Here is a 46905-nt window from a genome sequence, read left to right as displayed (position 1 = left end):
AAATCGGCGACCTGCTGCCGTTCAACTTCTCCAAGACTACTGCGGCCGGATAGAGCCGGATCTCGCTACCAATGCGCGCACGTTCATCGGTCTTGCGCCGTCAATGCGCATCGAAAATCGCGCTTACATCCGGACAATTCTGCGCCTGACCCATGAAGAGGGTCTTTCGGTGCGCGAGATTGCCGAGCGGCTGAAGATCGGCAAGAGCTCGGTATCGACCTATTTGCTACGGGCTCGGGAAGCCGGGCTTTCGTGGCCGTTGCCAGCCGGCTCGGACGAGGATGCAAAGCTGGAGCGGCGGCTGTTCGGCCGTGCCGGTCGTCCACCGCGCGATCTCAGCGAGCCGGACTGGGCGCTGGTGGTTCGGGAGCTGAAGCGCAAAGGCGTGACGCTGACGCTTCTATGGCAGGAATACCGCGCCAGTCATCCTGATGGTTACGGCTTCACGTGGTTCTGCGAGAAGATTGCCGCCTTTCGGCAACGCGCAAGTGTAGCGTTCCGCAATCGGCACGCGGCGGGCGCGGTGATGCAGACCGACTATGCCGGGCCGACGGTGCCGGTGATCGATCCGGCGACCGGCGAAATCCATCCGGCCCAGATCTTTGTCGCGGTGCTGGGCGCCTCCAACCTGACCTTCGCCCATGCCAGCTTTAGCCAGCAGTTGCCGGACTGGATCGACGGTCAGGTGCGTGCTCTGACCTTCTATGGTGGGGTCACCAAGGCAATCGTGTGCGACAACCTCAAAGCGGGGGTGGCCAAGGCCCTTTGGTTCGAGCCGACATTGACTGCGACATTCGCCGCCATGGCGGAGCATTACGACACCACGATCCTGCCGACACGCAGCAGGAAACCGCGCGACAAAGGCCGGGTCGAAGGCGCGGTGCTGATCGTCGAGCGTTGGATCCTCGCCCGGCTCCGGAACCGTACCTTCTTCTCGCTTGCCGCCCTCAACACGGCGATTGCCGAATTGCTCGATGACCTGAACAACCGGCCGATGCGCCATGTCGGCAAAAGCCGCCGCGAACTGTTCGAGGAGATCGAGCGGGCAGCCTTGAAGCCCTTGCCGGCGACGCCGTTCGAATATGCGGAATGGAAGTCGGCGAAGGTTCATCCGGACTATCATGTCGAGGTCGACAAGACCTTCTACTCGGTACCGCATCGGCTGATCGGATGCACCCTCCAGGTGCGGCTCACCCACCGGGTGGTCGAGATCTTCCATGACCACCAGCGGGTCGCCAGCCATGTTCGCCGCTCGCAGCGTTCCGGCCACGTCACCGTCAACGACCATATGCCCAAGGCGCATCAGCGCTATGCCAACACCACGCCGACCAATCTGATCGGCCGTGCGACCCAGATCGGCCCCAATGCCGCCATCCTGGTCGAACGCATGATGCGCGACAGGCCGCATCCGGAACAGGGATACCGCTCGGCCATGGGCATTCTGTCGCTGGCGCCACGCTATGGATCGCAGCGCCTCGATGCGGCCTGTGAGCGGGCGCTCACCATCAATGCCATTACCTATTCCTCCGTCGCCTCCATCCTCAAATCCGGCCTCGACCGGGAAAGACCGCAGGCTGAACACGCGGCCCCCACGCCTGCGCATACCAATATCCGTGGCCGATCCTACTATCAGTGAAGGAAGCAAGAATGCTGACAAATCCCACCCTCGACCAGATGCAAGCCCTCGGGCTGACGGGCATGGCCGCCGCCTGGCGCGAATTGACCGAGCAGTCCGGCACCAATGAACTCAGCCGCGATGAGTGGCTCGGCCTGATGCTCGACCGCGAAGTCACCCTGCGTGCCGACAAGCGTATCCGTAACCGGCTCGCCTCCGCCAAGCTACGCTTTGCCCAGGCCTGTATCGAAGATATCGACTTCGCCGCCGCCCGCGGTCTCGACCGGCGCAACACCATGGCGCTGGCCCAGGGGCAATGGCTCACCGCCCATGAAGGCCTGATCATCACTGGCCACACCGGCACCGGCAAATCATGGCTGGCCTGTGCCTTCGGCAGGCAAGCGGCCAGGCTCGGTCACTCAGTGCTCTATGTGCGCGTGCCGCGCATGTTCGAGGATCTGGCGCTTGCCCGCCTCGATGGCTCCTTTCCCCGTCTCATCGATAAGCTCACCCGCGTCCAGCTCCTCATCCTCGACGACTTTGGAACACATGCGCTCACGGATCAGCAGCGTTTCCATCTCTTCGAAATTGTCGAGGAGCGCTATCAGAGAAAATCCACCCTGATCACAGCCCAGGTTCCCGTGGCAAGCTGGCACGACCTTATTGCCGACAGCACGGTCGCCGATGCCATACTCGACCGCATCGTGCATAATGCCCATCGTATCACTCTGCGCGGCGAGAGTATGCGAAAGCAAAAAAGCGCACCCCTCTTGACGGGTGCCGAAAACGGCGAAATCAATCAGCCCTGATAGAAACCAGGCTGCCGAGGACCAACCTCGTCAGACTGTCCGGACTTTAGTGAAACTGCTGTCCGGGATTTAGCGGAATCAATGTCCAGCTTTAGCCAAGCGCGCAACTGGTCTCCTCGACCAGGTGGACGCATGGGTTTCCAGCCAGTCGAAGGCGGTTCAAATCGCTTATGAATATTCCGGCTCGTTCGGCCGGACGGAACCCATGATGGCGCTGGCTTTGCGGCCACGGGCTTTATCGATCAGCAGATCGACGACTTCTTTACGGCTGCGTCGAAGCTGTAAGGCTAAAAAAATTGCGGGCCATGACCTCCCGAAGTTCCATGGGTGAGTGCACCGTATGGATGATGTTGCCGCCAAAATACGAGCGAGGGGTGGCGACTTTTATCCAATTGTAGCCTGCATACTCACAGACCAGAAGATAAAGTCGTTCAACTGCATGCGCTATCGTCGCATCAATTTGTCCAGATTCATCCGGAAAATCCCCGATCGTGAGGCCCGCCCGAAGCAGCGGGCGCAATGCCGCTGAACGAGCCCAAAACATGGAGCCCGATATGAAATCGATTGCCTCAATATGATCGATAGAGAAACCAATCCGCCTAGCCAGTTCTTGGCTTTTTTCCTTATTATCACCCCAGTTGATCCATTCTCGGATGAAGTCCACATGCTGCGGCCCAACAATCCCTAGCTTAAGATCCTGCTGAAAACATTCGAGTGTGCCAGCCACTATTTCTGGAGATCCAAGCAGGCATTCGAAAAGCATCCTTCGCCAATTGCGGACCTTACCATGGTGAGGAGATACCTTTGTGTGGATATGAAGGATGAGTTCGTACCGCTCATACGCCTCTGGAAAGGCAAGAAGCTTTGGCGCTATGTCGCGCCCCCTGTTTGGGGTTACCTTGATTGATACCACGCCCTTCCACCAATCCTGAAACACCTGGGCCACAATATTTCTTTTTTCTTCGGTATCTGTGGTCAAGAATAAATCTGCTGAATTGGGGATATTTAAAAGATACACAAATATCTCCGACGCGAGGTCCGGGTAGAAAATATGGCAGAATACGCCGACAATCCCGGTGTAGGCCGCAGGTGTATAGCCAAGAGGCAAAGCGATCGAATGCTCCTGCGGCACGCTTGACCAAGCCTTATGTGATCGACCTTCCTTCAGCCCTGTGGTCAGAAAGTGCTCCGCCGGATCGATACCCGCTTCAAGAACATCTGGATGCGATAAGAGATAAGCTTCTCCGTCGAAGTCTTCCGGGAGAATTAAACCTGAAGTATTTTCAACATCACCTTGGGAATCATTAGATAATTTATGTAAACTCATAGGCAATACTTCACTCCAAATTAATAAGTCAGGCTGACTATACGCACAAAACGGTAAGAAATAGCCGTTATGCATCTACGCGGACTCGATATCTCCTTCGGTAATATTCCCGTAAGCTTAAACCAAACTGAAATACGTCCCGCCTTCGTATCGTCACCACGCAGAATTGGGCCTTCGCATCGCCTGCCAAGTTCTCACTGAAGCTGCTAAGCGTCAGGCTGCAGACGAGCTCGCGCAGCAAGCAGGCAACGGATGCCAAAGCCAATGTTGCAATCGCTGATTATGGAAAGAGGTACGTTACTGCGTATCCATACGAGGTGGGCATAAGGACAGGGTCTGAACAATTTTACTCAATATTCACAGGCGGTCGCGCTCGGACGGATACCCATAGCCCGTCAATACGCCATTAGCCGCTCTCTTTTGAACCGTTGGCGCAAATCTGTTCGATAGGGTTTGCACGGCCAGAAGCAATGCGATGGTTTTGCGCGCGCCGTACGCATCCGAGTAAGGCCGCCTTGTAGGACGTGTCGGATCTGGCACTGACTGTCCTTATTGACGTCAAAAAGGACAGTGCGGGATGGAACGGCTTGAGATTATCGATAGCGGCCGGCGGCGACGCTTCAGCAAAGAGATGAAGCTGCAGATTGTCGCCGAGAGCTATTCGGAACCTGGCTTGTGTGCGACGACGGCGCGGCGACATGGGATATCGCGATCGCAGCTATATGAATGGCGCCGGCTCGCACGAGCGTGGCAACTGGATGTTGCGTCGCCTGTCGGCGACTTTATCCCAGCACTCGTTGTTCCAGAGGTAGAGCCGGCAGCAGGGTCATTGCCGAACGCCGGCCGGATGGAGGTTGTCAGCGCGAATGGTCGCCGTGTGATTGTGGACCGCGATGTCGACGTTGAAGCGCTGCTTCGGATCCTGCGCGGACTGGAGGCGCTGCGGTGAATCCGTTTCCGATGGGAACAGGCGTCAAGGTCTGGCTTTCGACGGGATACACGGACATGCGCTGTGGCTTTCCCTCCCTGGCGCTTCGGGTGCAAGAGGTTCTGAAGCATGATCCCTTGTCAGGGCATCTCTTCGTCTTCCGGGGTCGCAGATCGGATATTTTGAAGATCATCTGGCATGATGGTCTGGGCGCCTGTCTTTTTACCCGGCGGCTGGAGAAAGGCCGGTTTATCTGGCCGAATATGGAGAGCGGCGCGGTAGCGATCTCACCGGCGCAATTGTCTTATTTGCTGTCCGGGATCGACTGGCGCAATCCGCAGGAAACCTGGCGTCCGACACGGATCGGATAGCATTATTGCATTGAAAGTATTGAGTGAATCTGATCGAATGGCTTCATGAACTCGAAGCCTGTGGATCTTCCTGCGGACCTTGCGAGCGCCTATTTGGCGCTGCTTGCCGAGCGTGAGATGCTGCAGACTGAACGCGATGTTGTTGTCGCCGAGCGCGATACCGTCGTCGCCGAGCGGGACATGGCGGTGGCGCAAGCCGCCAATGCGCAGGCCATGCTGTCGGACAGTGAGGCCCTGATTGCCAGTCTGGAACTGGCGATCGAAAAGCTGAAGCGCGAACTGCGCGGCCGGCGATCCGAGCGCACGGCGCGCCTGATCGACCAGATGGAATTGCAGCTCGAAGAACTGGTTATGGCGGCGACGGAGGATGAAGCCGCAGCGCAGGCGGCTGCCGCCAAGACCTCGAGCGTACGTTCGTTTACGCGCAAACGGCCTGTCCGAAAGCCATGGCCGGAGGATATCGAGCGCGAGCGCGTGGTGATCGATCCCCCAGTCACCTGTGCATGCTGCGGCGGGTCGCGCCTGTCGAAACTGGGCGAGGACGTCACTGAGACGCTCGAGGAGGTTCCGCGTCGGTTCAAAGTGATCGAGACGGTGCGGGAGAAATTTACCTGCCGTGACTGCGAAGCGATCAGCCAGCCGCCGGCGCCTTTCCATGCGACGCCGCGCGGCTTCATCGGCCCTCATCTGCTGGCGACGATCCTGTTCGATAAGTTCGGCATGCATAGTCCGCTCAACCGCCAGAGCACCCGGTTCAAATGCGAGGGCATCGAGCTTTCCACCTCGACGTTGGCCGACCAGGTCGGGTATGGAACGGCCGCGCTCCTGCCGGTCTTCGATCTGATCGAGAAGCATGTCTTTGCGGCCGAACGCCTTTTTGGCGATGACACCACCATTCCCATTCAGGCCAAAGACAAATGCACGACCGGGCGAATATGGACCTACGTGTGCGATGACCGGCCCTACGGCGGAGCGGCAGCGCCGGCCGCCATCTACTATGCTTCGAGCGACCGCCGCGGCGAGCACCCGCAGAAGCACCTGGCCGGGTATGGCGGCACTCTGCAGAGTGATTGTTACAACGGCTTCGAGCCGCTCAGTGTCGCCGAAAAGAAAGCGGTACCGATCACCTTCGCCTTTTGTCATGCGCACGCGCGGCGCAAATTCTTTGAACTTGCCGACATCCAGAAAAGTGTCCGCGACCGCAAACGAAAGGGCAAGCCGATCTCGCCGATCGCCCTGGAGGCCGTCCAACGATACGATGCGCTGTTTGAGATCGAACGCGAGATCAATGGACTGAGCGCCGAAGAACGGTTGGCCGCGCGGCAGGAAAAGAGCAAACCGCTGTTCGATGACATGCACGCGTGGCTGAAACGGGAGCGCGCCACGCTCAGCAAATCGTCTGAGGTGATCGAGCCGATCGATTATATGCTGAAGCGTTGGGATGGTTTTGCCCGGTTCCTCGAAGATGGCCGGATTTGTCTCACGAACAATGCGGCCGAGCGCGCTCTGAGAGGAATTGCACTCGGGCGTCGAAACTGGACCTTCGCCGGTTCCCAGCGTGGCGCCGATCGTGCCGCCATCATGCTCTCCGTCATCACCACTTGCCGTCTCAACGACGTCGACCCAAAGGCGTGGCTCGCCGATTTGTTCGCCCGCATCGCCGATCTTCCCGTCTCCCGCCTGCACGAACTGCTGCCTTGGCAATGGAAGTCGCACAAAGCGACGGCTATCGCGGCGGCCGCGTAAACAGCTCCCGGAACAATGCTTCCGAACGCTCCAAGCCTTCATCGGTCAGGATCAATGACTTCGACTTGTTGACCGGGTCGCCGATCATGCCCTTCTTGTGAAGCCGATCCGTCGTTGCCCAGTCGAAGCCCTTCCAGGCACAACGCTCGTTATGCAGCGTCAGCCACAACAGCGCCAAAACGGCATCGTCGATCTTGTCCTCATCGATCTCCATGAACCGACGTTACCACGCGCGGCGCCCAAAATCCCGCGGCCCTGCTCGGATGGATACCGCGCGCCTACGTCGTGTTGGAAACTTTTGCGGCAGTGGCGTGTGGGTCTGGACCGGTTGTGGTGATCTCGCTTGCGAGCAGGCCTTACAGCTTTAGCCGGATGACATCCTGCAACATCTCGCGGTCCAGCGTCAGATCTGCGACGATCTTCTTCAATCGCGAATTCTCGTCCTCGAGCTGCTTCAGCCTCTTCATCTCAGGCGGCAGCATCACAACGTACTTCTTTTTCCAATTGAAGTAAGCGCCTGACTGATCCCTGCATTGCGGCAGATCTCCGCCAGCGTCACCCCTTCATCACCCTGCTTCAGAATGAACGCCTTCTGGGCGTCCGAAAACAGCGATGCCTTCATCGTCTTCCGTTCCTTTCCCAGCCAGAAAACTGCACCGGAAAGCTCTAACCAAAAACGGTCCAGTTTGAAGGGTTCACATCACAGGTCAGTCGATGCCCAAAATTGAAATCGTCATGGATCGGCTCCCCTTCCTTCAATGACGGGTCATCATACTCGATGTCCTCCGAAGGGCGGGTCATCCCGTAATCAACACTTCGACCGGGCAACGACGGATCGCCAGTCAATCCCGGACAGTAATAGGAAACCTGTGCCGACATATCGTAACCCGCCACAGTGTAGCGTCGCGACCTGAGCGCACGGCACCTGCTACTGCTTCGCACAAGTACCGGACTGCGCGCCCTGTGTACAGCTTATCCGAGCAACCCATCGTTTACATAGGTCCTACCCTCAAAGATGCCAAACTCCAAGTAGTGCACAAGAGGGTTGGTGCCGGAAGCCGCGACATCCGGGTAAAGTTTCAAATACCCTGCAGTATCAAACTTTGCGGAGGGATCTCGCCCCTCATGCCAACCAAATTCCAAGTAATGCTGGAACGGATTGATTCCAGCAGCCGCTACGTCTTTGTACCTGGCCAAATATGCTGAGGTGTCAAAAAATGCGTCGGGATCTCGCCCCTCATGCCAGCCGTACTGGTTATAGTGCTGCTGTGGATCGAGATGGGCGGCCGCTACATCCGCGTTATTCTGGTAGTAGAATTGTCCATTAATTAGCAGATCATTCGCCGTGACAGCACGACCCTCATACATACCGAAATGCAAATAATGCTCAAGCGGATCAATCTTTGCTGCGGCGACATCTGGATTGATCCGCAGATATTCCTTCGTATGGAACCGGTCAGAGGGATCTCGCCCTTCCTTCCATCCGAATTGATCATAATGCTGTAGGGGGTCGATTCCGGAAGCCGCAACATCATGATATTTCGCCAAATATTCGGACGTACTAAAGAAATTGTTCGGATCACGCCCTTCCTTCCAACCAAGCTGATCATAGTGCTGGTCCGCATCAATGCCTGCGTTGAGAACATCACGATTGTGGGTGTAATAGAACATATCATCGACTAGGCTGTCACTTTGAACAACCGCTCTGTCCGAAAACTGTAGTTTCTCAATCGAAACCAAGCTTTCCACCGCTCCGCCGCCCTTGACTATCATTGCGCGGTAACCGTAGTCGACCGTCGCCTGTGCTAGCCTAAAGTCAAAGACGGCCGTGTCAAAACCAGCTCCGCCGTCTAGCCAGTCGTTACCGGTGCCGCCCTTTAGTGTATTGTTTGCGGCATTGCCGATAATCGTATCGTTGCCGGATCCGCCAATTGCGTTTTCGATCAATGAGCGGCTATCGCCATGATACTGCAGGGCATTATAGACATTGCCGTGTGCGAAGTTGCCATCCCCGAGGTAGGCGCTTTGTGCAGCGGACATCAATGACCAGCTGCCCGGTCTCAAATCTATAGACAGATTTGTTGTGTAGTTTGAGAAATCATAGGTATCGTTGCCGCCACCATCCCAAATGGTGAGAAAAATGCGATCGTCGCCAGGCTTTCCCTGCCCGACACCATCAATGAACATTTCACCGGTCGTGGGTGAAAAAGTGTAAGTCGTGTCTCCGGAATGCGTCGTGAAATTTGCACCGTACAACTTCTGGATGGCCGCGATATCATACATCATTAATGACTGAGCAAAGCCGAAATTTTCGTTTGTATAACCAAAGCTCGTCCATGCCGCAAAATAGGAGCGGTAGCTCATGACAGTGAATTCCATGCTGTCATGCCAAATACTCATCTCCCAGGAATTATAAGGTGAAGACTCAAAGGAATGCTTGAGGCCAAGTGCATGTCCGATTTCATGCAGAGTGGAGATCCAGGCATAATTGCCTTTGATCGGATCGGTCATCGCGCTTGCGTCGGTCTGCGTACCAAACCAGACGTCACCACCCCGGTCAGAACTCGACGGAGCATATGTATAGGCGGTATCTTGCGCCTCATCCGACATGCCAAACCTAATGGTGGCACTTCCCGCATCGGCCTTTTCGTTGAAGGAAAGATTCGAGACGGAGGCATATTGTGCCAACGCGGAATTCACCGCAGCCTGCATGGTGACATTGAGTGGCTGAAACGTTAGCTGCTCCCCGGTGCCATAGGCGCCATACTGCGCGCCACTCGTCGGGAATGAAAAATCGATTGAGGTTTGCGCCCAATACCGCCCGTAGATCAAGTCGTCTGCATCGTCTCCAAACACCGAGACGGGATAGGTGATAGTAAGCATTCAACAAATCTCCCGGTGCATGGCGAGTCTAAAAGCCCTTTTTCACTGAAAAAACGAGGAAAGGAAAGTCTGCAAGTATGGGTAGCATCATCTCTTGCACAATCCTTGATTTCCGAGCGCCATCCATTTCGACATCGTTACTGTTCTTTAAACGCGCGAACCACCTGATCGGACAACGGTTTTGCCAAATAGGATAACATCGTTCGCTGATCCGTCTGGACGAATGCCTCCACCGGCATGCCTGCTATTGGTACCATATTACCCAATCGGGCCCATTCGACCGCAGGTATAGCAACTCTGATGTCATAGTAGCTTTGCCCAGTTCGCTGGTCGGTTGTGAGATCGGCCCCGATACTCGTTATGCGGCCTGCTAAATTCGGTGTAGTGCGTTGATTGAAAGCCGAAAACCGAACCATCACCTCCTGCCCGACAGCCACTTGATCGATATCTCGTGGTGACAGTTTGAGTTCCGGCGTCAATGGATCCTTGTCAGGCACGATCTGCATGATCGCCTCGCCAGGCGTGACGACCGTTCCGGTAGCATGGACGACAAGCTGATGAACGATCCCCTCCTGGGGTGCGCGAATATCAACATGCGTCAGTTCATCTTCGGCAGCAACGAGCCGCTCAGAATATTCGCCGATATCACTTTCGGCCTGCCGCAATTGGTCCGATATCTCGGTTCTTTGATCGTCATCGACTTGAATAATCTGCAACTGGGTTTCGGCAATTTTTCCGTTGGTTTGAGCCGCGGAGGCGACCAAACTGCCAAGCTGGCCGGTGAGATCAGCAGCATCACGCCGTAAGCTATAGACCCGCGTGGCGGGAATAATACCCTGCTCAAGCAGTGGCTGAAGACTGGCGAGTTCGGTATTTATGATATCGATCGCCTGTCGTTTACCTTCCTGTTGAGCGCCCAGCCCATCCGCCTCCTTCGAAAGCTGACGAACCCGTTCGGCCAATTGCGCCTTGCGGCCTATTCTGGATGAGCGCCGGTCTTCAAACAGCCGCCGTTCTCCATCAAGTATCGCCGCTACTTCGGCTATGTCTTGTTCGTTTAGAAGGTCCTTTGGAAAAGTGATTGCTTCTTTCGCATCTCGCTCTGCCGAGAGCCGAGCTACACGCGCCGAAAGCTCCTTCAGACGCTTTAAGATGATGGCACGATTGGCACGGGCCTGCGTATCGTCAAGATGCACGAGTATTTGGCCAGCTGCAACGAGATCGCCGTTTTTGACGAACACCTGGCCAACAGTACCGCCCATTTGGTGCTGGACCGGCTTGACATAGCTGTCAACAACCAGCGTACCAGTGGCGATAACGGCACCCTGAAGATGAATGGTGGCAGCCAATCCCCCCAGAACGCCGACGAGAAGGATAACGGCGGCGAGCGCAACCAGCGTTAGGCGGCGCACGGCGCGTTCGGCAAGCGGCGTAAGAGCGCCGTTCATTGTGCCATCTCCTCACCGCCGATAATCAACCGGACGGGTTGAGGCCCCGGGGGTCCGGGCTGCGTTGTCCTCCTGAGAACTTCATCCTTCGGCCCGAAAGCCTGCATTTGGCCATTCGTCAACACGAGAACCTTGTCGACCGCAGCAAGCGCGCTAGGACGATGCGCAACGACGACGACAATGCCTCCACGTGCCTTTACGCTCAGTATGGCTCGCGATAGCGCCAGCTCTCCATCAGCGTCGAGATTCGAATTCGGCTCGTCGAGAATGATCAGGAACGGCTCGCCATAGAGCGCGCGGGCCAGCGCAATGCGCTGCCGCTGTCCGCCCGACAACGCGGACCCTTGCTCGCCAATCTTCGTTTCAAAGCCGTTGGGAAATTGCAGGATCATGTCGTACACGCCCGCCGTCTTTGCAGCAGCAATAATCTTGTCCGAGGTCGCATCTGGATCAAACCGGGCAATGTTTTCGGCGATGGATCCGCTAAAGAGTGCAACATCCTGCGGCAGATATCCGATATGTTTGCCAAGTGCATGCGGATCCCATTGCGACAGTGCTGCTCCGTCCAAGCGAACCGCTCCTGCAACCGGTGGCCAAAGGCCGACGAGCCCTCGCGCGAGGGTGGATTTGCCGGATGCGCTGGGGCCGATCACACCAATAGAATCCCCCGCCTGGAGCTCCATGGATATATTTCGTACGATCGAGTTCTTGGACTTCGGCGCTGCAAGATGCAGATTTTCAACTTTTACGGTTTTTTCTGGCTTGGGCAAAGCGACCTCTCGCCCATCGACAGACATCAAGTCGGCGAGCCTTACCAGGCGCGACCAACTATCTCTGGCGGCAACAAAGCCCTTCCACTGGCTAATTGCCAATTCGACCGGAGCTAATGCTCGGCTGAGGAGAATGGAACTCGCAATCATGATGCCACCCGAAGCTTCCTGACGAATGACGAGGATCGCGCCAACGGCGAGCACGGCTGATTGCAGCGTCACCCGCAAGATCTTCGAAATTGTCCCGAGGGTAATGGTTAGGTTTGACAAGCGTAAATGATTGCCTAGATAGCGGCCATTGATCTCATCCCACTTCGCGCCAAGCATATGACCGAAGCCCATTGCAAGCACAGCTTCGGAGTTTCTACGTGTTTCTTCCGCCAGCGCCATGCGCTCCGAAATGATCTTAGCTGCCTCTTTTGCCGGTTCGCGAGACGTCCGTTCTGTCAGGATTGTAAGTCCAACAAGTATCAACGCGCCGGCAAGCGCTGTGACTCCGATCCAGACGTGAAAAAGGAAACACAAACCAAGATAAAAAGGCATCCAGGGAATATCAAATAGAGCAGTTGGCCCCGGCCCGGAAAAAAAAGAGCGTACGACGTCAAGATCCCGCACGGGCTGGAGACCATCTCCTTGCATCTGCATGCGCGCGGGAAACAGGACAAGAGAATCGTACACTGTTGTTCCAAAGCGCTCATCGACTGAGAGTCCTAAGCGCACCAGGAGCATTGAGCGGACCACCTCTAGAAATCCTTGGAAGGCATAGAGCGTCGCCGCAATGATGCCAAGACCGACGAGGGTCGGTAGACTACGCGCCGGGATCACCCGGTCGTAGACCTGCAACATGAAAAACGAGCCGGTTAGTGCGAGGATATTGACAAGCGCGCTGGTCGCTCCGATCCCCAGGAAGGCCATCTTCAGTGACGATAGCACCGCCATCAGAAATGATCGGGACGGCTTAATTGCGTTATCGAACACGTCTAAATTCCCCGCGCGCTGTTGCAAACAGAACGTAATCTACCGGACCGAAAAATTGCTGCAGCCAAACGGTCGAATAAAAATGAATTATTCGCGTCCTTGAACATAAAGGATACGTGCCCTCTCTCGTCACTCATGTATTTCGGCCTCGCCCAAACTTACTTCAACAATTGACGTGCGGAGCGTCGTGCAGTCAATCGCCTCAGAGGAAAACGAGTCACCGGGATGATCGACGAATGTGCTGTAAAACGCTGTACCGACTGCGTCATGCAGCATCAAAGCTGATCGTTATTCTACAATGCCCCCAGAGGTTGGCGCCGAGAATTGACTCGCCCTCGGGTATTGGGCGTGTCGGTTGTCCTGGTCAAGTTCTTTCGCCGCTCCCTCGTCGTTTTGGGTTAATGCGCTGTGATGTTCCTAGCGAAAGCTGCCGCTTTCGGTCTCAAGGATATGGCAGTGGTAGGTTCCACGCCCCGACAACGCAGCGCTGGCACATTCACTGAAGCTCAGATTGGTGCTGATGATATCGCTAGCCTTTTGGACGAATTAATCATGAGGCCAGATCATTGTGCCCGCGAGCTTTATGAAGCCGAGGAAACTGGGACGAGTTGTCTTATCGGAAGATATCATATCTGGATGGTGGCGCGTCTCTCGCCTCCTAAATGAAATAGCATAGTGCCCCTTTCGCCTCACCGACCGAAGGAGCATTTCATTTCATAACCAGAGAGGGAATATGGCGAGAGAGCAGATTCGCGTTGCGAGCTAAAAGGCCGAGAGAGGGTGATTGCTGGATTTACCAAGGATCACATCGTACAGGAGTTCAGAGCTATGTATGCAGCTGCGCTTTTTCGGAGTAATTTTCACAACGCGTACCATCACTCACCGTAAAGCCTGCCCATGGTGACCAGCAATTACTCAAAGTTGCAATCCACTGCAACAATTTGCCAGACTGCACATTTTGAGATTAAAGCCAAAAAGCAGCGACGATCAGGATTATGCACGTAAGCACCATAGCGACAACTGCCAGGGCGCTTTTCCATTCCTGTTCGATATATGGAAAATCCTCGTCCATCGCGTCCATCTCTGCCTGAGCGCTGGTAGAGAGTATGCCCTCAAATTCGCGCGAGTCGAGTAAATAATCCGCCTAACAGCCACCATCGGGTCTTCAAGCTCTTCGGGCATTTAGCTCAGATCGCGTCTTGCACCGCCACCAAGCGAGGGCGCGATGTTTGCCGTGAAGTTCTACAATGTCTTCATAGAATAAGCAAAGCGCGTCGCTTGCTGGGTGCCGGCTGCTTCAGCCTCAGCCTGGAGATCGAGCGCGACACTGCCAAGCACTTTTCGAATGAAACCCTCCACGTCCCACTTGATTGATGCTAGGCCACCGAGCAAATGGGCCATCAGCAGGTCGTGTATCACGCAACGACCATCTAGCTCGGCTACTCGCTTTCCATCGTGGTTTGATATGACCGCTAGCCCTGATGTTTAGGGCAGGAACCCATCCTTATTGCAGGTATCATGTCACCGTTGACGCCAATCAATCTCTGAGACGACTGGCAAATCAACAAATTGACGCGATTTAGATAAAATTGGCTGGGGAACCTGGACTCGAACCAAGATTAACGGAGTCAGAGTCCGTCGTTCTACCATTGAACTATTCCCCAACGACCGCTAGCGATAAAATCCCTTTGCGGTGAAGGCTGCGCCTCTATAATCGAATTCGTCGCAAATGCAAATAGTTTACCGCAAGCAAATGCGATTTTTTGGCAAAGCGCCGTCCATGCCCGAGATGATAGCCATGCTGGAAGTATTGGGCTGGTCATTTCACCAGCCCAATAGGCGTTTGCCGAGGACATATCCGACTGATGTCACCATGGCGATCGCGATCGGATACCAGAGCATGACGAAAAGCGGGCTGTCGTCCGTGCAGTTGGAGGCGTAAAAGGTCGCGGCGATACCGCTGGCGGCAAGGCCGGCGACGGCACCGGCCGCACCCGGGCTTTCCGGCGCGCTATGGCGTAGCGCAAAAAGGAAGCAGGCAAGCGGCCCGATCGACAAAAGCGGAATGAGCGTCAGGCAAAAGCGGGCATTGTGCCCGATCATTCGCGCGCTCCAGCTGTCAGCCGGCATGATGGCCATTTCGACGGCGGCGGCGGCAAGCAGCAGGAGCGGCGCCGCCAATAGCGTCCAGCCCCAGATGCGCAGCGATACGCCTGGCCGGCCGATGCGGAAGACGACGGCGCAAGCGGTCACGGCAAGCGCAATGGTCACCACGAATTTGAACAGGAAGCGGACGGTCTGCATCGCGCTGTCTATGTCGGCCCGAAAGCCGATCATCGCAAAGAAAATGCCACCGCTGATCAGGATGCCCGCGACGACCGCCATGGTCAGGGCCTTGCCGATCCGTGTGCGGACCGGCGCGTCCTGCGCCAGAAGATTAATGAGGTCATCGGTTTTCACTGGTCTCACTCCGATAGATGGCCGCAAGCGCCTTCAGCGCGCGATGCAGCGCCACGCGCACCGCCCCTTCCGTCATTTTCAGCCGACCCGCCGTTTCCCGCACGCTGGCTCCCTCAACGGAAATCGAGCGTACGATGGTTTTCTGCGGATCCTTCAACTGCTCCAAGATACGATCGACATCGAACCGATCCAAGGCGTCGGCATGGTCTTCCGCCTCCAGAAAATCGATCACATCGTCGATCGGTACGCTCATATGCCGCCCACGCCGCCTGAGGCTGTCAATCAGCTTGTTACGCACGATCGTCGACAGCCAGGGCCCGATCGGGCGCGATGAATCCCAGGTTCCGCGCTTCAGATGGACAGCCAGCAGCACTTCCTGAACCACATCCTCGGCCTCGCTCGCCGGCGCACCGAGCTGATCGCACCGCCTTTTCGCCATGGCGCGCAGATGCGGCGTCACCGCGGACAAGAAACGGTGATACGCCTGCGCATCGCCGCTGATGGCGGCGCGCATCCAGACTGCCCATTCCTTTTCGCGCGCCGAATGATTCATCCGACATCTCCTCTACGCGGAACCGCAGGCTTTCGTTACCGGCAACGACACATATTTTTCAAGCCCTTTCGTTTCCATCGGGAGCCGCCGAACCCGCGCCTTTCCTCGATACCCGTATCAGGCTCGCCATTATGAGGAGCATCAACCCGACTGGGCAGATAGCCGGCGCAGTATGATGGAGGCCATCTCGAAAAAATTTCGATATGGCTGTAACATCCGACCGTGACGCTCCGTAGCCTCGATGCAAGCCAATGGCGGCTCGCATCCATCAAGGAGACAGATCCATGAAGAACAGCATCATCACCCTGGCCATCGCGGGCTCGATCGCCTCGGCACTGGCATCCGTCGCCGTTCCGGCATCGGCAGCCGACTCCAAGGAAAAATGCTACGGTGTCGCCCTCAAGGGTCAGAACGATTGCGCCGCCGGCAAGCATGATTGCGCCGGCAAATCGACCATGAGCTACGATAAGATGTCCTTCAAGCTCGTTCCCACAGGCACCTGCACCTCCATGAAGACCCCGAAGGGCCATGGCTCGCTGACCCCGGCCTGATCCGAAACCGGATCGCCAGCCAATCACCTGTCGTAAGGAGCATGTCATGAACAAGATGCCCGCACTCGCCTTGGCCGCATCGGTTGCCACGGCTGTGACGCTGGCTGCCGGCACAACCAGCGCCTCGGCCGCCGACGCCAAGGAAAAATGCTATGGCGTCGCTCTCAAGGGCCAGAACGATTGCGCCGCCGGCCCCGGCACGACCTGCGCCGGAACAGCGAAGGTCGACTATCAGCGCAACTCGTGGAAGCTGGTTCCCGCCGGAACCTGCGAGACGATCAAGACGCCGAACAGCCACGGTACCCTGGTGCAGGGTCCGGCACCCGTCTGACAAGGCAGCGCGAACACGTGGGCGGCACATCTTCTCACAGGCGCCGCCCGCCTCTCGACGGAATGATCTCTTTGTTTTCACGCAATTCCGGACGCAAAACCGCTTCGCACTTTTGCTGGAACTGCTCTTACCCGGGGGCCACAGTGAAACCGTCAGAACTTCCCCGCCGCGCCGGCGTCGGCTTCAAGCCGGAGCATTTCGCCGCGATCGATGCCGAAAGGCAGCCGATCGGCTTTTTCGAAGTTCATGCCGAAAACTATATGGGTGCCGGCGGCCCGCCGCATGCCCAGCTCGGCCGGCTGCGCCAGAATTATGCCTTGTCCATTCATGGTGTCGGTCTTTCCATCGGCTCGATGCAGCCGTTGGATACCGAACATCTTGCCCGCCTGAAGATCGTCTGCGATCGCTACGAGCCGGAGAGCTTTTCGGAGCATCTCGCGTGGTCGAGCCACGACACGACCTTTCTCAACGATCTGCTGCCCCTGCCTTATACCGAGACGACGCTTGCGCAGGTCTGCAATCATATCGATCAGGTTCAGGCGTTGCTCGGCCGGCAGTTGCTGCTGGAGAATCCGGCTACCTACCTGCTCTTTGAGGAAAGCACGATCGAAGAGACGGAGTTTCTGGCGGACGTCGCCCGCCACACCGGTTGCGGCCTGCTGCTCGACGTCAACAATGTCTTTGTCGCCGCCACCAACCACCATATGGATGCGCGGGCCTATCTCGAGCGGTTCCCGGTGCAATGGGTGCGCGAGATCCATCTGAGCGGCCATTCGGAGACTATCGACGATGCCGGCGAGCCGCTCCTGATCGACAGCCACGATACCCCGGTAAAGGATCCGGTCTGGGAGCTTTACGAAGAGCTGATCGGCCGGACGGGGCCGATTGCCAGCCTGGTCGAATGGGATAACGACGTGCCGGAATGGCCGATTCTGAGAGCCGAGGCGGAGGCTGCTGACGCCATCCTCAAACGCGCGGCCAAGCGCCGAGCGGCATGAGGAGAGGATTATGTCTCTCGCCACGCAAACCGAATTCGCCGCGGCCCTCATCGATTCTGACCTGGCCGTGCCCAAGGGGCTTACAGCCTGGAGCGGCCCGGAGCCGGCGCGGCGCTTCGGCGTCTATCGCAACAATGTCGCGATCGGCCTGATCAGTGCACTCGCCTCACGCTTTCCGGCAGCCGAAAGGATCGTCGGTGAGGAGTTCTTTGCAGCCATGGCGCAGGAATTCGTCCGCCTGCATCCACCGCGATCGCCGCTGCTGCTTGCCTATGGCGATGATTTTCCCGACTTCGTCAAGGATTTCAAGCCGGCGCGGGAAATCCCTTATCTGCCCGACGTCATGAGATTGGAGGCAGCACGGGGTCACGCCTATCACGCCGCCGATGCAACGCCGCTCAACGCCGCTTTGCTGGCGACCATCGAGCCGGCAGGCCTAGCCGATCTCGCTTTCGTGCCGCATCCCTCCGCCTCGATAGTGCGCTGTGCCCATCCGGCCGTCACCATCTGGGCGATGAACACCGGCGAAATCGAGCTTGCGGATATTGCCGATTGGACGGCCGAGGATGCTCTCGTCGTCCGCCCGGACATGATCGTCGAAGTGCATCGTCTGCCTCCAGGCGGCGCCATCTTCCTGGAGCGGCTATTTGCCGGCACCGATCTCGGCAGCGCCTTCGAGACGTCTCTTGCCGAAGCCGCAGATTTTGATCTTTCCGCCAACCTCGCCGGTGCGTTCACGGCAGGCGCTTTCCTGGCCATTCGCTGAATGAGAGGAACCAAGATGCGGAACCAGGATGACGGCCGCTCCGGCCGAACGCGAAACCGTGCCCAAAGACTCTATGGCGGCTTAAAGCTTCTCGACCGCATTCCGCATGATCTGATCGCGCTCATTGCGCGGCTGTCGGTTGCCGCCGTCTTCTGGCGCGGGACAGACGGAAGTGGAAGGTTGGCATGTGACCGATAATGCCGTCTATCTCTTCCAGACGGAGTATAAATTACCGCTGGTCGATCCCTGGATCGCCGCCCATATCGCCGCTTTCAGCGAGCATTTCTTTCCTTTTCTGCTCGTCATCGGCCTGGCAAGCCGGCTTTCGGCGCTGGCATTGCTTGGCATGACGCTGGTGATTGAGATTTTCGTCTATCCCGATGCCTGGCCGACGCACGGCACCTGGGCAACCTGCTTTCTGGTGATCATTGCTGGCGGGCCTGGGCGCATCGCTCTCGATCATCTGATCGCCAGGTGGTTTGGCCGCTCGTCCCGAGGCGGGATCGAGGGGAGCGCCCGGTAGCGGCGCTCCTTGGCATGACGGCCAAACGAGGTCTATCGAAGGACCGGCTCCCCATGGAAGCGGCGCTGCGAGGGCTTCGAGACGCCGAAACCCACCTCCATCATCAGGCGCGGCTTCCGCGTGGGCACCGTGCCCATATGGAAGCCGAAGGGATCCTCGACGAAGCCGGATCCGGCTTTGCCGGTCAGCGTCAGCGCATTCGCCTGCCCATAATAATCGAGCACCTCGTTTGCCGGATGCCCTACAAGCAAAGTCAGCTGATGCCGGACCCGGCGACGCCTGTGGCTTCCCTTGATGAATACGTGCGGGCCGGTGCCCTCATCCACGTCGACGAGATTGAAGAAGAATTTCAGCATCCGCCAATCGTCGAGATCGAAGTGATACTTGTCGAGCGAGGCGAGGCTTCTGTCGGCTTCGGAAGCCTGCGTGGGAAAGCTCCACCAGATGCGGGTGGTGATCACCTTGGCCTGCCCGCCGAGATATTGGCGGGCGACATCGATCAGCAACGGATCGCGCTGCACCGCCATGACGGCCTCGCAATCGAGAGAGCGTTCGAAGAAGTGCCCGCTGAGAATCGGCCGCCCGAACCGGGCTTCCGCTTGCCCATGTTCGCTCGCCACGAATTCGAGCTGCCTATTGAAATTACCGTAGCAGCCAGTATTTCCAGCAAATTCGGCGATCTCCCGATGGATGTGATCCGGCAGCATCAGGCTCGGATAGATACCATCCGTCCGCAAGGCATTGACGACGGCGCTGCGCTCGACATCGGTAAACATCGAAGCGCCGGAAACGGGGAGCTTTACGGGCTGCCTGGTCGCAAGCCAATGGATCCGCCGAAAGGGCAGGGTTCTGGCCAAGAGGAACATGGGCAACCAGGCCGGATTTTCTTTAAGATCGGTCAGGTAAGTTGGTATCCTGACAGCCATACGCTTGAAGCGGCTGCCCTGCCGGGCGATAGACTCCAAATCTTTTGCAGGGGGCAAGTCACTTGCCGGGGAATTGTGCATGGCTATCCTTTCCGCACGTTTGCAAAACCCGTGGCAACAGGCCCAACACACTGTTGACGATAATTCATTGAAAATTTAACATTTATTCGTTGTAGCGAATGTCTGCTGCACTGCGGCAAATAGAAGCCCGTCGCCCTCGGTCAAGGGGCCGGAAATTCATAAACCTGATTTGATCGGTGGAAATTTCCGCATCGACACGCAGGGCTTTCGCAAGCGCTTACGAAAGCTCACGGACCGGTTGTTTTTGGGGCTGCTGGATCGAAAAACATCGCGGCTCGATGCGCAAAAACCAGATTCATTTGCCGTTGCTTAGGACAATAGCGCTATTAAACACGCAGGCGGAACGACGGGATCGAGACCACCCGACGATATGGTTTGGTGGCGGCTGCGATTTCGACAGTCTTCCGATAGTCATATTCCTGTTCGCATTATTGGTTAGATGAGCGAAAACCTCAAAAAGGGCCTCCTTATATGGCAGAAACGAAGACCTTTGAACCGGCGGAAGGCATAGTCGATTTCGACGCGGGCGAGGGCGAGACCCCCACCGTGGTGGAGATGAACGACTATACGAAGAGCCTCGCCCAGGCGAAGGCCAAGTCCGTCAAGCTTATCGACGCCATCACCGGTCAGGTGCTCAAGAAAAAAGATGCGGTGCATGTCGACGACCTTCGTCCCTCGCTGGCGGATTTCATGCGGCTGAAGCACCCCGAACTTCGCGCCGACGACTATATCAGCCGCAAGGTGATGGACGACTACCGTGCTCAGTATATCGCCGAGCTGCTGACCGACGAGCGCGGCGAACTTTCCACACTTGAGGACGAAGTCGTCGAAAGCCTGAAGACGCATGATACGCTCGCCGAAAACATCGAAGAGGATTATGAGGACCACCGCTCCATCGGCGACCGGATGGCCGACGGCGTCGCCTCCTTCGGCGGCAGCTGGGTCTTCATCATCTCCTTCTGTCTGTTTCTCGCCGTCTGGATGGCTGTCAATATCGTCATGGGCGAAAAGCAGGCCTTTGACGCCTATCCGTTCATCCTGCTCAACCTCGTCCTTTCGACGATCGCCGCGCTGCAGGCGCCCGTCATCATGATGAGCCAGCGGCGCCAGGAAGAGAAAGATCGCCTGCGCGCGCTCAACGACTACAAGGTCAACCTGAAGGCAGAACTGGAAATCCGCCACCTGCATGAAAAGGTCGATCATCTCCTCAATCGCCAATGGGAGCGGCTGACAGAAATTCAGCAGATCCAGATCGAGATGATGCTGGAACAGGCGAAGGCCGCCACCCGGGCGATCAAGGCCAATAAGGCTGCAAAGGCGAAGACCAGCGCGCTGAAGAGCCTCTTCACCAAGGCCAAGGACGCCGATCCGGACGAATCCGCCAACTGACTATGGACCATAGCGGCTGCGCATTACGGGCGGAGTTGAAAGATCTATTTTCATGGATACTCCCTCGGTAGCCCGCTGAACTCAGGCGGCAGCACCTTACGAGAAACCAACGAAATACCGATAGATGAGATGACAACGACGTTGACCCCCAAACGGGTCTTTGACCCCATGCTGCCACTCGTTGGGCACTATCGACAGATTCCCGATACCGAAGACAAAGCACTCACCGCTTGGCTGGAAGGCCAGCTCGATGAAATCCTGTCACTGTCCGAAGTACCGCCACGATGTCCCCATTGCCAGGGTACGGAAACTGTTCTTGCCACGCGGGCCGCACACCCTAAACCGGTGATCCCCGTCTTTCGATGCCTCGACTGTGACGTCCACTTCCGCCGTACGACCGGTACACCGCTATCGGGGCTAAAGTTCCGCAACCTTCCACTGTTCATCAAGCTCTTGTCGCAACAGCGGCCGGTCACCGACGCGGCAGACGCCCTTGGCGTCAAAGCGGTGACGGTGGCGCGTTGGATCAAGCGGACACGCCAGTGGATCCTCGAGCTCGATCCGACCGGACATTGGGAGGCGAAGGTCCGGCTGGGTATGGAGATCCGCCCTGAAATCCCATGCCCGCGGTGTGGCGCGGTCGATCGCATGCATTATCGGGGCTTTGATGCCGACACAGGAGAGCGGAGATGCCGATGCGACGCCTGTGGGCATTACCGCCGCCTGTCCGACATGCTTCAAGACCAGGGACCAGATTTTGCGCTCGAGCATCGCATCTCGGAGCGACCACTATCGTCGCGCCGCAAGAGCTGATGCATGATGGTCATCGGGTGATCAATCCGCGCTCATCCTCGAAGTCTTGGAAAAACCGCCTTTACGAACCGCCCGCGCCCGAGCTTTGCCTCCGGGTACTCAAAGTTGGTTGGCAAGCGATCTGACGTGCCACCGCCGGAGCTCTGATCGCCGCTGGATGAAAGTTCAGTGGCACGTCACAGGCTCAACGGAAACCAGAAATACAGCCACACCGCATGGGCGATGATCTGCGGCGGAAGGCGGTGATTCTTGTAACTGATCGTCATCGAGCTCATCCTCGCCCAATTATCCGCCAACCGTTAAGTTGCAGACAACGTGACATCGCCGATCGCGGAGCTGTTTTTGCCGCTGAAATAACGCCCTCTGACGGCGGCCTGTCCTGTCCGATCGACAGAAACGAACAGCCACCTTCTCTTGGGAATTCTCCACTGATCTTGCCGAACATCGATCGCTCATGCCGCAGGACAGGTGACAGCCGGGCGGCTAACGACATTGTGATCCATCGAACGCGAAAATCTTTGGGCGCTTCATCCATTCGACCAGAGTAACCGCGGATCGCACAGCCTCATCAAATGTACAGGTTCGCCGTTCACGCAGGTGGCTGAGGGCTGAGGGCTGGGGGCTGGGGGTGATCTAATCCCGGCATACCAAGGATTACAGCAGGTTTCGGCTTGTGCCCGTTGGGCTGTTGGCGTTAACAAACCCTGGGGAATGGATACGATTTGGACCTGGTGCTCGATGGATTTGACTGAACGGCAGTTTCGATCCCTGTTCGACGCGCGTACCTGGGAGCGTGGCGTTTCCTATGCACGACAGGGGCGAGTTTCACGCGTTCGCCATGAGGCGGACGGGAATATCACCGCATCGGTTCGCGGCAGCGGCGGAAAAACGTATAACCAGACGATTTCTCCGATCCGCGACGAGCAGGGCTTAAGCGGCAGATGCAGTTGCCCGGTCGGCATCAATTGCAAACATGTGGCGGCGGTGTGCCACAACATCGCTGCCCAGCATACCAAAAGTTTTGTGAGGGATGACCCAGCGATCTTGTCAGCTGATCGTCGGAAACCCGCCTTGCCGCAGGAGTTGCCGACATTGGTTTCCCAATGGCTCGGTATGTTGCGGCGTGCAAAAGCTCAAGGTGATGACGATCAGGAAGATTGGCCGGCGACTGTCAGGGATCGCTTGCTCTATATTCTCGATGAGAATGCGAGGAGCGGCTTGACCGTTGAGACGATGAAGACGTCCGTGCTGAAGTCAGGCGGTTACGCAAAGGCAAGGCGCTACGACACCTCTCGGTTAACGAGCATCGATTGTCCTAAATTCATCCGTCCGCAGGATCTGCGGATCCTCGGGCGGATCCGCATTCTCGGTGTCACGGCTCATACTGGATATTACTATCCTGCAACGACAGTTCCAGCCGCAGAGGAACTCGTTTCACTCATCGACATGATCGTGCGGACGGGACGCGGTAGATGGAAGGATCCACAGGGACCGGCCCTGTTCATGGGGAGCGAACGACAGGCGCGGTTTTTCTGGGACACGCAGGCAGACGGTTGCCAGACGCTCGTCCTGAAGGATAAGCAGGAGAAATTAATTCACCCACTCGCCATCGATCCCCCCATGTTCATCGATACGCAAACTGGCGAGATTGGGCCTCTTGTGACCAACGCTCCGCCTCGCATGCTTTCGGTTCTGCTGAAGGCGCCGGCCATCGCTCCCGAGCATGCCGTCGCGGTCGCTCAAGGGGTTTTCGAGATCGGTATTGCTGATATCCCGGAGCCGTCCATGATCGCGGCCGAAACCCGCCAGGGCCGTGCTCCTGTTCCCTGTCTGAAGCTGTTTGTCATCAAGGCGACGCGGCATGATTCCTATGGCTGGAATACGAAAACCGTGCGCCTGCCGACGATCAGGGTCAGCTTCGATTATAACGGACACGTCGTCGAAGGCGGATCCGGTGACAAAGAGCGATTTTTGGAAGGTGGCAAGGTGATCACCTTCCTGCGCGATAAGCAGGCAGAAGAACGGGCCTACAGCCGGCTTGAGGACGCCGGGGCGAGATATGCGGCGGACATGATGGAAACATGGCCGCGTAATGCCAGGGATGAGGATCTCTACTTCTCGGATCCAGATGACGAGGAGCTCGACGATTTTGGAGATCCTGATATTGATGCGCCGCGAGTCGATGTGCTGCAATTCATGGCAACGATTGTTCCCCGCCTGAAAGCTGAAGGCTGGCAGATTGATATCTCCCCCGACTGGCCGTTTTCCTTTTATGAAGGGGTTGTCGAAATCCGCGGCGCAGCCATGCCGCAGACGATGACCGCAGATAACGACTGGTTTTCGTTCGACCTCAACCTGATGGCGGATGGTCACAAGGTCGATCTGGTGCCGACAATTCTGCAACTGTTGGCGCAACTGGACTTTATCGATCGCGACGATGAGGACTGGGAGGATGCCGTTGGCGCCGTCCTTGACGGGATGAAACTCTATCCACAACTGGAAGACGGACGTTACGTCGCTCTCGACGCGCCCTTACTTGTTCCGCTTCTACGCGTGTTTCTGACGGCGAGCGGCCTTCTCGACGGCTTTCACCGTGCCGAAGCAGGTCGCGCTCACGATGTCATCGATGCGCTCGATGGCTGCGGAGTTGCTTTTGACGGGGGCGCAGAACTACTTGCACTCGGGCGCAGGCTACAAGCCCTTTCGCATACGCCGGACGTCGAGCCGCCCATCAGTTTCCATGGAGCGTTACGGCCGTATCAGGCGATCGGCTACGGCTGGTTATGTGCACTTGGAGAGACCGGGTTCGGAGGCGTTCTTGCCGATGACATGGGATTGGGCAAGACGATACAGACGCTGGCATTTCTGGCGCGGCGCCTTTTGGGACAAGATGCACCGAAGATTCCGGCGTTGCTTGTGGTGCCAACCAGTCTCGTTCACACCTGGAGGCGACAGGCAGCACTGTTCGTGCCCGATCTCAAGGTCCTGGCCCTGCATGGGCCAGGCCGGCAGAAAGACGTCGAGATCATCGACGATCATCATGTCGTGATCACCACCTATGCGCTGCTTCACCGCGATTTGGGTGTTCTGGCATCCCGGCAATGGGATGTCGTCATTCTGGACGAGGCACAGGCCGTCAAGAATCCCGCCTCCGGCATTGCCAAGGCGATCCGCAGCCTGAATGCCCGGATGCGGCTGGCTCTGACCGGCACGCCGATGGAAAACTCCCTTATGGATCTTTGGTCGCTTTACGACTGGCTGGTTCCCGGTCTTCTCGGCGATCGAAAGAATTTTCGATCGTGTTTTGTCACTCCGATCGAGAAGCAGGGAGACTCGCGCGCGCAAGCCGCCCTCAATGTCCGCATCCGACCGTTCATGCTGCGGCGAACCAAAGAACAGGTTGCAATCGATCTGCCGGAGAAGACCGAAATCACCGAGCTTGTGCCTTTAGGCAACCAACAAGGCTCACTCTATGAGGCGGTGCGTCTGGCCATGGACGAGCGGGTTCGCAAAACGATCGCCGAAAAAGGGCTGGCGGCAAGCCATATCACTATTCTCGACGCCTTGTTAAAGCTGAGACAGATTTGTTGCGACCCAACGCTTCTCAAGCATGACGACGTCAAAGCCGTGACCGAGAGCGCGAAGCGGGAACGATTGATCGAACTTCTGTCGGATTTGGTGGCGGAAAGGCGTCGGGTTCTGGTCTTCTCGCAATTTGTCGAAATGCTGGATTTGATAGAAGCCGATGTTCAGGCCCAAGGCTGGGCTTATGCCCGGCTGACCGGACGCACCGTGAACCGGGATGAGGTCGTCGACAGTTTCCAGAACGGCGACGTGCCGATTTTCCTGATCAGTCTTAAGGCGGGAGGAACTGGCCTGACGCTGACTGCGGCCGATACGGTGATCCTTTATGATCCGTGGTGGAACCCCGCGGTCGAACGTCAGGCTATGGATCGTGTTCACCGCATTGGGCAAGATCGCAAGGTCTTCGTCTACCGGCTGATTGCCGAAGGCTCGGTCGAGCAGGCCATTTGCGGGATGCAGGAGCGAAAGCAAGCCGTGGCCGATGCCCTGTTCGACAGCGGCGAAAGCAACCCGTTCGTCCTCGGCGAAGCCGAGATCGCAGCCCTGTTTCGGCCGCTTCAAGACTAGCGAGGAAGCTTTGACCAGATCAGCCGCGACGGCGAGATCGGAGTTGGAAAGCCACAGCGGACGATATCCTGTTGGACGCCCCAGTGCTGCTCGTTCATGCCATGCCCGACAAGGTTTGGATAACCGAATGCGATAATTCATCCGTTATGTGGCTTTCGCCAACGCATCGCGATGCTAGCTTTCAGAGCGCGCCCCGGGCCTCCTCAAGCGAAACTGCCTTTGCTGGAATCCGGATCGAGAAATCAGGAATTGCGCGACTTCAGCTCAGTCTGGAACTGGTTCTGTATTGACGGTAATTGATTTTTGCATTACCAAATACACCTAAGTAAGCTCAATGGAGGTTGTGATGGCATCGCTCGCAGTCACGGCAAAAGGGCAAATCACGCTCAAGCGGGACTTATTGCAACACCTCGGCATCAAGCCGGGAGATCGGATCAATTTTGAAAAGCTCCCCGACGGCGAGCTGCGGGTGCGGGCCGCACGGGCAACAGGCAGCATAGAAGACTTCTTCCATGCCCTCGACGGCAAAGTGAAGTTGAAAAAACCACTGACGATCGAGCAAATGAACGAGATTGCGGCGACCGGGTGGGCCGGACAGCTGGGCGACGAATGAAAATCACCGCCGATACGAACGTACTCGCGCGGGCGATCCTGCAAGACGATCCCGCCCAGTGCCAAACAGCCCGAAAGCTGCTCAAGGGCGCGACCTTGATCGCGGTGTCGCTGCCATCTCTGTGCGAGCTGGTTTGGATATTGCAGCAAGGAGCCAAACTGGAGAAGCAGGATGTGGCCGCTGCGATCCGAGCTCTACTCGACGCTGGGAACGTGGTTATGAATCGCCAAGCAGTAGAGGCCGGGCTGGCGCTGTTGGAAGCCGGAGGCGATTTCGCCGACGGGATCATGGCGTACGAGGGACGTTGGCTGGGCGGCGAAACCTTCGTGTCGTTTGACAAGAAGGCTGTAAAACTGCTTTCGGAGCAAGGGGAAGCCACGGAACTCCTGTCTTAGAAGCTCCACTAAGTCCTAATGTCGTTTAAGTTGGCCATAGCCATCGACGCCGACCACTGCGCCATTGCCGGCATTGAACCGGATTACATTTTGAGATCCGCCGAACGCCGCATCGTCAATAAAGTCGCCGTGCGCGCCGACCTCTCCCATCACTCAAATCGCATGCGGAGACAACTTTCACGCGCGTAGCGACAGCTCAATGAAGCAGTGCTTGCTCAAATATGACATGAACCTCCTCTTGTTGATAGAGCGGCAAGAAATCGGCGGTGTTATGCGTTACAAGGATGTAGCCATCGTCGACTGCTTGTCGTGCGACACTACGGTCGGCCTGTCCGGACATGCCCAACCACGGAACGCAGGTTGATTCTTCGGCCCACGCTCACGAGCGATGGTGGCGAGCGTGGGACTGAGACATTCGTCGATGAGCAGCTTCAGTCTCAGTTAATCTGGTTTATTCTGGTAAATAATCGGGGCTTGCCCCGATTTGCACGTCGGCATCGGAGGTACACGTCCCACCGGTCGATAGAGCCCGCTCGCGGATTGCGACCCGGTGTCTGATTTGTTGACGGAAAGAGTTCGGAACAAAGCCAGCCAGGGCGGGTTCCTCTTCGAATGCGTAGTCCCCCAGAACTTCGGTAGAGGATAGACCGATGACGATTGTCGATGAATATCGTGAGCTGAAGCTGCAGCCGCGCAAATCCGACCAGGGGCTTGAGATTTTTCGGGGTAAGAAGCCGGTGGTGGTGATTTTCAGCGATCTAGCCCGGGAAGCAGGTCGTGAGCAGGAGCGTCTGATCCTTGAAGATCGCAAGGGGCTCAAAGAAGCTGACCTTGCGGTGGTGCGCGTGCACGACGGCAAGGTGACGCCTTTATTTGGCGCCGTGAGTGGATTGCGTTCAAAAGTCTTTCGTTCCCAACTTGGCGCCAATTCAGTGGTGGACTTTTGCATCGTATTGGTCAGCAAGGAGGGTGAGACGTTGTTTCGGTCTACAAAACCGGTAAGCAGTGCGGTTCTCCTTACCCTCCTATAGAGATCCCTCGGCGGCTAAGGGTACCCATCGACAAGTGATCAAGCCGCTGGCGCGCATGTCCGACGGAGCGCCTTTGGGGTATGCGAACCCCGCCCGGGAACGCAATTGCAGGTCAAGCTTGGACACGATTTCATAATCTCGGATAGTGAGTGCCCTGGCCTGTTGAAGTAATCGTGCCACTCAGTTCAAGCAGCGTTTGTTTGTCGAAGTGGTTGTCACCGACATCCAGTCAGTCCTTTGTCACCCGTCTTGAGAGCGGGCAGCGACAGGTTAATGTGATCGAGTTTCTGGAACTCGCTGAGATATTGGGCTTCGATCCGGTTCAAGCTGTGCGCACCATCGTCACCGCATAAAGGTCCTAACCTTATTGTGCTATCGTGTTAGCCCCTATGCTCTGATCTCCTGCCTTTGGAATACGACATAGGCGATTGTGTAGACGAGCAGCATGGCGGCGATTAGCCCGGAAAATTGCGGCCAGATAAGCAGGATGCTTTGATCGAAGGGCAATGGTGCACCAATCAAGGCTCCCTGGAGTTGGCTGACGAAAATAAGTCCCAACGCCCTGGTCGCGGGATTGAGAAGCGCAAGCGTCGCCTCGCCGAACAGCGTATTGGGAGATAGTCGCGCAATGGCGTGGGCGATTTCCGCCTGATGCACCGCCGTCGTCGGATCGAACGGATCGACGGGCGCTATGGTACCAGCCACGAGCGGGCCGATCATACTCCAGAAGATCGTGAAGACGAGCCACAGCGTTAGCCCGGCCAGCGCCGAAGTCGCAGGCGCCCGGAAGAGCGTCGAAAACAGCATCGAGATCGCCAGCCAGACACCGGCATAGGCAAGCGATGCGATCAGGAAGGCCAGGCCGCGCATGATTTCCTCCGCCGATGGCGGCAGGCCGAGCATGAGAATGCCCATACCGGTCACGAGCAGCCAGAGTGTTAAGAGGCAGATCCCAATGACCAGAAGCCCACCAATGAACTTTCCCGCGAGCAGGGCATCGCGATAGATCGGCTGCGACAGGATGCGGCTCATCGTCCGGCGATTGTATTCACCGTTGATGGCGTCGAATCCAAGTGCAATTGCCACCAGCGGCAAGAGGAAGCCCAGGAAGGCGACGAAGGATGGGAGCGGTTCGCGGGCCGTCGTGAAGATGCGAAGGAAGAGAAACTGATCTTCGCTCAGCGCATTCTTGATCTCGCCGATCGCCGCGTAGATCGAGCCGAAGGCCGTCAGGAGCACGAGCAGCATCACGAGATGCATGCGCGGACTCGTCATGTGATCGGCAGCCTCCTTCATGGCGACCGTCGATAGACCGGAAAATGGGGAACCTTCACGCCGCATGATCCACCTGTTCAAAATAGCGCACATAGACTTCATCAAGGCTTGAGCGATCCATTGACAATCGCTTGAGACGACCGTCGGCAGCAACGATCCGGCTCGCGATTTCGGCGCGAATATCGATCTTCGCGTCGACGCGGGTGACATCAGATGCGATGGCCGTCACCCGCGTAATCTGTGGAATTTCCGCTAGTATTTTGGCAGCGTCACACCCGTCCGCTTCGACCTCGATGATGTACGAACCACCCAGAACTTGGCTGGCGAGATCCGTAACACGGCCAACTAACCCGATCCTACCGCGATGGAACAAAGCCACCCGGGAACAGATAGCCTGGACCATCGATAGAAGGTGCGAGGACAGTACGATCGTCATGCCTTCGCCAGCGAGCTGCACGATGAGGTCGAGCAACTCCTGGGTCGATTGCGGATCAAGACCGGATGTTGGTTCATCGAGAATGGCCAGTTCGCTTCCCTTGGCCAGCAGATCGGCAATACCGAGCCGCTGTCGCATGCCGCGGGAAAACGTCGATACGCGTCGATCGGCAACCTCGGTGAGGCGCACGCGCGCCAACGCGCTCGCAATGCGCTCCTTTGCGTCGGCAATGCCGGCGAGGCGCATCGTGTAACGCAGGTTCTCCCACGCGCTCATGCTATCGTAGAATCCGACTGCATCGGGCAAGTAGCCGACCCTGCGCTTGACCTCCAGCGGCTCTCGCAAGGGATCATGACCCAGCACGCGTACGCTACCACCGTCGGGTTCGGTCAGGCCGAGCAGAAGCAGGATCGTCGTCGTCTTGCCGGAGCCGTTTGGCCCGAGCAAGCCGAAGATCTCTCCCTTGTTGACGACCAGGTCGAGTCCTTCGACGGCGACTAAGCGGCCGTAGCGTTTGGTGAGGCCCGCAGCCTCGATGACCGGCGCACTCATCTGCGTCCATACCTTGTCACGGCCATGGCGAGTACGATCACGGCGGCGCCGATGACGCCGAGACCTGCAGCGCCCCAGATGGTTGACGTCGTCACGGTGACACGGAAGCCCGCATTGTCGGATACGCCGTTACCATCTGCCCTTATGCTGACCATGTAATCGCCAGCAATCGCGTTGTTCGATGGCGTCATGTGGACAGCGACCGTCTGCTGCGCGCCGGGTGCGATGGCATCGAGCGTCTTCGGGTCGAGCTCAACATTCCAGCCACTGGGAGTACTTGCCGAAAGCTTGACATCGTTGGCAGGCGCCGTGCCGGAATTGTTGATGGTAAAGTTGAACACCTGCTCCCTGCCGGCCACCGCCCTGCCGGAAAGCCGGCCATCCGGGCCAGATAGAGATATCGACGGTTCACCGGTGACATCGAGCACCAGCTGCGTCTTGCCCTCTACCTTCGGGCTGGATGCTTCAACCATGACCCGATACTTGCCGGCCGCAACATTCTGCGGCGGCTTGACTGAAACCTTTACGGTCTTGGTTTCGCCGGGCTTGAAGGGAAGGCTGGTCAGCTCCTGGCTGCCATATTGCTCTTTGAACGTGGCGGCAAAGCCGGACGGAGCGTCCGACACGAGATTGAGGGTCTGGTTTTCCTGACTGTCGTTCTTGATGGCGACATCGAAGTCGAAATTCGAATGCGGCGTTCCTCGTAGCGCCGGCAAACTCGGCGTCAGCGTCACCTTGTCCGGTTCCGCGGCAGCCAGTGTCATGGAAATCGGCAATTGCAGAGCTTCATTCGTATCGGATGTGCCGCGAACGGTGAAATTATAGGTTCCCGGCTTGGTGTTTTCGGGCGCAGTAATCTTCAGGGTCAGCCTCTTGCTGTCGTCGGCGCCCACAATCGCCGCGCTAACAGGCCTTCCTCCGCCATCCAGTTCCCACTTCCAGCTCTCCGGGAGGCCGTTGACGGAAAAGGCAACGCGAGCCGGAGGCAGATTGGAGCTGGAAAGGGTCAAGGAGAGGCTGGTATCTTCACCGATACGTTCGGTCAGAACCGGAAAATCCGTCGTCAGCCACAAGCCTGTGGGCTTGGTTGGCGCCGTCTGCGCCGAGACCATGGAGGCATACGAAACCATCCCGCCGGCAAGCAATAAGGCCGGCAGAAAATGACGAAAGCGACTCATCGCATCACTCCCAAATCAATAGTGGCACGCTGGCTCGGCTGTTATTGACGCGCCGAGATGCTGAAACGATCCGGCGCGATTGTGACAACAATCGGGCAACGACATTAAATCTTCTTAATGTGATGGCTCGCTGCCAGCGAGCTTCTGACAGGTCGTGGCAACTCTGAAGGGGAGCTATGGTTTGGAGGCGGCCCCAGCAAACCAAGCGCAAAATAGGAAATATATCCATGAGAAACAGATATTTAATTCGCAATCTGTGAATCGGGAATTCCGCTTGATTGGTTGGCTGATGGGTTCGGAATAGCACGTGTTCGCAGGCAGCTGCTTGACCGCTTTCTTCTCGCACTTTGTATCATATCATGATATTTTGAACTAAAGTGATTTTTAGCGATTCTGAATAGGGGATGAATATATGGAAAATTTCGGGGATCTTGTGACGCTATTTCATTGCTTCGGCCGGGTGGTGAGACGTGGATAGCGATGCCGATCGCACGTGGGCGCATAAAGGGTAGCAAATCTGCGATAGAGGGTGGGGTAAGGAAAAATGCAACGCGTGCTGATTGTTGAGGATGATCCGCTCATCGCAATCGATCTCCAGCATATGATACATGATCTGGGATATGTGACGTCCGGAATAGCCAACAGCTTCGATAGCGCAAAACGGCTGGCGCCACATTCGGATCTCGCCCTTGTCGATGTTAACCTCGTAGACGGCGCGACCGGGCCGCGCATCGGGCAGTTTCTGGCCGGCGAATTCGGTATCTCCGTCGTCATGGTGACGGCCAATCCGGAGGTTGTTGCCGATGGCATTTTCGGGGTGATCGGCGTCATCTCCAAGCCCGCGCAACCGGCGACAATCAAGCAGGTGCTTGAGTTTATGTCGACTTACAAGCATCAACTGGTAGCTCATCCCCCAGCACTACGCCTGTTTACGTGCGACAGACGCGGCCCGCTTTAGGAAGGCCAGCATCATGGATGCGACGCGCGAATCTCTCAGCCTTCTTTCATTGCGCCTCGAGCAGTTGCTGCAACATCATGGGATTCCAGATGGACACGATCAGATGGAAATCGCCAGGGCTGGCGAGCTGCCGGCCGAGTTGCAGCACAGGCTGTCCAGTCTCCTCGAAAACATGGCTGAACTCAAAGGGTTGATCGAAGCCGGGCGGGATGCACGCCGCGGCAAATCGCTCTCCCCGGCCGTGATGAATGCTGCGCACATCATGATGGAGGAAGTCTGCCGCGCGCTGGAGGACCGCAAGGTGAAACAATAGTGTGCTTCGGGCCATCTTGCGTCATGGACTGCGCTCTGGTGCCGGCCGCGGTTGGACCCGTTCGGCCAAGAGCGGATTTGGCGCTGATCAATCGGATCGCGACAGGCGCCGAAGCCGCCTTAAGGATTCAACCAGCAGTTCCTCATTCTCGAACATGCCTTTCAGATGGATCGCCGCTAATCGCTCAAGCAACTCTTCGCCAATCTCAGTGAGGCCGATCAAGACGCTGCGCTTGTCTTCCTCGGACGGTATGCGGATCGCGAGGCCTGCGGCCTCCAGCCGGTTTACCAGCTGAACCGCGCCGTTGTGTTGCAACAGCATCTGTTCGGCGAGCTCCCGCATCATGACCCGGCCCGTCGGGGCAACCTTGATCACCAGCAAGGCCTGATATTGCTGCGACGTCACGCCCACTTCGGAAAGTGCTGCCTCGCTGAAGGAAAGAAACCGCCTCATGGCAAGCCGCACGCCGGCAAGACCTTGATATACGTCGGGATCCAGAGGCTCGTTCACCTCGAATACCCGTTTATGAGATCGTCTTGGCCGCTTGTCGGAGCGCATGCGCATTCTTTCCTATATATGTCTCGAGACGATATATTTTACGCACACCACGACTGGCAAGCGCGCACGGTAGCCGTGATATTCAACCTACATGTCGCTGCTGCCCGTCAAGCGTGGACAAGGCGATATCGCTTGGCTTCGTCTTCAGTCTCCTCAATCGGGTAACGTTGCGTCCTGATTGCTCTGATCCGAATTCGGCACGTCAATAAAGTCTCGTATTTTATATCACTTCGTGACATATAGCACCGGCAGTTGCCGCTTCCATATTTCCTTGAGCAAATGATGTCATCGCACTTCCGCAGACCGAAATTAATCCGTCGTTCCCGTGTCATCTGGGGCTCTTTCAATCTCTGGCGGCCGCGTTTGGTCTTCTGGACGGGCGCGTTGGCGATCGGCGTGATCAGCGTCGGCTTTGCCAAGCTTGCCGATCTGGCGCAGTGCGCCTTTACCGGTGTGACTCAATCGGGTGAATGGATGTGGCTGCTGCCGCTGCTGCTGACGCCGCTCGGCTTCGTGCTATCAGCCTATCTCGCCGCGACCCTGTTTCCCAATTCGCAAGGGAGCGGCATTCCGCAGGCGATCGCTGCGCGGCATCTGCATCATGACGAGGATCGCACGAAGCTGCTCTCGCTGCGGCTGGCTTTCGGCAAGATCGTGCTGACCATATTGGGGCTTCTGAGCGGCGCCTCCATCGGCCGCGAGGGGCCGACGGTGCAGGTCGGTGCCTCATTCATGCTGGCGGTTGCCCGCTTCGGTGGCATGGCGCAGGCAAAGGGGCTTATCCTTGCAGGTTCCGCCGCCGGTATCGCCGCCGCCTTCAACACACCGCTTGCCGGCATCGTCTTTGCCATCGAGGAGATGAGCCGCACCTATGAATCCCGCGCCAATGGCCTCGTTCTGACCGCCGTCATTCTTTCCGGCCTTGCCGCACTCGGCCTTTCCGGCAGCTACAACTATTTCGGCACGGCCGATGCCGCCCCAATGATGTTTCGGGATTGGATCGTCATGCTGATCTGTGGTGTCGGCGGCGGCGCGCTCGGCGCTACCTTCAGCGGGCTGGCACTCTATGCCGGCATCCGCATCCGCCGCTGGGCACAGCCGCAGCCGCTCAAGCGCATGCTGATCCTTGCCGGCCTCTGCGGCCTTGTCGTTGCCGCCGTCGGCGTGCTCTCTGGCGGCCAGACCTTCGGCACCGGCTACGAGCAGGCCCGCAGCGCGGTCGAAGGGCATGCCCTGCCCGCACTCTTCTTCCTCGAAAAACTGCTGGCGAGCTTCCTGTCGATGATCTCGGGCATTCCCGGCGGCATCTTTGCGCCGTCGCTTGCCGTAGGCGCCGGTTTCGGCAGCACGGTCGGCACGCTGGTCGGCGGCGGTGTGGCGCTTGCGGCAATTCTCGGCATGGCAGGCTATTTCGCCGGCGTGGTTCAGGCGCCGATGACCGCCTTCGTCATCATCCTGGAAATGACGGGCGATCATCAGGCCGTCATCCCGATCATGGCAGTGTCGATGATCGGCTATGTGACGTCGCGGCTGCTGTCGCGCGAGCCGCTCTATCACGGCCTGTCGCGCGTCTTCATCGCAGCGGCGATCCGCGCCCGGCGTAGCACGGAAAGAAATATGTCCCACACCTAGTTGGCTCGGAAGGGGCTGTCGAGCAAGGCCCTGCAAACGACAAGTGTCAACGCACCTCGGGAATGGAGCTCAACGATATGACCTCATTCTGGACTGCAACCGTGATCTGCCCAGTCGCTGCGATCTCGTTGCACGTTGAAGCGCCCCAGCCGACTTTCGTTTCGGATCAACCGCTCGATTGCGTGGATGTCGTAGAGAAGGTTCTGATCAAAACAAAAGGCCGGCTCCTGTCCTTTCGCTCAACCAAGGATAAATGCATAGTTATCTTTCTCCTGGATAAGGAAGGAGAGCGTCCCGAAAAAGTTATCGTAAAGGTCGATAGAAACAAGATTCTCGATGACAAGATCGAATAGTCTTTCGCCCTGTGAAGAAGCAATCATAGATTGTCATCTTCGCGCAACTTAGCATCTCTCGTTCTGAAGATGAAACTGAAAATACAATATTAAAGCCCTCAGCGGCTTTCAGTTGATGGTTTTGTTCAATGGAAGTGGATGATCGTTCATGACAGGCAAGATCACGCGCAGAATAATGTTTTTAGTATGCGCGTTTCTCATCGTGCTGACTGCACTTGGTCTTCTGATGCGATTCTATGGCCCGATGGCAGAAAGCCATCAAAAATACGGCGAGATCACCAAGGTCTAGGGTGATCTCGTTAATCGCCCCGTCGGCAGCAGACCGATTTGGGGCCGTTTCTTGCGTGTTTGGATTCTCGGTGCGCCAGCTTAATGCGAGCCCGTCGGCTCGGAGCCCAGACCTGCGTGACATGATAGCGATCGAGGTCTGGGCTCCGTTAGATGCACGGGCGTAGCGGATCATGTTTGTGCCGGCCTAAGTGAGGCAAACGCCACAATCAGCCCCCGGGCAGTTGTCCAGTGAGAGAAATTACTAGACGTTAATTGCAGGCGCTGATCCGTTTCAACGCGGCGGTGATGCCTGAGAGGGAATAGGAATAGCTGGTGGCGGTTCCCCGCTTCGAAGTGGCATGCAGTTCCAATTTGTCGCCCGACTTCAGCGCCTGGATCATGGACGGCTGGTCAGCTTCGTTCTGAACCCAGCCGTGCCTGTCCTGGGTGAACATCGCAAAGGCTTTGCCGCCAATCACGGCCGTCATTGGCGCACCTTGCCTGAGATCGTAACCCGCCATTGCCTCCGGGACGTAGTCCTTTCCCGGTGAATGCGCGATCATGAAGAAATTGTCGCCATGATCCACATTGGCGGGCATCTGGACCGTCGGCGTCGACAGGATATAGCAACTCGTATCGCCACCTGATTTATACGAAAACGCACCCCATGCTCCGAACTGGTCCATCCGGACGGGTGCTGCCGCGTGAGCTGCGGTGATTGCGGACATGGTGAGCACGAGAGAGGCTGCAAGAATTTTGACAGTCATCGTTTCCTATCATTTCCTCTGTCAAGGAGGTCCGGCCCGAGCTAGCACGCGCATATCCGGTGCGTGGCTCGCCGCGGACAATTTCCTTCAAGATTGATTTGGACCCGATCCGCCGAAGCGAATCGGTGGCTTTTCATAGCTCGAATTTTATGTCATGTCATGATATATATGCATGCCGATGATCCACCTATCGGCACATAGGTTTGCATCGGCCTCGAAACGACAAACCGCGCAGTCCACCAAAAGGCACGCCCCATGGTCGAAGCAGAGAATCCGGACCTTGATTATGGAAAGGCTGTTCAGCCGACCGACAATGCCCTTATCCGACGCGTTTCAAAGAATGGTGAGCGGGAGCATAGCGAAGACTTGCCGTTGAGCTTGCTTCTGCTGTCGGCTCTGGCACTCGGCCTGGGCATCGTGACGGGGTTGGGGGCGGTCCTCTTTCGCGATTTGATCGCGCTTCTACACAACCTGTTCTTCAACGGCACTTTATCAATCGTCTATGATGCAAACGTCTTCACCGCACCCAGCCGATGGGGTGTATTCGTTATTGGCGCGCCGGTCGTTGGGGGAATTGTCGTAACATTTCTCGTCAGCAACTTCGCACCTGAGGCCAAGGGACACGGCGTTCCGGAGGTCATGAACGCCATTTATCATCACGAAGGCCGGATCCGGCCGATTGTCGCTGTTGTGAAATCGCTAGCCTCTGCGGTCGCGATTGGAAGTGGCTCGTCGGTCGGCCGCGAAGGCCCCATCATCCAAATCGGCTCAGCACTGGGATCGACCCTTGGGCAGATCATTCGCATGCCGATCGGCCAGCGCATCGTCATGGTTGCGGCGGGCGCCGGCGCGGGTATCGCGGCAACGTTCAATACACCGATCGGCGGCGTCATGTTTGCCATCGAGCTGATGATGCCGGAAGTCAGCGTCAGCACCTTTCTGCCGGTAGCAATCGCCACGGGAGCCGCAACGTTCGTCGGGCGTTGGTTTATCGGTCAGCAGCCCGCGTTTCTGGTTCCGCCCTTGCAGGCGCTGACGACGGACGCAAGCGCGATTGTTCTGCTGGTTTTGTATACTGCGCTAGGCGGATTGACCGGCGTCGCGGCCGCAGCCTTCATTCGCGGCCTGCATTTGGCCGAAGACTGTTTCGACAGAATCCCGGGCCGCTACACGCGCCATATCCTCGGTATGTGGATTCTCGGCCTTCTCATGTACGTTCTCTTTGACTCGCTCGGCGAATACTATGTCGATGGTGTTGGGTACGCGACGATCGAGAGCATTCTGGTTGGGCACATGACATCTCTGTCGCTCCTGGCCTTGCTGTTCGCATGCAAGCTGATCGCGACATCAACCAGTCTGGGTGCGGGGTCTTCCGGTGGCATCTTCTCGCCATCGCTCTTCATGGGCGCAACGATCGGCGGCGGCTTCGCGGCTCTCGTTCAGATGCTCGGAATTCCGCTTCCGGTCAGCATCCCGGCGTTTGCCATGGTCGGCATGGGCGCGATGGTCGGCGGCGGCACCGGTGCGGTGATGACCGCCATCACCATGACATTCGAAATGACCCGGGAATATGACATCGTCATGCCGATGATCCTTGCGGTTGCCACGAGCGTCGGTGTCCGGCGGCTGCTTTCTCGAGAGAACATCTACACGCTTAAGCTGGTCCGCCGGGGACAGCCGATACCCAAGGCACTGCATGCCAACATGTTTCTCGTGCGTCATGCCCGCGAAGTGATGGACAGCGATATTCTGGTCTTGCAAGCCGAGCAAAGTTTCGATGAGTTCCTGCGCCAGCACGAGGATGAGGGGCGTCTTCGCCACGTCGTGGTCATCAAGGGCGGCCATGTGTTTGGTGTCATACGCATCAATACGGGATTACGACGCGGCCTGGAGGAGCGGCATACGGGCGTAAGCCTCGGCGACATCGCAAGCCGCGATTTTACCATCGTCGGGACCGAAATGATCGCCTCCGAGGTTATTCAGCGCATATGGCGCAGGAACGCGTTCATGGCCGTGGTTGTTGGTGGACACGGGGTCCCGCGAGAAGCCGACGTCGTTGGCGTTATTACCAGAGAACACGTCGCCAATTCGGTGGCTGACGGTCTCAAGATCTATCCCAGATGAAGCAGTGATCGTTGACTTTCCGTGCGGGCTTGAGCCGACTATTCGACCAACGAAGGAGACGACACGTTATTCCTTGCCGAATAGCCAGGTTGCCCGCTGACATGGGCGACGAAGATAGCGAAAGCTGCGATTGAGCAAAGCAAAATGACGATAGGCACAACGACCGTCTTTAAAAGGGCCATCACGGAGGGCGTTGTTTCCGGATCGCTTCCTATGACATTGGCATTGGTCTGAACTTTCGATGAACTACGCAATTCCGGTAGGCGGGAGTTCGCCTCACGGCCGGCAGCCTCAACGCGCCGTCGTCTGGATCGCGCTTTTATCGGTTTGAAGTGCACCACCTCAGCCATGTTCAAATACCCAGGGGTTGATAAGGATCCGAGGAGTTCGGATTGCAAACGTCGGCCGGCCAGTCGTTGAGCTGATCAGTTGCAGCCGCCCTGATCATGGGCGCGGGCAGCTCTTATCCGGTTCGCGCGGCAGTGGTTCGAGACGACAGATCCGTCGGCCTCGTCTCGTCAGAGTCCATCACCGATCCAACGGAACCGAAGACGCGAGCATCACCGCCCTCGTTTCTCAGAACTCCACCGACAATGCCATAGACCACGACGATTGCGCCGGGTTCGACAATGAGATCATGGCAAATCGTCCCGTGAAGTTCGAATGTCCGTCCCCTTGGGACCGTGAGACTTCCGGTGACTATTCCGTAAAACCGCACATCACGATCAAGCCGTATTGAACCATCAATTCTCGCATCAAGTCGTTCCACCAGAAACTCCTCCGTGGTTAAGCGCCCCGTCTTTCACTGGCCGGACCGACCGCTCTTCCTTCCGCTCCTCTCCATAATATATGTCATAGTATGATATAAATTGAAAGGGCCACGCTGATAGTCGGTTGAAATCGACGCGACTTGATTGTCTCGCCTTGCGCTGCGTTGTCGCCGGCGAAGAAAGCTGGCATGGCATCCTATCGGACAAGCCGCTTTGGAGTTCTGGATTCGGATGATTTTTATTCCTTGCGGATTGTGATCGATCTGTACGAAGTATATCATGACGTGATATAAATTGCCTCTCACCTCGCAGTGTGGACAGGTTTGCTACCGATGGCGCCAAAGCAAAAGACGAATGCAATAGCGGCGCTTTTCGATGACCGTGCCAGTGCAAACGAGGCGATTGAGCGTCTGGTTTCCGTTGGCATCTCTCCGACAAAGATCGAGGTGCTGACGGGAGCCGATGCCATAGCGTTCGCGACCAGTGAGGAGAACGGATTCTGGCACAAGCTCGCGACATTGCTTTTCGAGGACGACGACAGGAGCGCTCTCTTGCGAGACTTACGTCACGGCAGCCACCTTCTTGTTCTCAGCGATCTCGAACTCGATGAAGATGACCTTGCTCTCGATATTCTCGACAATGACGATCTTTGGGATGCCCGGAACAGCCGTTTCGAGAAATGAATTTCCATTGCCAATAGATGGATGCGGAGGGGGCTTATCAATCGTTAGCGGATATTCGGTCGTGCCACATAACAACGACAATTTGCTTTCTCGAACGCCACTCTTGGCAAGCAAGACAGCTTCGTATCGGCTCATCCAACCTGCCCTGGCGGTATTCAATAGCCCACGGCCTTCCGAGAAGCGCCCATGTCGATCACCAATCTCTTGCGCTTGGCGGCCGAACTGCCGCTGCGGCTGGAACTGGGTAATACCCGCGTCCGTTTGCCGAAGTTAAGCGCAAGGAGGAGGAGCTTTGTCTTGTGCCCCCAAGGAACTTATCCGCCGATTGGCATCTTGAAGCCGGTTGCCGAGAATGTTTGGATTGTGGATGGTCCGCTCATTCGATTTGGCATGCCATGGCCGAAGATGTCATTCCCGACGCGAATGACTGTGATGAGGCTTGCCGATGGACTCTTCCTTCATTCGCCAACGGCTCTATCCCTCCACCTAAAGAAGGAATTGGAAGTTTTGGGCTCTCCGCGCTGGATCGTAGGACCGAACCGCATTCACTATTGGTGGATCCCCGATTGGAGAGATGCCTATCCGAGCGCGCAGATCTATCTTGCTCCCTATATCCATGAACAGTCCAAGGGGCGCATCAATTTTACCGCACATGCACTGTCATCGACGAACGGCTACCCCTGGGATCAGGAACTCATCACCCTGCCCATTGAAGGCAGCTTCATGACTGAGATCGAATTTTTCCATCGTGCTAGCCGTACATTGGTGCTGACTGACCTGATCGAAAATTTTGAACTCTGTCGGCTCAATGGCTCTCTCATGCGCTGGCTAACATGGCTCGGCGGTGTGCAGGATCCGCATGGCAGCATGCCCAGAGACATGAGAATGACATTTCTGCGAAACCGCAGGCGGCTCAAAACTGCTGTAGAACAGATGATCGAGTGGAATCCGGAGCGTATTATCCTGGCGCACGGGCGCTGGTACGAGGCTGACGGCGCCCAGGAACTGCGCCGCGCATTTGCTTGGTTGCTTGGATAGCGTCGCACCTTGCTCTAGATGAGGCGCTGGAGGCTCACCCATTTACCAAACGTTTTTTGTTTCTATTGGAGCCCTCGCCTCTCGAAATGGTTGGCGAAACGCTCTCCTTGAATCGCCCGAACGTCACCTGAATGGCAGTCCGTCGCGAGGCGTTATGCGTGGGTGGGTGCCTTTGCCGCATTGCCCACATCTTCTCCATATGCGGCGGAAAAGACCACACAAAATTTGGCCAGCAGAAAAACCAAGCGAGGCCGGAAATGTTGCCGGCCGCATGAAGCACCCGACAACATCGCGATGGATTAGTGCAGAGAAGCACTGGCGGCGGCCCGCTCATCCTTGTCATGTAGTGCGAAGCGGTCGACCATGTCTGCGCTCGCGTCGTTGAAGCCAAGCACCCGCACATCTACATCGGCGCGGCGGAACTTGATAACCACCTTGTCGAGAGCGCCGACTGCGGTGATATCCCAAAGATGCGCCTTGCTGACATCGATGATCACCTTCCTTGCCGTATCCCCGAATTCAAAGGCACCGATAAAGCTTTCAGCCGAGGCGAAGAAAATCTGTCCTTCGACGCTGTAGGTCACAAGACCGCTCACGGGATCCTCAAGCCGCCTCACGCTAAAGAGCCGTGCCACCTTACGGGCAAAGAAGATGCCGGACAGCAGCACTCCCACCACGACGCCCTTGGAGAGATCCTGCGTGGCAAGCACGGTCGCAACCGTCGCCAGCATGACGACCGATGAGGTGCCGGGATGCCGCTTGATATCTATGATCGACTTCCACGAGAATGTGCCGATCGACACCATGATCATCACCGCAACGAGGGCTGCCACCGGCACGATGCGCAGGATATCGTCGAGCACGAGTAGCAGCACCAGCAGGAAGGCACCGGCGACGAAGGTCGAAAGCCGCCCGCGGCCGCCTGAGGTCACGTTGATGACCGATTGGCCGATCATCGCACAGCCGCCCATGCCGCCGAAGAAAGCCGAGACGATATTGCCGGCCCCCTGCCCCACACATTCCTGGCTCTTGTTGCTCGGCGTATCGGTCAAGTCATCCACGATCTGCGCCGTCAGAAGCGATTCCAGCAGGCCAACGGCCGCAAGCGCCACCGCATAGGGGAAGATGATCTTGAGCGTGTCGAATGTTAACGGTATGGCCGGAAACGCAAAGGGCGGCAGCGACGTCGGCATCTCGCCGAGATCGGCGACCGTATGCACATGAATGCCGAAGCCGAGCGTCACGCAAGTGACGACGACGATCGCCACCAGCGGCGACGGGATGGCTTTGGTAACGTACGGGAAGAGATAGATCACCGCCAGCGCAATGGCGATCAGCAGATATGTGATCTCGGGCACGCCGATCAGCTGCGGCAACTGCGCAATGAAGATTAGGATCGCCAGCGAATTGACGAAGCCGGTCATCACCGATCGTGACACGAACCGCATCAGCCGCCCGAGCTTCAGCATCCCGGCAATGATCTGCAGCACGCCCATGAGAATGGTTGCGGCAAAGAGGTATTGTATGCCGTGATCGCGCACGAGAGGCCCCATGAGCACGGCGGTCGATGCTGTCGCCGCCGAGATCATAGCCGGCCGGCCGCCGCAAATTGCCGTCACGCACGCAATAGCGACAGATGCGAACAGTCCGACCTTAGGATCGACACCAGCAATCACTGAGAAGCCGACGGCCTCCGGAATCAGCGCCAGCGCCACGACAATACCCGAAAGAATATCGGCACGAATGTTGGAGAACCACTCGTGATGGTAGTTTGAAAGAGATCGCATTGGAGAAATTTCACAGTTGAATGCAACGACCGGAGGGCCGGCCCTGGGAGGTAAGGTTGCGTTGCTGTGTTGTCTAGCGGATCGGCGGCCAGAAGAGCCACCCGGGGTCTCACCGGGTCCTTGTGGATGCTTGTTCGTATCCGACAAAATGATGCGGCGCAATACAGTATTGCGTACAATGTACTCCAACCCAGTTCTCGGCAGCAGCGTCGATCTCGTCACGAGAACCGGCAAACCCTGAAGCAGATCGTCAAGGAGGTGGAAAAAATCGGCCGCGACATGCGAAAGGCCATCGGCGCTGCAAACCCTTCACTCTTCCGTCGGAGCGGGCAATCATTTAGTTCGGTGGCGGATAGGCGGGGATCGAAGTTACGCGACATGCCGGCTGGTCAGGCTTCTGGCAGCACGATCTGATCTGATCCACAGAGGATTTATAGATTGCATTCCAGCTGGTCTGCGTGATGCCGATATCCGGCGGCATTGCATGCGAGCCCGGAAAGCGACTTGCCCAATCATCGGCCCCCTCGGGAAAACGCCCAGTCATCTCGTCCGTCAGTTGTCGGCACGTTTCCGCGATACCGATCCGGTGACAGCCAAGGCACGTATTGTCGGTCGGATTGAGGGCCTGGGTTGGCCAACTGCTGAAACCTATCCGATGAGGGGAAGTAAGATCCACATGATAGTATGGGCCGAAGGGGTTCACGGGCATATGGTTCCAGACTTGGCCCACAAACGGAGAGAACATGAATGGGTCGTTGTCGTGGCAGCTTCCACAGCCGCCTTTGAACGTGGTCTCCGGCGTGTTCCAAAATTCGCTTGGAGGCTGGGATGTCGGAGACGGCACTTTCTCGCCGCTCACGGGTTGATTGGGCTTCCCTTCCGCCTGAAACCAGCAAGTAGCACCTGTTGTCGGGTTGTGAGCCACGATATCGATTTCATCGAACTCCATTTTGTCCGCCGGTCGAATGATCTTTTGCCGGCACATGACCGCGATCTGCATGGTCTTCGTTGATAGGGACAGGATGCGGGAGTTCGGCACGCATTGCCCATCAGACTCCGCTCCATTTGGAAGCAAGGCCGGCCGATCGCACGTCATGTTCTTCGTTGCCGGCACGCTCTTGCCATCGACGGTAATCGGCACAGGAACCCCATCGCTACAGGAGAATTCGGGGATATCCCCCACCTGCTTGCGGCATTCCGCACCATAAAGTTCCCTGGTCGAACCCGCGTCGGCCTGATCGGCCCGCGCATTGCCTGCCAGCAGCTGCCCGGCTGACAACAACAATAGAAGGGATAGACATTGGCGATTGAAAGGATAGCTAGCCATTGTGCGAACCTTCCTTTGCGAACATCGCTTCGGCTGTCTTGCGGATGGCGTCGTAATAACGGACATAGCCGGTACAGCGACAGATATGGGAACCGACGGCCTGTTCGATTGCCGCATCGAGATCGCTTGGCAAACTACCCAGCTGCCGCAGCCCATCCAGAAAGATTTGTGATGCTATGACAAAGCCGGGAGCGCAATAGCCACATTGAAACGAGAACTCCTGCAGAAATGCCTCCTGAATAGGAAGCAATCCTTCGTTTGGCGTGATGCCTTCGATCGTGGTGATCTCCGTGCCATCGACCATCGCCAGTGCGGTGGAGCAGCTGATGACCGGTGTCGCCGCTTCGGTGGGCGAGTGGATGGAAGCTACTGTGCAGGCACGACAGATGCCTATCCCGCAGCAGAATTTGGTTCCGGTTAGGCCGAGATCGTCGTGAAGGAAGTCGATCAGCCGATCGTCCGCGCGAGCCGAATCCACCTCATGAGCGATGCCGTTGACTTTGAAGGAAATCGTCATGCTCGCAGTCCCTCCAGAATTTTCGCCGGCGTAATCGGCAGGGATGTGTAACGACGGCCCAATGCGTCATGCAGGGCATTGGAAATCGCTGGTGCAACGGAGCACATCACCGCCTCCGCAATGCCGCGGCCTGCACCACGGTCGCCAGCACTCTCCGGCAATGTCACCAGCTCCTGCGCACGCTTGCCCGCCTCATAAGCCGTGTTTAATGGCACATCACTCCAACGGGGCACGTGATAGCGGTTCAGGTTCCAGGTTCCGTCAGCGGGTCCCGCCATGCCGTTCGGCATGTCTTCCATCAACGCATAGCCGATCGCCATCGCGATCCCACCCTGGCTTTGTCCGGAGACAAGCTGGGGCACGAGCAATCTGCCGGCGTTGAGGATAGAAAGGACGTTCTCGATCTTTACCGAGCCATTGGCCTTGTCCACCGTCAGCCCGATGACGTTTGCACAAGGTGCCCAAACATAACGGGAGTAGCGCTGTGCTATTGCGGGTGGCGGCTTCGTGTTCGTTCGACCGACAAACGTCGGATCCTTGGCGTTTGGCAAATAGAAGGACAAACCGTCGAGCTGCAAATGCATGCTGCCGCCCGGCCCTGCAAAGTCAGCCTCGACCCAACTTCCCTGAATGAACGCGTGCCCGAGCGCTCCCCTCGGCAGGCCCTTGCTGTAGATGAGTTTTGCAAGATCAGCCCACGTTATCGGCTCGGTCCCACCATTGACAAAGGCCAACCGCCCATTGTCCCATTTGACATCGTCGAGACCAAGATCCTGCAGCCCCCAGATTGCTGCAGCTGCGGGCAGAATACTGGCTTGCATGAAGGCAAGCGCCGTTTGCTGTACGGTGTGGACCTGATGGAGGCCAGTCAGACAGGCGGAAGAGGAACCAACGCCTTTGGCCGTCCAGTGCGGATTATTCCAATCGCTTCCATTGCTCTTGGTGGTCAGTCCGGTTTGACCGAACAGGAGATAGCCACCCATGTCGACGTCAGACGCATTCGCGCCGAGAATTGGCCCGATGACCACGCCCAACGTCGTTGCCGAACCATTTCCCATGTCGACGGCATCGGACTGGACCGTCAACTTACCGTCGGGATCAACCAGGACAGCTGCGACCATTCCGTCGCCAGACGTGCCATAAGCCTGCATGGACAACGCTATGCCCGTGCCGTAGGTCAGCCCGCGAGCGGCATAGTCAGCCTTGATTTTTTCCCGGTCTGCCCAGAGGGCATGAGCCTCCGCTCGATCGAGTATCTCCGCGAGGCGCAGTTCTTGATCGATCGGACCGCCGACGATGGTTCGGCCCCCGGTGTCGGTAATATTGGCGCGCCGCAACGCGATCGGATCCCAGCCTTTGAATGCCGCGATATCGTCGAGCGCCGTCTCGATCGCAAGAAAGGCTTCCGGGCCACCAAATCCGCGCTGAGAGCCGCCGGTAATATCCTGAGTGTGCTTTGACTGCGCGAAAACATTTGCCATCGGCAGTTCATAAGATCCACCTACGCAGAGCGCCGCCAGATTAGCAACATAAGGGGAGAGGTTGCGCAGCCCTCCTCCATTGAAATTCATTGTCGCTTCGACCAAGCGCAACTTCATGTCGGGTCCGGCAACCAACTCACCCTTGATCGCGGCGCCGGGACGCTTCAGGCCGTAGCGAAACTGTTCGAAACGATCATGGGCGAGCTTGACGGGAACTCCATCGGAGAATGCCGCGGTCAAAGCCAATAGTTGAGAGAAGGGCGAGCTGTCACGGCCACCAAAGCCGCCGCCGGGGTAGCAGCTGTGGAGTACGACCTCCTTGACGACAATGGGCGAGTCCGCACCGCTGAACATGGATGCAGCACTCGAGACATCGCCGTCCGGCGACTGTGTCCCGAGCACGAGAGACAGGCTTTGAGACTTGGTGTC

General features: G+C 57.2%; 41 protein-coding genes, 1 tRNA gene, 5 pseudogenes and 1 other annotated feature (1 of these 48 only partly in view). Of the genes and pseudogenes, 26 read left to right on the top strand and 21 right to left on the bottom strand.

Annotation, left to right across the window (positions count from 1 at the left end):
* The first annotated feature begins 103 nt into the window (after nt 1–103).
* Both istA and istB read left to right on the top strand, forming a co-directional pair.
* Nucleotides 104–1636 (top strand): IS21 family transposase, encoded by a 1533-nt coding sequence (istA, locus tag HGP16_RS21485; protein ID WP_168842028.1) that lies wholly within the window; start codon nt 104–106, stop codon nt 1634–1636.
* 11 nt (nt 1637–1647) lie between these two features.
* Nucleotides 1648–2424, top strand: a complete 777-nt coding sequence (gene istB / locus HGP16_RS21480; protein WP_168842020.1) for an IS21-like element ISRsp2 family helper ATPase IstB — start codon at nt 1648–1650, stop codon at nt 2422–2424.
* Nucleotides 2425–2686: 262 nt separating this feature from the next.
* Here the strand turns inward: istB and HGP16_RS21475 are convergent, their stop codons facing one another.
* Nucleotides 2687–3826, bottom strand: a complete 1140-nt coding sequence (locus HGP16_RS21475; protein WP_168842019.1) for a rhamnan synthesis F family protein — start codon at nt 3824–3826, stop codon at nt 2687–2689.
* Nucleotides 3827–4328: 502 nt separating this feature from the next.
* Here HGP16_RS21475 and tnpA point away from each other — a divergent pair.
* Genes tnpA through tnpC form a run of 3 tightly spaced genes read left to right on the top strand, consistent with a single transcriptional unit; the run spans nt 4329 to nt 6796 of the window.
* Nucleotides 4329–4700 carry an IS66-like element accessory protein TnpA gene (gene tnpA / locus HGP16_RS21470; RefSeq protein WP_168842018.1) on the top strand — a complete coding sequence of 124 codons (372 nt, stop codon included), beginning with the start codon at nt 4329–4331 and terminating at the stop codon, nt 4698–4700.
* The gene (tnpB, locus tag HGP16_RS21465; protein WP_409526855.1) at nt 4697–5050 is read left to right on the top strand and encodes an IS66 family insertion sequence element accessory protein TnpB; all 354 of its coding nucleotides are present in this window, start codon (nt 4697–4699) and stop codon (nt 5048–5050) included. Before tnpA ends, tnpB begins: the two co-directional genes overlap by 4 nt.
* 45 nt (nt 5051–5095) lie before the next feature.
* Nucleotides 5096–6796: an IS66 family transposase gene (gene tnpC / locus HGP16_RS21460; protein ID WP_168842017.1), complete on the top strand. Its 1701-nt coding sequence runs from the start codon at nt 5096–5098 to the stop codon at nt 6794–6796.
* Here the strand turns inward: tnpC and HGP16_RS21455 are convergent.
* The 8 genes and pseudogenes from HGP16_RS21455 to HGP16_RS21420 all read right to left on the bottom strand — a co-directional run bounded on the left by HGP16_RS21455 (nt 6777) and on the right by HGP16_RS21420 (nt 15888).
* Nucleotides 6777–7010 carry a DUF6429 family protein gene (locus HGP16_RS21455; protein WP_014342035.1) on the bottom strand — a complete coding sequence of 78 codons (234 nt, stop codon included), beginning with the start codon at nt 7008–7010 and terminating at the stop codon, nt 6777–6779. The genes tnpC and HGP16_RS21455 overlap by 20 nt on opposite strands.
* Nucleotides 7011–7132: 122 nt before the next feature.
* Nucleotides 7133–7418, bottom strand: a pseudogene (locus HGP16_RS21450) (transposase); the annotation flags it as partial.
* A 350-nt stretch (nt 7419–7768) separates the two neighbouring features.
* On the bottom strand, nt 7769–9679 hold the full coding sequence (locus HGP16_RS21445; RefSeq protein WP_168842016.1) for a M10 family metallopeptidase: 1911 nt from the start codon (nt 9677–9679) through the stop codon (nt 7769–7771).
* A gap of 137 nt (nt 9680–9816) precedes the next feature.
* Complete coding sequence (locus HGP16_RS21440) at nt 9817–11127, bottom strand: HlyD family type I secretion periplasmic adaptor subunit (RefSeq protein WP_168842015.1); 1311 nt, start codon at nt 11125–11127, stop codon at nt 9817–9819.
* The gene (locus tag HGP16_RS21435) at nt 11124–12836 is read right to left on the bottom strand and encodes a type I secretion system permease/ATPase (protein WP_168842026.1); all 1713 of its coding nucleotides are present in this window, start codon (nt 12834–12836) and stop codon (nt 11124–11126) included. Before HGP16_RS21435 ends, HGP16_RS21440 begins: the two co-directional genes overlap by 4 nt.
* 1629 nt (nt 12837–14465) lie before the next feature.
* Nucleotides 14466–14539, bottom strand: a tRNA-Gln gene (locus HGP16_RS21430).
* A 160-nt stretch (nt 14540–14699) separates the two neighbouring features.
* Nucleotides 14700–15335 carry an NrsF family protein gene (locus HGP16_RS21425; RefSeq protein WP_168842014.1) on the bottom strand — a complete coding sequence of 212 codons (636 nt, stop codon included), beginning with the start codon at nt 15333–15335 and terminating at the stop codon, nt 14700–14702.
* Nucleotides 15322–15888: a sigma-70 family RNA polymerase sigma factor gene (locus HGP16_RS21420; RefSeq protein WP_168842013.1), complete on the bottom strand. Its 567-nt coding sequence runs from the start codon at nt 15886–15888 to the stop codon at nt 15322–15324. Before HGP16_RS21420 ends, HGP16_RS21425 begins: the two co-directional genes overlap by 14 nt.
* A 284-nt stretch (nt 15889–16172) precedes the next feature.
* Here HGP16_RS21420 and HGP16_RS21415 point away from each other — a divergent pair, with 284 nt between their 5' ends.
* The 5 genes and pseudogenes from HGP16_RS21415 to HGP16_RS21395 all read left to right on the top strand — a co-directional run bounded on the left by HGP16_RS21415 (nt 16173) and on the right by HGP16_RS21395 (nt 19057).
* A complete protein-coding gene (locus HGP16_RS21415) occupies nt 16173–16439 on the top strand; it encodes a DUF2282 domain-containing protein (RefSeq protein WP_168842012.1) in 267 nt (88 codons plus the stop codon).
* Nucleotides 16440–16485: 46 nt separating this feature from the next.
* Nucleotides 16486–16770 carry a DUF2282 domain-containing protein gene (locus tag HGP16_RS21410; protein ID WP_168842011.1) on the top strand — a complete coding sequence of 95 codons (285 nt, stop codon included), beginning with the start codon at nt 16486–16488 and terminating at the stop codon, nt 16768–16770.
* A gap of 143 nt (nt 16771–16913) precedes the next feature.
* Entirely contained in the window at nt 16914–17768 is an 855-nt protein-coding gene (locus tag HGP16_RS21405) for a DUF692 domain-containing protein (RefSeq protein ID WP_168842010.1), read from the top strand.
* A gap of 10 nt (nt 17769–17778) precedes the next feature.
* Complete coding sequence (locus HGP16_RS21400) at nt 17779–18534, top strand: DUF2063 domain-containing protein (RefSeq protein WP_168842009.1); 756 nt, start codon at nt 17779–17781, stop codon at nt 18532–18534.
* A 28-nt stretch (nt 18535–18562) separates the two neighbouring features.
* Nucleotides 18563–19057, top strand: a pseudogene (locus tag HGP16_RS21395) (DoxX family protein).
* Between the two features lie 32 nt (nt 19058–19089).
* Here HGP16_RS21395 and HGP16_RS21390 read toward each other — a convergent pair.
* Nucleotides 19090–20064 carry a phytanoyl-CoA dioxygenase family protein gene (locus HGP16_RS21390; protein WP_168842008.1) on the bottom strand — a complete coding sequence of 325 codons (975 nt, stop codon included), beginning with the start codon at nt 20062–20064 and terminating at the stop codon, nt 19090–19092.
* Between the two features lie 471 nt (nt 20065–20535).
* Between HGP16_RS21390 and HGP16_RS21385 the strand changes: the two genes are divergently transcribed.
* On the top strand, nt 20536–21453 hold the full coding sequence (locus HGP16_RS21385; protein WP_168842007.1) for a DUF1003 domain-containing protein: 918 nt from the start codon (nt 20536–20538) through the stop codon (nt 21451–21453).
* 129 nt (nt 21454–21582) lie between these two features.
* Complete coding sequence (locus HGP16_RS34105) at nt 21583–22266, top strand: DUF746 domain-containing protein (RefSeq protein WP_246705581.1); 684 nt, start codon at nt 21583–21585, stop codon at nt 22264–22266.
* 179 nt (nt 22267–22445) lie between these two features.
* Here HGP16_RS34105 and HGP16_RS21375 read toward each other — a convergent pair.
* Nucleotides 22446–22541, bottom strand: a pseudogene (locus HGP16_RS21375) (IS6 family transposase); the annotation flags it as partial.
* A gap of 436 nt (nt 22542–22977) precedes the next feature.
* Between HGP16_RS21375 and HGP16_RS34735 the strand changes: the two are divergent.
* From HGP16_RS34735 to HGP16_RS34100, 6 genes and pseudogenes are all read left to right on the top strand, one after another.
* Nucleotides 22978–23259, top strand: a pseudogene (locus tag HGP16_RS34735) (SWIM zinc finger domain-containing protein); the annotation flags it as partial.
* An 897-nt stretch (nt 23260–24156) separates the two neighbouring features.
* A complete protein-coding gene (locus tag HGP16_RS21370; RefSeq protein WP_312867331.1) occupies nt 24157–26418 on the top strand; it encodes a DEAD/DEAH box helicase in 2262 nt (753 codons plus the stop codon).
* Nucleotides 26419–26764: 346 nt separating this feature from the next.
* Nucleotides 26765–27031 (top strand): AbrB/MazE/SpoVT family DNA-binding domain-containing protein, encoded by a 267-nt coding sequence (locus HGP16_RS21365; protein WP_168842005.1) that lies wholly within the window; start codon nt 26765–26767, stop codon nt 27029–27031.
* Nucleotides 27028–27426 carry a type II toxin-antitoxin system VapC family toxin gene (locus HGP16_RS21360; RefSeq protein ID WP_168842004.1) on the top strand — a complete coding sequence of 133 codons (399 nt, stop codon included), beginning with the start codon at nt 27028–27030 and terminating at the stop codon, nt 27424–27426. Before HGP16_RS21365 ends, HGP16_RS21360 begins: the two co-directional genes overlap by 4 nt.
* Before the next feature lie 650 nt (nt 27427–28076).
* Nucleotides 28077–28457 (top strand): DUF4174 domain-containing protein, encoded by a 381-nt coding sequence (locus tag HGP16_RS21350; protein ID WP_168842002.1) that lies wholly within the window; start codon nt 28077–28079, stop codon nt 28455–28457.
* Nucleotides 28458–28687: 230 nt separating this feature from the next.
* Nucleotides 28688–28810 (top strand): annotated as a pseudogene (locus tag HGP16_RS34100) (transcriptional regulator); the annotation flags it as partial.
* Between the two features lie 34 nt (nt 28811–28844).
* Here HGP16_RS34100 and HGP16_RS21345 read toward each other — a convergent pair.
* From HGP16_RS21345 to HGP16_RS21335, 3 genes are read right to left on the bottom strand one after another with little or no spacing between them, the layout of a single operon-like run.
* Nucleotides 28845–29753 (bottom strand): ABC transporter permease, encoded by a 909-nt coding sequence (locus HGP16_RS21345; protein WP_312867332.1) that lies wholly within the window; start codon nt 29751–29753, stop codon nt 28845–28847.
* A gap of 34 nt (nt 29754–29787) precedes the next feature.
* Nucleotides 29788–30720, bottom strand: coding sequence for an ABC transporter ATP-binding protein (locus tag HGP16_RS21340; RefSeq protein WP_168842000.1), 933 nt, complete (start codon nt 30718–30720; stop codon nt 29788–29790).
* On the bottom strand, nt 30717–31898 hold the full coding sequence (locus HGP16_RS21335; RefSeq protein ID WP_168841999.1) for an NEW3 domain-containing protein: 1182 nt from the start codon (nt 31896–31898) through the stop codon (nt 30717–30719). The genes HGP16_RS21340 and HGP16_RS21335 overlap by 4 nt, the downstream gene beginning before the upstream one ends.
* A gap of 544 nt (nt 31899–32442) precedes the next feature.
* On the opposite strand from HGP16_RS21335, the gene HGP16_RS21330 reads away from it, so the two are divergent.
* Both HGP16_RS21330 and HGP16_RS21325 read left to right on the top strand, forming a co-directional pair.
* Nucleotides 32443–32856, top strand: coding sequence for a response regulator (locus HGP16_RS21330; protein WP_168841998.1), 414 nt, complete (start codon nt 32443–32445; stop codon nt 32854–32856).
* Between the two features lie 13 nt (nt 32857–32869).
* A complete protein-coding gene (locus tag HGP16_RS21325; RefSeq protein WP_168841997.1) occupies nt 32870–33169 on the top strand; it encodes a hypothetical protein in 300 nt (99 codons plus the stop codon).
* Between the two features lie 87 nt (nt 33170–33256).
* On the opposite strand, the gene HGP16_RS21320 is transcribed toward HGP16_RS21325, so the two are convergent.
* Nucleotides 33257–33679 (bottom strand): MarR family transcriptional regulator, encoded by a 423-nt coding sequence (locus tag HGP16_RS21320; RefSeq protein WP_312867330.1) that lies wholly within the window; start codon nt 33677–33679, stop codon nt 33257–33259.
* Nucleotides 33680–34009: 330 nt separating this feature from the next.
* Between HGP16_RS21320 and HGP16_RS21315 the strand changes: the two genes are divergently transcribed.
* The 3 genes from HGP16_RS21315 to HGP16_RS21305 all read left to right on the top strand — a co-directional run bounded on the left by HGP16_RS21315 (nt 34010) and on the right by HGP16_RS21305 (nt 36001).
* On the top strand, nt 34010–35359 hold the full coding sequence (locus HGP16_RS21315; protein WP_168841995.1) for a chloride channel protein: 1350 nt from the start codon (nt 34010–34012) through the stop codon (nt 35357–35359).
* Nucleotides 35360–35436: 77 nt separating this feature from the next.
* Nucleotides 35437–35712, top strand: coding sequence for a hypothetical protein (locus HGP16_RS21310; RefSeq protein ID WP_168841994.1), 276 nt, complete (start codon nt 35437–35439; stop codon nt 35710–35712).
* Between the two features lie 148 nt (nt 35713–35860).
* A complete protein-coding gene (locus HGP16_RS21305) occupies nt 35861–36001 on the top strand; it encodes a hypothetical protein (protein WP_168841993.1) in 141 nt (46 codons plus the stop codon).
* A gap of 250 nt (nt 36002–36251) precedes the next feature.
* Here HGP16_RS21305 and HGP16_RS21300 read toward each other — a convergent pair whose 3' ends face one another.
* A complete protein-coding gene (locus tag HGP16_RS21300) occupies nt 36252–36749 on the bottom strand; it encodes an invasion associated locus B family protein (RefSeq protein ID WP_168841992.1) in 498 nt (165 codons plus the stop codon).
* Nucleotides 36750–37004: 255 nt separating this feature from the next.
* Here HGP16_RS21300 and HGP16_RS21295 point away from each other — a divergent pair, with 255 nt between their 5' ends.
* The gene (locus HGP16_RS21295) at nt 37005–38873 is read left to right on the top strand and encodes a chloride channel protein (RefSeq protein ID WP_168841991.1); all 1869 of its coding nucleotides are present in this window, start codon (nt 37005–37007) and stop codon (nt 38871–38873) included.
* A gap of 38 nt (nt 38874–38911) precedes the next feature.
* On the opposite strand, the gene HGP16_RS21290 is transcribed toward HGP16_RS21295, so the two are convergent.
* Nucleotides 38912–39223, bottom strand: a complete 312-nt coding sequence (locus HGP16_RS21290; RefSeq protein WP_168841990.1) for a hypothetical protein — start codon at nt 39221–39223, stop codon at nt 38912–38914.
* Nucleotides 39224–39975: 752 nt separating this feature from the next.
* Between HGP16_RS21290 and HGP16_RS21285 the strand changes: the two genes are divergently transcribed.
* Both HGP16_RS21285 and HGP16_RS21280 read left to right on the top strand, forming a co-directional pair.
* Complete coding sequence (locus HGP16_RS21285) at nt 39976–40326, top strand: hypothetical protein (RefSeq protein ID WP_168841989.1); 351 nt, start codon at nt 39976–39978, stop codon at nt 40324–40326.
* Between the two features lie 186 nt (nt 40327–40512).
* Nucleotides 40513–41364 carry a DUF4336 domain-containing protein gene (locus HGP16_RS21280; protein WP_168841988.1) on the top strand — a complete coding sequence of 284 codons (852 nt, stop codon included), beginning with the start codon at nt 40513–40515 and terminating at the stop codon, nt 41362–41364.
* Between the two features lie 299 nt (nt 41365–41663).
* On the opposite strand, the gene HGP16_RS21275 is transcribed toward HGP16_RS21280, so the two are convergent.
* From HGP16_RS21275 to HGP16_RS21260, 4 genes are all read right to left on the bottom strand, one after another.
* Nucleotides 41664–43151 carry a SulP family inorganic anion transporter gene (locus HGP16_RS21275; RefSeq protein WP_168841987.1) on the bottom strand — a complete coding sequence of 496 codons (1488 nt, stop codon included), beginning with the start codon at nt 43149–43151 and terminating at the stop codon, nt 41664–41666.
* 67 nt (nt 43152–43218) lie between these two features.
* Nucleotides 43219–43274 (bottom strand) — a sequence feature (sul1 is cis-regulatory element that is thought to sense ions involved in sulfur or methionine metabolism; They are found in Alphaproteobacteria).
* 214 nt (nt 43275–43488) lie between these two features.
* Nucleotides 43489–44478 carry a hypothetical protein gene (locus HGP16_RS21270; RefSeq protein ID WP_168841986.1) on the bottom strand — a complete coding sequence of 330 codons (990 nt, stop codon included), beginning with the start codon at nt 44476–44478 and terminating at the stop codon, nt 43489–43491.
* Nucleotides 44471–44995, bottom strand: a complete 525-nt coding sequence (locus HGP16_RS21265) for a (2Fe-2S)-binding protein (RefSeq protein WP_168841985.1) — start codon at nt 44993–44995, stop codon at nt 44471–44473. The genes HGP16_RS21270 and HGP16_RS21265 overlap by 8 nt, the downstream gene beginning before the upstream one ends.
* Nucleotides 44992–46905, bottom strand: the 3' portion of a protein-coding gene (locus tag HGP16_RS21260) for a xanthine dehydrogenase family protein molybdopterin-binding subunit (protein ID WP_168841984.1). 1221 nt of this gene lie beyond the right edge of the window; only the last 1914 of its 3135 coding nucleotides appear in the window; its start codon lies off the right edge, out of view; it ends in the stop codon at nt 44992–44994. Before HGP16_RS21260 ends, HGP16_RS21265 begins: the two co-directional genes overlap by 4 nt.

Source organism: Rhizobium sp. P40RR-XXII, assembly GCF_012641405.1.
In the GTDB taxonomy this organism is placed as follows: domain Bacteria; phylum Pseudomonadota; class Alphaproteobacteria; order Rhizobiales; family Rhizobiaceae; genus Rhizobium.
Note: the sequence above shows the minus strand (reverse complement) of the source record. Positions and strands in the feature narration are given on the sequence as shown.

What these genes read in the sequence shown, in the direction of transcription:
- HGP16_RS21280 (WP_168841988.1), top strand. Translation starts at nt 40,513, where the DNA reads ATGTCGATCACCAATCTCTTGCGCTTGGCGGCCGAACTGCCGCTGCGG.
- HGP16_RS21340 (WP_168842000.1), bottom strand. Translation starts at nt 30,720, where the DNA reads ATGAGTGCGCCGGTCATCGAGGCTGCGGGCCTCACCAAACGCTACGGC.
- HGP16_RS21315 (WP_168841995.1), top strand. Translation starts at nt 34,010, where the DNA reads ATGTCATCGCACTTCCGCAGACCGAAATTAATCCGTCGTTCCCGTGTC.
- HGP16_RS21475 (WP_168842019.1), bottom strand. Translation starts at nt 3,826, where the DNA reads ATGCATAACGGCTATTTCTTACCGTTTTGTGCGTATAGTCAGCCTGAC.
- istA (WP_168842028.1), top strand. Translation starts at nt 104, where the DNA reads ATGCGCATCGAAAATCGCGCTTACATCCGGACAATTCTGCGCCTGACC.
- HGP16_RS21345 (WP_312867332.1), bottom strand. Translation starts at nt 29,753, where the DNA reads ATGAAGGAGGCTGCCGATCACATGACGAGTCCGCGCATGCATCTCGTG.
- HGP16_RS21275 (WP_168841987.1), bottom strand. Translation starts at nt 43,151, where the DNA reads ATGCGATCTCTTTCAAACTACCATCACGAGTGGTTCTCCAACATTCGT.
- HGP16_RS21440 (WP_168842015.1), bottom strand. Translation starts at nt 11,127, where the DNA reads ATGAACGGCGCTCTTACGCCGCTTGCCGAACGCGCCGTGCGCCGCCTA.
- HGP16_RS21435 (WP_168842026.1), bottom strand. Translation starts at nt 12,836, where the DNA reads ATGGCGGTGCTATCGTCACTGAAGATGGCCTTCCTGGGGATCGGAGCG.
- HGP16_RS21265 (WP_168841985.1), bottom strand. Translation starts at nt 44,995, where the DNA reads ATGACGATTTCCTTCAAAGTCAACGGCATCGCTCATGAGGTGGATTCG.
- HGP16_RS21330 (WP_168841998.1), top strand. Translation starts at nt 32,443, where the DNA reads ATGCAACGCGTGCTGATTGTTGAGGATGATCCGCTCATCGCAATCGAT.
- HGP16_RS21295 (WP_168841991.1), top strand. Translation starts at nt 37,005, where the DNA reads ATGGTCGAAGCAGAGAATCCGGACCTTGATTATGGAAAGGCTGTTCAG.
- HGP16_RS21305 (WP_168841993.1), top strand. Translation starts at nt 35,861, where the DNA reads ATGACAGGCAAGATCACGCGCAGAATAATGTTTTTAGTATGCGCGTTT.
- HGP16_RS21385 (WP_168842007.1), top strand. Translation starts at nt 20,536, where the DNA reads ATGGCAGAAACGAAGACCTTTGAACCGGCGGAAGGCATAGTCGATTTC.
- HGP16_RS21390 (WP_168842008.1), bottom strand. Translation starts at nt 20,064, where the DNA reads ATGCACAATTCCCCGGCAAGTGACTTGCCCCCTGCAAAAGATTTGGAG.
- HGP16_RS21365 (WP_168842005.1), top strand. Translation starts at nt 26,765, where the DNA reads ATGGCATCGCTCGCAGTCACGGCAAAAGGGCAAATCACGCTCAAGCGG.
- HGP16_RS21290 (WP_168841990.1), bottom strand. Translation starts at nt 39,223, where the DNA reads ATGGCTGAGGTGGTGCACTTCAAACCGATAAAAGCGCGATCCAGACGA.
- HGP16_RS21400 (WP_168842009.1), top strand. Translation starts at nt 17,779, where the DNA reads ATGTCTCTCGCCACGCAAACCGAATTCGCCGCGGCCCTCATCGATTCT.
- HGP16_RS21285 (WP_168841989.1), top strand. Translation starts at nt 39,976, where the DNA reads ATGGCGCCAAAGCAAAAGACGAATGCAATAGCGGCGCTTTTCGATGAC.
- HGP16_RS21335 (WP_168841999.1), bottom strand. Translation starts at nt 31,898, where the DNA reads ATGAGTCGCTTTCGTCATTTTCTGCCGGCCTTATTGCTTGCCGGCGGG.
- HGP16_RS21360 (WP_168842004.1), top strand. Translation starts at nt 27,028, where the DNA reads ATGAAAATCACCGCCGATACGAACGTACTCGCGCGGGCGATCCTGCAA.
- HGP16_RS21410 (WP_168842011.1), top strand. Translation starts at nt 16,486, where the DNA reads ATGAACAAGATGCCCGCACTCGCCTTGGCCGCATCGGTTGCCACGGCT.
- HGP16_RS34105 (WP_246705581.1), top strand. Translation starts at nt 21,583, where the DNA reads ATGACAACGACGTTGACCCCCAAACGGGTCTTTGACCCCATGCTGCCA.
- HGP16_RS21445 (WP_168842016.1), bottom strand. Translation starts at nt 9,679, where the DNA reads ATGCTTACTATCACCTATCCCGTCTCGGTGTTTGGAGACGATGCAGAC.
- HGP16_RS21420 (WP_168842013.1), bottom strand. Translation starts at nt 15,888, where the DNA reads ATGAATCATTCGGCGCGCGAAAAGGAATGGGCAGTCTGGATGCGCGCC.
- HGP16_RS21325 (WP_168841997.1), top strand. Translation starts at nt 32,870, where the DNA reads ATGGATGCGACGCGCGAATCTCTCAGCCTTCTTTCATTGCGCCTCGAG.
- HGP16_RS21455 (WP_014342035.1), bottom strand. Translation starts at nt 7,010, where the DNA reads ATGGAGATCGATGAGGACAAGATCGACGATGCCGTTTTGGCGCTGTTG.
- HGP16_RS21415 (WP_168842012.1), top strand. Translation starts at nt 16,173, where the DNA reads ATGAAGAACAGCATCATCACCCTGGCCATCGCGGGCTCGATCGCCTCG.
- tnpA (WP_168842018.1), top strand. Translation starts at nt 4,329, where the DNA reads ATGGAACGGCTTGAGATTATCGATAGCGGCCGGCGGCGACGCTTCAGC.
- tnpC (WP_168842017.1), top strand. Translation starts at nt 5,096, where the DNA reads ATGAACTCGAAGCCTGTGGATCTTCCTGCGGACCTTGCGAGCGCCTAT.
- HGP16_RS21300 (WP_168841992.1), bottom strand. Translation starts at nt 36,749, where the DNA reads ATGACTGTCAAAATTCTTGCAGCCTCTCTCGTGCTCACCATGTCCGCA.
- HGP16_RS21270 (WP_168841986.1), bottom strand. Translation starts at nt 44,478, where the DNA reads ATGGCTAGCTATCCTTTCAATCGCCAATGTCTATCCCTTCTATTGTTG.
- istB (WP_168842020.1), top strand. Translation starts at nt 1,648, where the DNA reads ATGCTGACAAATCCCACCCTCGACCAGATGCAAGCCCTCGGGCTGACG.
- HGP16_RS21310 (WP_168841994.1), top strand. Translation starts at nt 35,437, where the DNA reads ATGACCTCATTCTGGACTGCAACCGTGATCTGCCCAGTCGCTGCGATC.
- HGP16_RS21350 (WP_168842002.1), top strand. Translation starts at nt 28,077, where the DNA reads ATGACGATTGTCGATGAATATCGTGAGCTGAAGCTGCAGCCGCGCAAA.